Below are 57,671 nucleotides of genomic sequence, written 5' to 3'. Positions count from 1 at the left end.
ACGCTTCATGGCTGATGTATTGGATGGCAATTGGCTTACCGCACAACTGTTCTTCTGCTTTCAGCTCGCGACATAAGGCTTCATACAACACCGGGCTTACTTGAGCGAACTCCTGTGCCACGATGACACTTTCAATCTGCGATTCAGACAAAATCACCCGTACTGTTTCCAAAAAAGAAGGCACCCCGTGAGTCAGCGCGAGATCAATACGCGTCACTTCATCAGGGATTGGCAGCCCAGCATCACAGATTGTGATTTCATCGGTATGGCCGAGTGTTGCCACCAAGTAAGAGAGTTCAGAGTTTAGTAGGGTACTTTTTTTCATGGTGATACCTTTTATTGATTCACGTTTGAATAACGACAGCATCACTTTCAATTGGCGAAAAAATGCACATCGAAACGTTTCGATGACATAATAGTTTACTCAATTAAGTTTGCACGCGACAAATCGGCAGAATGTGAAAACGATCAGCAAAATGAGGCTTCACATACGCAACTGAATGAGTTCAATTCGAGATGGCACCATCTTTTCGCGCTGATTTAACACAGCGGCCTCGTGGTTCGGTATAGTGACGCCAACAAACTAAAGCAGTGAATGAGGATCGAATGAAAAACGCTCTACTAGTAATCTTGAGTGCGCTAGCGCTTTCAGCCTGTAGCGAAGTCGGCAGCAAAGCTTGGTGTGAAGATATGCGTGAAAAACCGAAAAGCGAGTGGAATACTCAAGACACGCTCGACTTCGCCAAACACTGCATTTTCAACAATGAAGTCGGTAGCAAATCTTGGTGCGAAGATATGGATGAGAAATCCAAAGGTGACTGGACAGCCAAAGAAGCAGGCTCGTACGCTAAATATTGTGTGCTGTGAGAAGGAAAAACCCCAGAGCACATTTGGCTCTGGGGAATAAATTTAATGACTCTTAAATTTATCAAGCATATTTTTGTCAGCGGTATCTAGTCCAATAATTGAAGGGATGCATTTGAAATTATTTTCAATAACTTCAGTAGAGTTATCAGATAAATCAACATTTATAACTCCTAGAATAGAGAATGAAGCATCGGTATACACAATTTTCTTCTGATTCCCTCTATAGTTTATAACTTCAAACTTAAAATATTCCTTATCAAGTTCACTTAACTCAAGATTTCCACATGAATCAAACATATATCTATCAGTCTTAGAATTATTATCTACGATATTTAATTCACATATTGGCTCACCATCATCATGGTAGTTTTTAATTGATATTTTTGCTTCCCCATAATCTCTAAATGCAACCACCTTTACAGGTTCATCTGCCAAGGCATAATCACAAAGTAGTGATACGAATGTTAAACTTATTCTAAAAAACCTCATTAGCTTTACATCAAATAAAAAATGATAAACTATTTACCATTGCCACACTGCAACTTATTATCATTTAATAAATCAATAGTGCAAACCTCATCAAAATAAGGTGTTCTATAGGTAAATTCGACCATTGATATATCTAGTTTTAGTCCAACAACCCAAATGCCAGACTCTGCCCCTTTATCTAAAGTAGCATTAACCCCATTTATGTTCTTTTGAAGGTCACAAAACTCATAATTATTACCAGAGCTTATAACATTGACACATGGTTTATTAACAGGAACATATACAACAACACTACCACTTTCAAAGTCTGAATATGATCTAGCAAAAAATATCAACTCATCCTTATCTGGAATTGCTTTAGCGTTACAACCAAAAGAAAAAAACACACATAACAAAATTATTAATCTTTTCATTTCAGATACTTCCATCTTCTTAAAAATCTATTTTTCGCCGTCACAACAACATCACTCCATATATTTGTATCTTTCATTACCAAAGTAAAGTCATTATAGTCTCCAGACTCTTTAGCTTTAGCAAGAACAGGAACATAGTGCATTCTTGTTTTTGAATAACTATCGCCACGATAAGTAATATCTACAACTACATCTTTTATTTTACTAGGCATGCCATCCCAATCAACAACTCCATATGCTTCTTGTACATCACGTTTTGTGACTAAAACTTTCGTCTTGTTTTCTAAATATTCATAGACAAGATTGAACATAATATATTGCTGTTTTCTAGTTATAACTAGTTCATCATCTGTCAAGCCGCTAGAATTCAACGCATCCAATGCATCGCTTTTTGTTTTACCCTCAACACTTAGAAGCCACATTGATAATTTAGGATTAAGACCAGCTGAATGAAATAAATTCCTCAGTTCTAACTTTGATGGATTTTGTCCATTAGCTCCAGTTGGTGGATTACCTAAATCAAGCCCCCTACCGATTGTAATACCAGAGTTCCCTATCACTTTTCCATTGTTACTCGGAACATGCACCCTACGAGAAAAAAATGGGCTACCTTCAATATCATTCCCTTCAGCATCAAAAGTGAGCTGACCTTTGGATACCTTACATATTCTCGTTACTCTCAGTTTCTACGCTAATCTTTTGCACGATATCTCCTAATGCAAACTTTGTATCACTATCAAACAATATATCAATCTTTTCAGAGACTGAAAATTCAAATACTCCAGAGACCCACACTCCATTTATTCTTGCTGAACCACTCTGTATGTATATATCAGATGTACATACATCACAGGGATTTTTTAATATATCAATCAAAAGCCATCGCTCATCACTTGGTACCGAATATACCTGACTGTTATCTAAATCTTTTGCTAAAATTGAAAATGATAAAAAAAACAAAAAACCAAATAACCTTACCATTTTTCATATACTCCTTTGTGATAGACATTTAGTTCACACTTTCTTCTTTTAATAAGTCCTTGCATTACTTTACCTTGTGATTTATTCCACGCTAACCATGCATTATCTATATTGTTTCCATATACTGGAGCACTTCCTCCATTCACCAATTTTAAAACTGATGATGTATTAAAGTTACCTTCTCCAATGTTATAACAAAGCAAAACCAATGCATCGAATTGATTTTGGTTGATATCAACTTTAATTTTTGATTGAACATTTTCTTGAAATCTAGGGACTTTCCTTAAAAATAGTTCCTCAGCAATCTCTTTCGTTATTCCATTTTTGTATATACTCCATTCATTTTTAGGTATTAAGTAACCGTATCCAATCGTTGCACCTTCTACGTAAGAACTAATGCTTTTTCCCGTTTGGTCATCATATGGGATTAGGCGAAGTTCTTCTATTTCTCTGAGTAAAGCCATTCCATTTGAAGAGAATACTAGAGACCTTTTGCTATCAACCCACCCATCCATCAAAGCTTCGTCTAGTGCCAGTAGTGTACCTTTGCCGACAATACCGTCAACGGGGCCAATGCTGTAAGACGGGTGGGATTGGTGGCTTGGTTGATAGCTTTTCTGGAACTGCTCAATCGCGGTTTTAGTTTTGCTCCCAAAGTCACCATCAGCTCCTGCTTTCCCGAGATCAAACCCCAGTTTTATGAGCGCTTCTTGTAATAACTTAACCTCATCGCTGTGATTACCTTGACGATAAGCACTCGCTTGTCGCTTGGCGAGTTTCTCTAACTCATCGGATGGTTTGAGAAGATCGGATTTTAAAATTCGCTCCGGTGTTTTCTCTTCGGCCACAGGCTCATCATTTGCCGTGTTATTGGCTGAACTCGGCATCATAGTGGGGAGTGATGCGACATCAACAACACGCGCCGCGCCTGATTGCATTGAGGCAGCAATATCCGGCTGAACCAATTCTGCTAGTGGTTTAGCTTGCGCTAACATTCTTGGTGCTGCCGCTAATTGCCCACCATAAGCGCTACCGCTGCCTGCACTGCCGCCCGCGTTTAGGTTAATGACAGGACCGACTAAGTGCACGCCACCTGCATCGACTTTTACAAAGCTGCCCCCTGCTTTTAGGGTTAACTCCGCTCCGGCTTCAACCACGATTTTTGCGCCGCTTTTGAGTGAAATCTCTTTACCCGCCTCGACAGCAATGCGTTGCCCTACTTTGTGTTGTAGTGACGCGCCGACTTCATGGCTGCCATCGAGTGCGATTTTGCTACGGACTTCACCTTCAACCGTTAAATGTTGGTTGCGCTGAATGCGGGTAAAGCGATCATTGTCCACTGTGAGATGCTGATCGTGGCGAATCACTTCGGTGTGATCATGCTCAATCAACGCATCCCAATCTTTTTGTGCATGCAGCAAAATCTGTTCGCTGACCGCTTGATCCTCAAAACTCAGTTCGTTGTAGCCTTGACCTTGGTGAGTCTCAGTGCGCAGTACGGTTTTGGTTTTGTGGTCAGGCAAGGCGTAAGGCGCGGTATTGGTCGCATGGTACGTACGCCCCGTGATGATGGGTTGATCCGGATCGCCATTCAGGAACGAAACAATCACTTCATGGCCAACTCGCGGAATCGCCATACTACCGTATTGGCTACCCGCCCATTCTTGTGCCACTCGCACCCAGCAAGAGCTTTTCTCGTTGCTACTTGAATAGCGATCCCACGGGAAATGCACTTTCACGCGAGCAAAGTTATCGCAATAAATCTCTTCACCTTGTGGCCCAACCACGGTGGCGATCATGGGGCCATCCACTTGCGGCTTAGCACAAGGCCTTGCTCGCCAAGTGATGTGAGCGGGGATCAGTTGTAACTGATTGCTGTAAGTGGTAGCGCCTGAGCCACCCTCTTCTTGTAACGCTTGTGGCTGTGTCCCTTGGTGATTGGCTTGTACCACGAGCCAATCTCGATTCATTGCGGGATCAAGGTGATCTTGCAAGTCAAAACGCACTCCCGCCAACAGCAAAGGTTCGTCACTCTTCGCATCAGCCAGCAAAGCATCGCGGCGTAAATACTCTAAGCGAATTTGGCTAAAGGCTTTGCCATTTGTATCGTCTTTGTAGCGTCCCGGAGCATCAAAATGCTCATAATTTGGCTGCTGATAAGCGATGTCTTTGCCCTGCGTGCGCTGAGTAAATCCGTAAGCAGGCTTTTTAAAGCTGTAATCCTTTAGCTCGGTATGGCTGACTTGTGCGGTGGTCTTGAATTGCAGATCGACCACATAAGGGACATTGATCTCGCCACCCGCCAGCGCATTATAAGGTACTGGCTTGGCTAACTTCGGTTGGCTGTCCGAGCTATCGGTAAACAACAAGGTGTGTTTCTGCGCTTCATGTAGGTGACTGTATACCAAGCCTTCTTCGGCGGCGATACGGTGTAAAAACTGCAAATCCGTTTCACGGTATTGCACGCAAAACTCACGCTGGGCACACTCACGCTTAAGGGCAAAGGCGTAATCTTCAATCCCCATTTCTTGAAGTAAAATGGAGATAATTTCCGGTACGGTTTGCTGCTGAAAAATACGGCTATTACTACGCAGAGAAAGCCTTTCCAACGCAGGAACTAGCGTTAATGAATAGAAAGTATGTCGATGGCCGGTATCCCCTTTGCTGAATTGACGCACAATACCGTTTATTTGCTGCACCACTTGCCCATCACGCAGAATGGTGAGATGGGCTGTTTGATCAACAAATTGTTCGGCTGTTAAATCAACATACGCGCTCGCGAGATCAATCTGATAACGGAAACCGTAGCAGGGTTGCTTACACCACACACTATCAGACAGGGATTCTTGACCTTCAAATCCGCGTACGACTAACGATTCATCATCAAGGCCATCCACTTGCAATTGAAACTGTAACCTAGCCATCCCATTTTCCTTGTTCGCTTTTTATCGACTGCATTGCTAAACGTCACAGCCATATTAGATTGGGTGAAAACATGTGTGACAGAGATTGGCAAACTCAATGCCAACTTTTTATCCCTTTTTTCTTGGTAATGCAGGGGCTTATTTTTCCCTGCGAGCAACCCCTTGCCTCAACGAAGCAAAAAGCTGCCCACGAGCGATTTTTTGCCCCTATACCGAACCGAAATGCAACTGATTGAGTGATTACTGCACCTTAGCGGCATCACCCATGCGCAATTCCAGCTCAGCAATTTTCCAACTCAGGCTATCGAGTCTTTGCTTAAGGATCGCAAATTCTTTCTGTGCATTAGGAATATCGCCTTGCTCAAGCAAGCCTTGCACATAATCAACTCGGCCATAGATAGGAGACAAGCTCACGGCAAACTCTTCTAGAGACTTCGTTTGCTTCTCCAATTCGCCCCATTTACCTCGCTTCGCGAGTAACGCGATATTGGCCATTCGGGTGCGAATTTCGCTGAACTTCGCCACAAACAGCGCTGTTTGATCCAAAGCTTCTTGCTGCTGAAGACTAAACTCTTTATGCAATGCATTGACCTGCTCATTCTCAGGATAAAGAGTACGCAGTAGCAGTAGATGGCTCATGGCCTGCTGCTTAGAATCACTGAATGAGGCCGCTAAATTGCGTTCAAGAGTCGAACGATAAAGCGCTACCAATGCCTCTTGCCAACGAGCTCGATCTTGTTGAGAGGATTCACCAATTAAGGCCTGTGCTTGCTGCTCATTATTGAGTGAGGTCACCTGCTGTGGCGTTGCATACGGTGTGGTGTAAAACCACGGCCAAGCTTTGAATCCCCCCATCAATCCAACCCCAACACCAAGCAGGCTCAGCGCCACCAAGCCGTAGCCTCGCAGCCAAAAGTTGAGCTTAGGCGGTTCACGGTTTTCCTGTTTTTTTAGCATGCTGTGGTATTGCGTTTCTATCCGGTCAATATGCTCAAACAGAGCAAATCCAACCCCTTCAAAATCCACTTTGTATTCGGTTTGTTGCTGTTCAAACAGCTGGTGCAAACGCTCGCAATGGCGCTCAGCCCGATACAGATCTCGCAGCGACTCATAAGTCGGCTTCAGTGCTTTTAGCTCCTGCACCACGCGTGCATTAACCCAATCAAGAATTTCTTTACGCACTTTGGCGCTTTTAACATCACAATCGCCCTGATTGGCAAGGCTTGCACTCATTAGCTCCATGCCCGTGGCATAACCCGCCAAACCCTGCGTTTTCAGGCAGGCTACTGCGTAATATCCGCAGATCAGAAAATCCATCCCTTGATGGCAAGCCAATCGCTCACACTGCTCTTTCACCTGTTGCCAATCCGTGCCCCCTGCAATCGGATTGAAACGGCGATTTATCTCTTCTCGAACTTTTAGATAAGGTTCTAATCCTCGTATTTCCTCTGAGTCATTGGTCAATCGGTAGCAAACGGTATCAATAAAAATCATATTGGACATCACAACTTCGTCCTAAAAAAGCCAGAGCGAGAAACTCGCTCTGGCTGCTTATTAATAGAGTGTTTTAGACAGCTTGAACGACTTGAACAGGCGTTCGGTAAATGGGTTAGCATCGGCTTCAGAGTTGATGCGATAAATCATCTCCCCTCCGTCAACGATAAATTTAAAATCAACCGAAGTCGGGCTTGCAGAGACAACATCACCTTGATCCAACAAGCGGAAGAACGCCCACGGACCTTGGATTTGCAAACTGCGTGGCGACATATTGGTTTTGGTCGGGATCAAAGTTACTTTTGAGACCGCCGAATCACGCAAGGTATTTGGCCAAATCAGCTCCACGTTTTCACGCGGGCCGTGGCTATACGCTAAAAATTGTCCATCCACATTCAACACACTACGACGCTTATTGTTGCTTAAACTGAGTGGTTCAACGGAGAAACTCACATCCAGAATGCCTTTACGGTTGAAGAAAGCTTCGCGGATTTTCTGCGCTTGTCGGATTTGATCTAACACTTCTTTACGAATGATGGACTGAGCTGAATCGTCCGATGCCACCGTGATATTTTCTTCAATAAACATCTTCAACTGGTGGTTGTAGAAGTTATCCAATGTGCCATTCGGAGCAAAGAAAGATTCGAAATCTTCCAGAGAAGCGTCTTTGCTGGAAGCCGGATTAAACGGGTAACGTCCAGCCAGCTTACTTTGGAAGGTTTTGTACACATCTTCCGTCCAGCGCACTTCAAGGTGTTTGATCGCTTCTTGCTTCACCACAAACCAACTTTCATCGGCGATCTTTGTCATCATGGTATCCAATGGCTTGGGTAAGCCTGATGACACGCGCTTCAGGGTATAAATCGGATCGGCATTGACCAGTTTGACTCGGGCTTTGGTCGCATCCAGTGCAGCCATGCCCACATCTGGCGCATCTTGAATCGATTTTAAATAGCTTTTCACTTCATCGACTGATGCCAACACTTCCGTCATGTAAGCCGGTTTGCTGCCTACCGGTTTAAGCATGCCATTGAGATCCGCGAATGGCGTTTCGATCATTGCAGCGACTTTATATTTAGGGCTCTTGATCAATTCTTTTAGTGCGGCTTCATCCTTAGGCAGGGCGCTATACAGTTGGGTGTTGTCATCTAACGTACGCAGTAAGCGCTGCATCGGCTCAAGATTACTGGTGATATTCTCTAGCACCAACACCGCATCATTGATGTCATTGAAATATTTCACATCAATTTCATTGAGTGCCGCGCGCCACGTGTTGGTGTAATCCGCCACATAAAGGTCACGGATTTTATCACGCAGCGCCTGTTTATCCGCTTCGCTAAACTGTGCGGTTTTACTTTGGCCTAACACCCAACTATCGATCAGTGCCAGTTCAGAAACGGATTCTGATTGCGGCATAAAGTAGTCATCAAACCCCTGCTTGGTCAGCATTTGTGGGATATACAAGCTGCTACTGTTGAGCACCCGCTCTTCAAACACCACATCAAACACAGGTCCAATCAAGCTACGCAAGTTAACCGAAGGACCAAGCACCGTTTGTGCGCTCAGTTTTAGGTTACGATAAACCCGCTGATCATTCGGCATTGAACCCAGCTCAACTTGAGCACGTGCAATCACCTTATCGTAAGGGCGCATTACTTGTTCAACGCCTTTGTTACCACTCAAGCGATCAGCGGTAAGATCGGTATGGCGCATCGCATAATCCAAATGCCCAAGCAGCTCTTCCTGAATTTGGCGCTGACCTGAAAAAGACTTCTGCCAGTACTTAGCAAAATAATCCATCACATAGTCTTGGTAACGACCGCTTTTGTCGACCAACATGCGGTAGACGCGCAAAACCGCCAGTTTCTCCTCATCGGTTTGAGCTTGATTCAGCGCCACCACCACGTCCGCCATAAGCAGAGGCAAGAAACGCGTTTCCAACAGATTGAGGTAGGTTTCCTCCACTTTCGGGCCAATGGTGTGCCCTTGGTACAGGCCAAAATCGGAGATGTACTGAGGTTTATCACGGAAGAAACCAAACTCTAACGTTGCTTCTCGAATTTTATTGAGTGGTTCTAGAACATCTTGCTGCGAAGCCAAATAAAGGCTCGCGGGAAACTGTTCTTTGTATTGGTTCACTTTGGTCAGCACGCTATCGGCACGCTCAACGTTATTGAGGTAATTACGATGCCAAGTACCTGCCAATAATAGAGTGGCCACAGAACAAGCCACAAAAGAAAGCCCCATAAGTCGGCGTTTGTTTTTCGCCATACGGAAGTTATCCGAGGCCAGCCCTGCTTCAGGATAAATAATGTTCGTGAACAGTTTTTGCGTGAAATAGATGGTGGAGTTTTTTGCTCGCTGCGCAGTATTGATCGCATGTGACAAGCCATAGCGTCGTGATGCCGCATCGTCAAAGGCGTTGGTTGGAACCCCTTGCTGGTACACTGAGGTGAAATACGCGCCACGCACTAGAGCGGATGTTGAGAATTGATCGCTCGCCAGCGACTCTTGGAAAAATTGCTGCAAGATCTCTTTAAGACCTGAGATTTGACGAGTAAAGCTGTAAATCGCGTTGCGCTCTTCCAATGTCATTGGTGCAGAGACCGCATGCGGCAGCATAGTATTCACTCGCTCCACAAATTGCGCATACTCGTTGGCAAACTCCTCCAACCAAGAATCGAGGTTATCCACCGAATCCATAGAGAAGGTGAAACCTAACACTTCTTCACGTTGGCTTTTGGAGTAATGCTTGAAGAAAGGTTCAAAACCGTACAACAAATCCAGCTTAGTGAGCGCAATGTACACCGGAAGACGGGTGGATAAAGTTTCCATCAATTCACGTAAACGCGCGCGCAATAAGTTGGCGTAAGCTTTGCGTTCTGAAGCCGTTGCGGTGGCAAGATGTGAAACATCCAACGCTAACACAATACCGTTCAGTGGGCGGCGACTACGGGTGCGTTCTAGCCAGTTGACAAAGTGCAACCATAGGCGTCGTTCCATCTCACCATCGCTATTTTCACTTCGATTACCTTGCGTGAGTAACTCACCATCAGGGTCAATCAGTACCGATTCGTCACCAATCCACCAGTCAAAAGAGTAGGGATTTTCGCTTTTTTGGCCTGAAGCACGCATCACCGAAGAGAAAACGAAATTCTGACCAGAACGATTAATCAAACTGGTTTTACCGGCATTTTCTAAACCCAATACCAGATACCAAGGCAGTGCGTATAGGTAGTTATGCTTATTCAGGCTCTGTTTCATGTTGACCATGACCTGATTTAACTCTACTTCTTGACGCTCTTCATACACTTTGATTGGGTCTTGGCGCAGTTGTTCTTCGCGTTTTTGATCCGCCTTGAAAGCTTGCAGTTTACGCCACTGCCAAATACCCCATACGGCTAGGCAGCCCAGAGTAAACAAACTACTCGCCATGACACGAGCCATGATCGACTCCAGCGGTTTATAGCCGGCCACTTCTAACCAAGGGCCCGCCCACCAGATGGCGACGTTCAATAAAATGAACGTAGTGAATAGCAAAATGGGTAACGCTGCCACCACCGTGGGTTTAAGCCGCCTTACTATTCCGACAATGAATTTCCACATGAATTGTGTCCTTGTTTACTCTGACGTTGTATATCTTTGAATTTGTTCAATTAAGCTCGGTTCCCACTCAGGTACAGACAGTGTCGTCACTTGAGCGAGCAGAGTTTGGTACTGTTCACTAGCCATAGCATCGAGATGATTTGCCCGCAGCAAATCCGCCGACAGCAATCGCCAATAAAATTTATCGCGTGGTTCGATGGCACTCACCAAACCGTCATTCAGCATGGAGAGCGCGACCGCAATGCCGCCCTCTTTAGCCAACTGGAACGCCTCTTTACGCTTCTCTTGCCAATCTCCACTGACCGATTGGCCAGTCGCGCCTTGCATTTGCCCGACATGCGCTAGCCACTCTTTTACCGTGTCACTGACGAACGGCTCACCCCCTTTGAATTTGAGTTCAAGCAACGAGGGCAAACGGCGTAAAAAGTGTTGCGTTTCTTCCGCAATCGCTTGGCTCCAATCACTTTTCCCTAACTGCTGAGCAATGGTGTAACTCATCCATTGTCCTTCAAACCAATAAGGAGCCATGGTTAAACTCTGCTCAACCTTGCGCCACAGCGCTAAATCAGGATGCCGCAGTTGATCTTGGTAATCTTTCACCCGATCCGCTTGCATGCTGCGTAGCAAGGTTTCACCATCTGGTTTGTGATCAGGCAGTGAGGTAATACTTCCCCATACCGCGAAACGGCGCAGTCGTATCGACAAGGCGATGCCAAACTCTTGCTCGGCCAGAAAATCGGCCACTTTCAGCAAGGTCTGCTTTGCGGCTTTATCGCTCGAGTGATCCACCACCATGCTCGTAGTCGATGGCGATGTGGTTGGGCTTGGTGTTTCACGAGTGCTGCTTTGCGCCGTCACTTGCTGACGCTGCTCTGCACGCTGGATTTCTCCTGCAATACGTACCGCCACTGACTCCACCAACTCAGACGACAAACCCTGTTTTTCAACAGCTTGTTGCCACTCACTGATCGCCGCTTGCAACGCTTGGCGATCCGATTCATCCAACTGATGAAAATCGAACTTTTCCACCACAGCCGAAAAACGCTGAGCCATCTGGCTAAAAAACTTACGCCGTGGTAGGTTGCCGCGCGCACCCGGTGCGGGATAACTCTCATTCCAGTAACGGTTAAGGAACTCGCTCATCACCCCGAAAGAGACAATCAAGCGCGCAGGCGTCACTTGGTTATGCAAACACTGCAGTAGATAAACCAGTAACTTGATGTCTTTACTCTGCTCGCCAAGCAGTTTGAGTGTGCTGATTTCCACTTCATCCCACTGCACTGTGGCGTGAGAAAGAGAGCCTACTTTCATCATCTGATCTTCAATGAAATCAAACAGCGGGTGATCCACCAACCGCTCTCCAATCGGATTACTACTGCTAATAGGCTTGGCGATGCAGTGACGGTATTCAATAATTTCCATGATGACTCCTTACCAACCGCAGCGTTCGCGCAAGGCATCAAGGGCTTCATTGACGCCACGAGTATCAAACTGCAACCCATCAGCAAACGGAGCATTAGAGCGCAGTAACAGTCGAGGTTCACTGGCCGCCAATTTCATCATCTCAATCGCAGGCATGCCGCGAGCGGAAGAAAAAAGCACACCATGATCATCACTGCGCCAAAACTGCGTTTGTTGGCGAATAGAGATCTGAATGCGTGCATCTTCCCTCTCTTGAGGCAGCGCTAACTCGATGCGACTCAGGTTATTGATACAACTGAGTAAAAGCACTGCTGGCGTTTGTTCTGCCGATAAGCGATTTTGCGCCGGTAAGGCAACCCATGCGCTACTGCCTTTACCTTCGCCATCGGTTACCAAAAACCAACCGGATTCAGAGGCAGGCTGTTTCAGTGCCGCCATCGCGCGCTTCCACTCTGTTGGGTAAGGGGTCATCGGAGTCACTACCACCGCATCTAAAGGGGTGGCAAATACACGATCAAAACAGGCCAATCGCTCTAAACGTGCCGACACTGTGCGACACTGCTCGGCTTGATCTATGAGCGAAGCACTCTGCGCCTGAGCAGTAGAGGTAAACACGAGCGAGCTGAAGATTAAACTGACCGCAAAAAGGGATGTATTCATGGGGTTTTAATCTCCAATTTCAGGCACTTATAAGCCAATGTTCGCTTCGGTATGCCCAAGCTTTTCGCCGCTTTCGCGCGATCACCAGAAAAGCGAGTAAGCCGCTCACTGATGATTTGTGCTTCAAACTCATTCAATGCTTGTTTTAGGTTATGAATGACCGCAAAGTTTGGCTCACCGCTGACAGCCGAAGCCGAGGAAGAGCTCTCTTCTTCCACTATCGAAGCGGGGGCCGAGCCATTCAAACATTCCATCGCTTGTAAGCGATGAACGAAACAACTCGCTTCCACTTCCGTTCCATCTAAGGTTTGAGCGCAGCCAAACTCAATCAAATGCTTCAATTCGCGCACATTGCCGGGGAAGTTATATTGTTTCAGGCAGTCGATCGCTCGGTAGTTCAAACCGCGAATACGGGTGTTGTGCTGCAAATTAAATACACGCACAAAATGCTCACTGAGTAAGTCAATATCTTCCAAGCGCGCGGCCAAACGCGGCAAGGTAATAGGGTATTGAAACAGGCGGTAATAAAGATCTTGCCGAAACGCTTTTTTGCGCACTTGATCGAGCAAGTTCACATGAGTTGCGGAAACCAAACGGAAATCTGAGCTGAGTTCTTGCTTACCCCCGAGTGGACGGAAATTACGCGATTCCAATACTCGCAGTAATTTCGCTTGTAAGGTCAGCGGCATATCGCCAATCTCATCCAAGAACAAGGTTCCGCCATTAGCTTGTGCGATCAGCCCTTGTTTATCGCTATCTGCGCCAGAAAATGCGCCTTTGCAATAGCCAAACAACTCACTTTCCAATAGGTGTTCAGGAATCGCCGCACAGTTAATCGCGACAAAGGGCGCTGATTTTCGTGCTGACAGTTCATGCACGGCGGCGGCGACCAGTTCTTTACCTGTCCCCGTCTCACCCTGCACCATGACGGAAAGTTGTGAGTTGGCCGCAGACACAATCTGCTCACGCAGTTTTTGCATCGCGGCACTCTCACCAATCAAGGTGCGAGAGAGATCGTTGGCTAATAAGCGTTGTGCTGAATCACGTTGAATATCGGATAACGATTCTTTTAACTCAAGGCGTGTTTGCTCTTCTCGCTGCATGTCATTCAGCAATGACCACTGCTGTGAAAATACTTCGATAAATTTGAGAAAGTCAGCATCGGCAAACGCATTGACGATACCGTGGCTTTCCCCCATCAGGAGTAAAATAGAATGCACCTGCCGATTCCCCATAGGCAAAGGCTGGATCCACACCGAATCAAACATGCCGACCTTGGCGGTAAATTGGCTAAAGGTACGATTGGATTGCCAGAAAACCAGCTCTTCTGCAGTGAGGTGCATTGCATTCGTTGACTGCAGCACATGAGCAAAAGGCACATCAAAATCGGTCACTGACCACGCGAGCTGACGTTGTGGGTCATGCGGAACAAGTAAACGTCCATCCGATGATGGCAACAGCAGCAGGCTGTCACTCAGATCCAAACCTTGAGTCAGCAGATCCACAAATAGCAGCGCAAGTTGGTGGGATTTTCTCACTCCCACCAATTTGGTTGCAGACGCTAACCATTGACTCATGGCTAAGCCACCTCCCCGATAAATTCACCCTCTTCCGCCGCCAGTCGAATACGCTGGACGGGCGCTTTCTCAGCCAATTTATTGAGCAGAGCGAGAGAAACGGGTGGAAGTAACTGCCCTTCAATGATGGCCTCAAGCATACGCGCACCATTTTCACTGCGCGTTGCACGGCTTAAGATCTCTTCAATCAAGCTCTCTTCAATCACCACTTCGGCGTTGTAACGTGACTTGAACAGTTTTTCGAGCCGTGTCAGCTTGCCGCGCACAATTTGCGCCAGCACTTCTTTACCCAGTGGGAGATAGGGGATCACTTCCATCCGCGCCAGCAACGCTGGTTTAAAGAAAGCGGCTAACTCAGGATAGAGGGCTTCATCCAATTTAGCGGTTTCCTCTGCGTAATCCACTATGGTTTGGTAGCCCAGATTCGATGTCAGGAAGAACACAATGTTTTGGCAATCAATCACACGTCCTTCACCATCCGCAATCTCACCTTTATCAAAACCTTGATAGAAGATGTTTAAGACCTCAGGATGAGCTTTCTCCACTTCATCAAGCAGCACAACGGAATACGGCATTTTGCGAATGGCTTCTGTCAGCACACCACCCTCACCGTAACCAACATAACCCGGAGGGGAGCCTATCAAACGGGAAACGGTGTGTTTTTCTTGGTATTCCGACATATTGATCGTGGTTAAAAACTGCTTACCGCCATAGAGCTGCTCGGCCAGTTGCACCACGGTTTCCGTTTTACCCACTCCACTTGGCCCGACTAACAGGAAAGCACCTTTCGGTCTTCCTGGGCGGCGCAAATCCGCACGCGCAGTCAGTAGATGACGATGGATTCGCTCAATCGCCGTCTCTTGCCCTTTGATGGCTTGACCTAGAATGTCCGTTAAATGGGTAATTTTATGCAGCTCATCGGTGTTCATTTGATCAACAGGCACACCAGTCCAATCAGCGATCACTTCCGCAATCTGATCCGCATCGACTTGCGGATGCATCAGACGCTTATCGTGAGCGATTGCTTCTAACGTCTCATATTGCTCTTGCAGTGCAATACGGATGACTTGGGAATGATCCAGATCAGGAGCCTCAGTTTGGCTCAGTACCATCAATTCGGCACGTAGTGCAATGATCGATTCCACTAATGCTTTTTGTTGCTGCCAGCACTCCGTCAGCTCCGCTTTTTCCGCCTCATCAGCCAACTCTTGATTACGCAACACATCAAGGCGCTCGCGATCCACGTCTTGCCCAAGGAATTGCGCACGCTCTAGCATATCGATTTCTAATTGGCGTTGATGGCACAAGGTTTCCAATAACGCTAAACGCTTAGGTGGTGTCGTCATATTGATTGCGATACGCGCACATGCGGTATCCAACACATCAATGGCTTTATCTGGCAGTTGGCGACCAGATATATAGCGTGCCGAAAGTTCCGCGGCCGCTTTCAACGCATCATCGGTAATTAATACGCTATGCGCTTTTTCATAGACACCATTGAGGCCACGTAGAATGTCTACCGCTTGATCAATAGTCGGCTCATCAAGTTTCACCAGTTGGAAACGACGAGTTAGCGCAGGATCTTTTTCAAAATACTTTTTGTATTCTTTCCAAGTGGTTGCCGCGACCGTGCTCAATTCACCGCGGGCTAAGGCGGGTTTAAGCAAGTTGGCGGCATCACTACCGCCTTCTTGGTTGCCTGAACCAATCAGCGTATGTGCTTCATCAATGAATAGAATGATCGGCTTGGGGGACTGTTTAATGGTGTCGATCACGCCTTTTAGGCGTTTTTCAAACTCACCTTTGACTGAGGCTCCAGCTTGTAAACGGCCTAAATCAAGTGAATAGAGTTCAACATTTTGCAGTTGAGTAGGCACTTTTCCTGCCACTACGCGCAGTGCCAAACCTTCAATCATGGCGCTTTTACCTACCCCAGCTTCACCGACCACGATCGGGTTGTTTTTCCGGCGACGGCAGAGGATATCTATCATCAGGTTCAGCTCGTTTTCACGGCATAACACCGGATCAAGTTCGCCATTACGCGCTTGCTCAGTCACATTGGTACAAAAACGGCTCAGCGCGGTTTCCGCCCCTTCTTGCAACACTCCTGAGCTTTTTTTGTCCGTTTGAACAACGGTTGTTTCAGCGGATTCACTCAAGATCATCGCGAAATGCTTTTTCAAGTTTTCACGGTTGATCTCTTCAAAGAGTTGAATCAACTTGAATGAAAGGTAGCGATCAGCACGCGTTAATGCCGCAAGGAAAATCGCACCAGAGCGTAATTCCGCTTGCTCAAGCTCCGTGCTCGACAACAGCCACGCCTCTTGGAGCAGCTCAACCAGTAATGGTGAGAAAGCGGGATAAGTGTCAAGCCCTTGCTCACGGCTATAGGTTAAAACAATCGCTTGCTTAACCTGTTCTGTTTCCAATCTCGCTTGTTTGAGTATCAAACGAACATCAGATAACGGATTATCCAATAGCACATCCAGATAGTGTTCTAAGGTCACTTCAGGGTGCTGGCGCTCAATACAAAGAGAAGCCGCTTGCTCCAAAGCCAGTTTGCTTTGGGCATTCAGTTTTGCAATAAGAGTGGGTAATTCAATCCGGATCACAACGTACCACCTAGCCTAATTATGTTTAAAGTATTTGATTGAGTTGATTGAGCACATCACTGGATTTGCTGTGCAGCACATAGCTGTAGCCGAGAAAAAGACCAACCCAGAGCACAATAAAGCCGACAAACACTGACCAAACCGGCATCTGTCTGCTGAGTGTGTATTTCGCGCGTACCACATGCTCCGTAGGGCGAGTTAAGTCTTGTAGCCCACTATCTTCAAAGCTGCTCAGCAAATGGTGTAAGCGATTAATCACTTTTTCACGCTCAGCATGCCCCCCCTCCATCACTCGATATTTGCCTTCAAAACCGAGCACCAGACAGTGATAGATAAAGGCCAGTAAAGCGTGATAACGCTGAGGCTCTCCTTCAAGACGACTCAAAATTGTGAAGACTTTCTCACCACCCCATGTTTCATTATGGAAGCGAGACAACATCGAGTGTTCCGCCCACAAGCTCGATGCTCCCCATTCGGTGCCCATGACGGATTCATCCAGAAACGCACACAAAATGTAACGATAGGCCATCAAGATCGCGTGTTCATAGCCTTGCTCTGTCAGCTCAATCTCAATCGCTTTGATCTCTTCGATCGTTTGACGATAAATCTGCTCAATGTTGTCGCATTCGGTCAATGTGCGTACCCGCAGGGAAAGACCAAACAGTGGCGTTGCCGCGTCAATCAGCACATTGGGGTTATCACCACGCAGCTGAAACCAGTAGTCTTGGTCGTGATTGATTTTCTCCACATCGTCAAACAACAAGCTGGCTAGTGGCGTCTCTTTTTTACTCTGTTCCATGATTAACTCCTGATCGCCCAGAATTGCAGCTCAAGATCATCAAAGGCTGCTGCAACGTGGAATGCAAAACCGCTTGAGTGGCTCAACATTGCCCACGCGGCACTGGTTTTATCTAACTGGTAGTAGGTGTAGCCCGCGTGATAAGGCAACTGACGTGGAGCAACCGGTAATGAGGTCAACGGAATACCAGGCAATTGCAGCGAGATCAGTTCACGGATTTTTTCTACTGAGGCCACTTTGGTTTGCTGAGTAAACAGACGACGCAGCTCATCCAATGGCATACGTGCTTTCACCGCAATGATGAATTCTGCACTCTCCATCAGCTGCGGATCGTGAATCGGCGCAACCATCAAGCCGTACTTACGCTTATCAAGCTGGATCGAAACGGCACGCGGCTCTAGTACTACGCTCAAGCTTTGACGCAGACTGCGGATCAGTGGTTGAAACGATTGGCTTGGCAAATCATGGTTATAACTTGGCAAACTAGGGGGCAAACGGCTCTCATCAGTAAACGTTGCCAACTCACCACACACAGAAGAGAGACATTCAAACAACCGCTCAGGAGGCAAACTGCGCAGCTCTGCTAGATGTTTCATTTGCGGTTGCAGGCGGTTTAACGCTTGCAGCAGCATGAAGTCAGACACATCCGCCACTCCACCTTGCGCTGGAGAACTGATCCGCTGCGCAATGTTTTTTGCCCGCTCACGCATCAGCCCAGACATTTCATTGATGAAACGGTGCAATGACGAGATGCCCACCACATTGAGGTGGCAAGGAATAAAATCGGGATCGAGTACCACACTGCCATCAGGGCGTTTTTCCAGAATCCGGCCAATCGCAATCGAAGCAAACGAGCTGCGATCTTCACGCTCAAGCATCAACTGCAGACGAACAGGGGAAACGTCTATGGTTGTGGTATCACCTTGCACGCTATGTACATCACGCACCTCCAGACGACGGCTGATATAGCGACCAGTACCACGTTCTTCCGGCCAGTTAATCTCCATCAGGGATTCACTGCGCAGTGGAACGGCGAGATAAATGATTTGGTTCGCTAGCGAAGCATCTGTCACTTCGAGGGCATCGGGCAGATGATCTTCTTGCGGAATACGAAAAGCCGTGCCATCCGGCATGACACCCACCGCCCGTTCAATCGCGATACGACCAAAAGAGAGGTATTCTGGGTTGAGTGACAACTCAGAAATGCCATACAAATAACGACTCACCGTGCTCAGGCGTTCATCCAGGCAGTACTCCGTATATCTCTGCTGTTGCTGAAAATGTTGGGGCTTAATGAATAGGCCTTCATTCCAGATCACTCGGTTACGCGCAAACATCGTTTGTTATTCCACCCTATCCAATTTCACATCGTAGTCTTTAAACAGCATCAGCAAGTGATACTCTCGACCCTTATTGATCACCTTGACGGCTTTTTTCCATTCACTGAGTTCAGGTTCGGCAAAATGCGCCATTACACCCATGTAGTTGGTTTCTTCATCCACTTCAAAAGCGTTCACAAACTTGAACTGGCCAGGGGTCAGCACATAGTCATAGTTTTTGACAAAGTTACTGCGTAGCGCTTTTTTATAATCGGTTTTGAGCTGGTCATAGTCGGAGGACATAAACATTGAGTCATCCTTTAGCTCAAAAACTTGAATCTCAATCGGTGAAGCTTCACCCCAGATGTTGGGGTTCACCCCTTCATCACTGACAAGGCTAAAGGTCACTTTAGTTGGCGCTTTCGCGGGTTCGTACTGTTCCGACGAACTGCAAGCGGTCAATACCATCAACGAAAACAGCATCCACAGCACTTTGTTCACGGCTATAGCTCCAATTGCTTCTCGCGAATTTTGCGATCGTAGGCCTGTTCAAAGATCTCCCAAAACAGCTTTTCAAAGCCGCGTTGACGGTTGGAAGTCAACTCTTGGTAATAGCTGCAGTACATATTCCACGCCCAAGCATCGGTTGAAGTTTGGGTAGCATCGGAACTGCGTTTGTAATGATGAAAACGGCGCAGCATCACTTGAGGAGAGAAGGCGTTGAGGATTTGGCTCAGCGCTTCAGAAGTCGCAAACTGCATGGCTTCGTTATGGTCACGCACCGTTTTCAAACTCTCGGCAATCGCCGCTGGTGCAGAAAGATGCACCACACTTTTATCGGCATCGTATAGCGTGCGGATCGTCTCTTCATAAGAAAGGCCTAAACGCAGCGGGTTATCTTCAATCGGCTGTAAGTTACGGTTCAAAGTACCAAAACGGCTTTCACTGACCTGTTGATGCAAATCGAGTAAGCCGCGAATACACGCTTGCAGTGACTCACCGAGTTCTTGCGACAACAGATGCATGCGTGCCATGTCATCTTCATCACTCAGATCCACCCCAAGGCCATCCAGAATTGGGCCTGTAACCAAGTGATTGGCATGGTTGGTTGCGGTGGTATTTAAGTTGGAATAGGCGCTTTTTTCCAATTGTGGCTGGATACTTTTCGCGACTTCCTCTTCGAGCAAATCCAGTACTTTTTCATCCATAGTGAAGCCCTCTGATACGTTGCTTTCGCTGCTGTTATAGTGAGAAATGGGGGTAGTAGAAACCACACTCAGTGCTTCTGGTTTAGTTTGTTTTGAGAAGGTGGCTTTAGCAAAACCAAGAATTTTCTTTAGGCGGATCGATGAAGTCATCTCATATTCGCTGTCCGCTTGTGGCGTAAAATCGGCGTTTTGGAGCACTAAATTGTCTTGTGGCACTAAGCTAGATTGCGTTGACGGTTGTGACTCCGTCTTTGGTGTTTCAATCAATGAATTGGCACTATCTTGTGCCCCCATTATGCTGTCTAAAGCCAACAAGGGATCGGCATTGGGCGGCAAGGCCACGGCTTCAGGTTCTGCGTCCAACTCAAAATCGGCGAGCAAATCCTCCTGTGCAGAAGCAAAAAGTGCGTCAAGTGAACCGTATTGTTCTTCCACCTCAATGGCATTACCAAACAAGACGCGTAACCGATATGGGCCAATGTTGATTTCATCTTTGTGACCTAACCGCGCCATCTGACCTAGCCCTAACGGCATATCCGCGCCATTGACATAAGTATCGCCACAGTTGTCTTTCAAACAGTAAGCACCGTCCACCATCACGACTTCACAATGCACTGGTTTCACGCGGCCTTGCGCATCCACCAAGCGCCACTGTGCAGCAGGAGATGCGCCAATGATGCCACCGGCTGATGTCCAAGTATGTTGCGCCGACAAGCCCGACTCCAAGTGCTGTGCATTGGTGACGAGCAAAGTCAACGAAGGTAGAGTCACTGAATTCATGGTTATTGCCTTACTTGAATGAGTACGTGTTTATTGGCAGCATCTTGACCAAGAAATGAGGTCCAACCGAGCGCGATATTCTGTGTGGAGTCCAGACAAAACACAGGAGCCTCCTGCTCATCCATGGTCAGTTCTAGGTCATACGCCATCTGTTCACGCAAAATAAATTCGACCAATTTGCACAATGGCTGATGTTCTTTGCCAGAGGGGAGAAAATCGGCGAAACGACTACGAGATAACTGTTTGATGCAGATGATAAATTTTCCACTGCAATCGACCACCGACTCTCCAATCACAGTATCAACACCTAGCCGTGCATTTTGCTGCCCTAATGACAGCTGCTGGCTACGCTCGATCGAAACACGACGGCGAACCCATTGCCGAATCGAAACATCAGGCAAATCAAAACAGTGCGCAATGATCCCAGCAACGACTTGTGGTGAACGACTGCGCCCAGCCAACGTACCAGCGTACGCCAACATCTTGCACCAGTTGATCGGTGTTTCACCGCGTAAATCCGGATCACCCAACCCAACCAGAGCAAACAATTGAGCGGAAAACACATCCTGTGCACCGGGCTGGAAGCGCACGTAGTAGCGGTATTTACGCCAAACGCGATATACCAGGTTAATCAATCGATTATTGAAAAAATCCAGAAATGGTTGCTTATGGCCTCCGGGCTCTTCCGTGACTAGCTGCTCAATAATGAATCCAGGTAGAGGTGACTGAGCGCCTGATAGACCAAAAAAGTTAGTCAGCATCACCCAACGTTCATCATCGCGAGCTTCTAACGCCATCACATCACTGGGTGAAAAACCTAAGCTGGGGTTAGCGCTGAAAACCAAACGGCACTCGCGTTCCCATTCTTCCGATTCTGGGTTCAGATCGGCTAGCTTTTGCAACAGCTCAACCAGTTGGTAGAAGTTGTATTCCCTTACATTCGCCGGCAAGCTCAGCGGGGAGGCTTGCACTGGATCTGATTTCAGATCAACGGCTGCATTCCGTTCTGTGTTCCCCATGAGTACTTCTCTTGATTGGTGATGTTGACCACGACCAGTTCGTGGAATGAGTTAATGCTGGCGTAAAGGGCGAAGAAATGGCTCAGTACCGTACCAAACAAAAACAAATCGCCTTCTGAGCCAAATCCGGCTTGATCGATATACAAGGTGGATTGCAAGCCACGCACGGGTAGCCCACGCAGAATTTTATCTACTGGCTTGGATTCAATTTTGACTATGCCATCGAGGCGCATGCGTGCAACGCGCTCTGCCTGTCTATCCACCAAGGCACGAAAATCGTAAGCGCGTAAAACACAACTCAATGCATCTTTCGATAAAAGCGATAAATAATTGAGTGATAAGTTAGAAATCAGTGTCCACAGTAAGCTGCCATCCAACACTGGGCGTAACGACTGTGAAGGCACCGTAATATTTTTAAATGTGGCAAATGGTGGAGAGTTATCGGTCGGTACACAAATGTCCCCCACCCCTAATTCCAATGGCAGCAAGCGATTGGTGCAGGTGAGCTTGATGGATACGGCTTCGTCCACCCCCATTGAAAGCGTTTCATCACCGCGCACAAAAGAGATAAATGAATCAAAACCATCCCCCCGGATGCTCTCTTTCACACGTGTGCGGTAGTAAAGCGCTTGGCGATGTCGAACTCGCTCCACTTCATGTTGAAAACTTTCGAAAGAGGAATAGACGCGCTTTTCACCGCGAATACGCTTCCCTTCCGATTGGTTATCTTGCCAACCGACCACTTGATCGATACTGAAAATCTCGTAATGCGCTGGATAGCGGCTAGACGGCACAATACGATATTCTGAACGACGCCCAGTGAGGTCGATCGGATCCGCATCATGCTCAAACAAGTTGATCACTGGCGTACAGTAAAGTTGAAAATTATCCTCGCGTACTCGTGTATCCGCAGGCAACGTTTTCGAGAAATGGATATGCAACGTAAAGTCACCACTGACCGATGGAGGCAGTGCTTTCGCCAATCCTTTCACATCAAAAAAGTGGAACGCTTCAGGAAACGATAGATACTCTTGCAAGATCCGGTAACCGTCATAGACGTTTTTGGGGTACGGCAGCAAGGCTTGGTTGCTCTCAAAACCCACGGTAGAAAAAGCGTCCGTAGGCAGGGCGAATTCCACGCCTTGAACTTCAACCGTCATCTTTTGCAAGTAGTGATGCAACCAGAGATACAAGGTTTGCGAGCTGTATTTATCGCCACCCAAATAAAAACGCAGTGTATCGAGCTTGGCATCTCCGACTGTCATGTCACCCAACATGGACAGGGAAATTTTGATGGTCGTAGCTTCACGCGTGTGTTCTGCTTGCACTCCATGGCACTGCATTGGGTACAAAATCACATCGCGACAAGTATTAAAATGGCATGCCGTACCAAATACGGGCTTACTATCCAACTGAGTATTACGCGGGATCAGCTGTTTTTCACTGACACTTTTATCAGGCTCAAACGCCACCACACTCATACTTGGAATTGGGCGCAAGTAGTTTGGCCACAGCATGTTAATGATCGAGTGCGTAAGTTCAGGGAACTCATCTTCTACCTTCTCGCGCAAGCGTGCAGTTAAAAAGGCAAAACCTTCTAAAAGACGCTCAACGTCAGGATCTGTCGTACGGCCATGAAGGAAACGCGATAGCTGAGGATGAATTTCGGTAAATTCTTTCCCCTGCTCTTTTAAAAAAGCGAGTTCTTCCCTGAAATACTTGTCTTGCGTCATAGAGGTTAAAACACTCGATATTTTCTGTTTTGATCCAACAGAAGACTGAACTGAACCTTATCGTGCAACGCTTCGCTATTAATAGTCGCAGTAATATGAAACCTTAGGGTGAGAGGATTAAAGCTATCTTGCTCTGCGCACACGAGGACACGTGTTAAACGTGGCTCATAACGCTCAAGGCAGTGCTGAATCGCCAATTTAATCCGCACGGAGAGATCTAAGGTTTCCAAAGTTGCATCGTTAAAATCCACCAACCCGAGATGGGGGGCGCTTTGTGCACCGCCGATTCGAGTATTCAGAATGTTGGAGACATTCCGTTTGATCGATTCGAGTACATCCCATGCATCAGGCCCGTGGGTCAGCGACATGGGTTTGGCGTTGGCTTCCAAACGTTCGAAAAAGCCAACACCAAATGCACTCTCTTCAGGTGCGATGTACGTCATAATCAGGCTTGATCAAGACGTCCAACTAAGGACAACTCAAAGTTCGCGCCCATATACTTAAAGTGAGGACGAACAGAGAGTGACACCTGATACCAACCTGGGTTGCCTTCAACATCCATCACTTCAATGCGTGCAGCACGCAATGGGCGACGGCTACGTACGTCTGCAGGTGGGTTCTCCTGATCAGCAACGTATTGCTTGATCCATGAGTTCAATTCACGCTCAAGATCTTGACGCTCTTTCCAAGCACCAATCTGTTCGCGCTGCAGTACTTTTACGTAATGCGCTAAGCGGTTGATGATCATCATGTACGGCAATTGGGTACCTAACTTGTAGTTAGTTTCCGCTTCTTTGCCTTCTTTGGTATTGGGGAAAATTTTCGGCATTTGAATAGAGTTTGCCGAGAAGAACGCCGCATTATCACTGCCTTTACGCATAGTTAGGGCGATAAAGCCCTCTTCCGCCAATTCAAACTCTTTGCGGTCAGTGATCAATACTTCCGTTGGGATCTTGCTTTGCAATGCACCCATGGATTCAAAGACATGAACAGGGAGATCTTCTACCGCACCACCGCTTTGTGGCCCAATGATGTTTGGACACCAGCGGTATTTTGCAAAGCTGTCTGTAAGACGAGTGGCGAAAGCAAATGCCGTATTACCCCACAGGTAGTGCTCATGCGATGCGCTAACATTTTCCGCATAGTTGAATGATTTAACTGGATTTTCGATAGGATCGTAAGGAACACGAAGCAAGAAACGAGGAGCGGTTAGACCGATGTAACGAGCATCTTCTGACTCACGCAATGAACGCCATTTCGTGTATTTAGGGCTTTCAAAAGTGGATTTCAGATCTTTAACATTGGGCAGTTCTTCAAAAGAATCAATGCCGAAGAATTCAGGTCCAACACTTGAAATGAATGGAGCATGTGCCATGGCACCAAGAGCGCCCATGTACTGCAATAATTTCATATCCGGTGTTGACGGAGTAATTACCAATAATTGCGCCAACTGGCTCACCACCGAATTGGCCATAACCGGATGAGTAAACGTGTTTGTAGAGACCGGATTGTGCGGTTTCTGGTGCAAACTCGAAATCTTCCAGCAGTTCATCTTTGGTTACGTGAAGGATTTCGACTTTGTTATTTTCACGAAAGTCAGTGCGATCGATGAATAGTTTCAAGCCACGCCACGAGGATTCCATCGCTTGAAATTGTGAATGGTGAAGAATTTCATCCATTTGAGCACTGATTTTTTTGTCTAGCTCAACCAACATTTGGTCAACTAAAGACTTATTAACAGGCTCTGCGGAATGTTGAGAGCCAATCAGATTTTCAATAAGCGCAGCAACACCTTTCTTCGCGATGTCGTAACCCTCTTCGCTTGGTGCGATACGAGTTTGCGCCATAATTTCGTCAAGCAGCCCGCCTTGAGCAAGCTGCGGTCTTTCCAATACCTTTTCAGTAGTAGACATCATTAATTTCCTAATGAATAAATTGATTGAATGGTGACTTACGCTTGTGGTTCTTCTTGACCACTGAGCAGATTCAATTCTGCTAGCAGTTTCTCGCGCGACTCTTCCGAGTTGAGCAGAGACTGCAAACGCTCACGAAATGCGGGGATATTGCCTAGTGGTCCTTTCAGAGCAACTAGAGCTTCACGCAGCTCAATCAATTTTTTCAGTTCAGGAACTTGTGACGCGACGGCATCAGGTGCGAAATCTGCCAAAGATTTGAAGTTCAACTCAACCGGAAGCTCAGCATTTTCATCATCACTCAGTCTGCTTTTTACTGTTGTGGTGATGTTTAGCTCACTTTCACGCATCACTGCTTCAAAGTTGTTTTTATCTACCGAGACCGTTGCACGCTCTTCCAATGGGGTTTGCTCTGCATGCCCTTTGAAATCACCGACAACGAGTGTTTTGAGTGGGAGCTCAACCTCAGCCTGTGCATCTCCCGTTGCCGGAATATACTTGATATTAATCCGCTCTTTGGGAGCTACACTTCCTTCTTTAGACATATTACGTCTCCAATACCTATGCCAACGTGTCATTGAAACAGCTGTTTGAAGTAACCATCAAACAACCAAGATTCTTGATCTTTTATATTCTCTTTGTTTGCTCATTCCAAAATCGAAAATGAGTCAATTACCTTAGTGAAATTATGGGATCAGAAATCCCACATTAAGCCATGTGTTCACTAGGCATTCTTAATATATTGGTTTAGAACAGGATTATTGTCTGCACAATGCAATAGCAATCTTACTATCGATCAGTAATCTGATCTTAATATCGTTTGCAGTTATTTAATTCCTGATAAATATGAAATGGCATTCTATTCACGATGCCAGAAAAGGTAATATAAAAAAACCCAAAGCGTGATCTCTTACCAAAAAATATATCCTACAACCATACTTATATAACATTTACATTGGAACTAATTATCCCAATATGCGTCATGGTTGAAAAATGGCTGATATTGTTCGAGTTGCATCTCTATTTCTGATGCTATTTCTTTGTCATGCTCATTTAGTTGCATTGAAATATCAAGCAGTTGTCTTTGACTGTTTTGGTAAATATTACTAAGGCGATCGCTACCAGAAATTACCAAATAAAGACCAAGATAAGCCTTAGCCTGCTTAAGATCGGGTTCTACAAAATGGTACACATCACTCTGCCCACTTAAGATGCTTCCCATTGCGGCTAAAGCGGTAAGATCTCCATGCTGCACAGCTTGCTGACGCCAATAATAAGCATCTTTATATTTTCCTTTATTTTCAAGCAATTGAATATATTTCCGCACTGCGGGGATATAACCAGTTTTCGCCGCTTGAAGATAGGTTTTACGAGCTTCAGTCACTCGACTTCCTGGCATCGGATAGCTACCCTGTCCTTGCTCAATCTGCTGAGCCATTAACATAAGTGCGGCGGGGTATTCAAACTCTGCAGCGATACCTAAGTAATGTTGGGCCAGTTTTGGATCATTCTCTTGGAAGTATAAGGCCAACTCATAAGCCGCCTGACTAGGGTTCCGAGCACCCAGTTCAATGACCGCATCATAGTAATGCTGTTGCCATAACACACGTTCAGCCGATCTCAGCCATTCACCATTACGGTAAAGCTCTCGCATGGCTTGGCGATTCCCTCCTTGCGCGGCCATCAGCAAATAGTGTTGACTCTCAGGCGGTGTACGAATAGTCGTACGGTAGTTGGCAACTTCCATCGCGTAGAGATACGCCGCATTAGGCTCCCCTAGATCTGCCGCATATTTCAAATACTGTCGAGCAGTTAAATTCTTAAATTGAGCACGCAGCAAACGGCCATTTTCATAAGCTTGCTGAGCGGTTAACTGCTGCATATCGTATAGTTTTTCTTCACTAAAACCACTAAACGCAGGAAATAAACCAATTATACAAATCAACGATTTAACCAATATTGACACTGCTTGCTCCTTGCAAAACGCCGCCACAATCTACCGCATCACCCGCTCTTGCTGCCGGCTTACCATCAATCATTACCGTGCCAGAACCCGCTGCAATTGAGCGGCCATGTGGAGGATGCTTCGGCTTATCGTGTGGCGCTAACGGGTCACCTAAGCGAGCAGCGGGAATACCATCATACCGGACCGTAGAGGAGCCCGCTGTCACTGGTGTTGGGGGAAAACCATCATGATCTGAGCCTAAATGTCCCACTACAATTCCATTACCCATATTCTATCTCCACATTCAGTTGTCGCTTTTAAAGCAATTAATGTTCCAATATTTAACTCTTAAAAACCCTTTTCTCGTCATTATCTGGGCAACTTTTTGCCCGTCGATAAACAATACATACCTGTCGGGCAACTTATTGCCCAAGTTATCATTTGTCATAAAAATGTCAGTAAATGATAAGTTAACAACAATATGAGATGCTCATTCCCTTTAATTGCTTTTTAATATTTAAAAAACAAAATAAAAAATTCAAAACCGGATTTAATCCGAAAGCGCTAATAAATCAAGCGCTAATATTACAATGTTCGCTGGATAAATATTTTCTTTGCCATATCATTTTTAAGACCAATTCTCCAGTTTAGGAATCTTAATTTCCAGATATTAACCTTAATAAAAAATGGAAAGCACAGAGCTCAATCAAGTAAAAAATAAAGCTTATTGACTAAAGTAAGTGCCGATATATCACCCAAAGACACATCTAATATAGCGGCTATCGTAAAATGCCGTAGCCGCACGGTGCACAGCGGACAAAACTCACCTGACAAGTATTGTCCAAACAGGTAAGATGCGTGTTGGCTTTACCCACTCTACAGCTTGCTATGTCTGCCTTACCAAACTGCTTTACTCACTTTGTTGCTCCAATTACGGATATTTCTCTACCCGAGAGTTTTACCTACCCATTCTGCTATCAACCACATCCATTGTGTGAAATGGCTGCAAATGAGTTACAGCAACACTTACTGACCCAGAAAACATGGTTTCATCCATTTGGCTTAATAGGCAATGATCCACAAGCCCATGGAAAAATGTTTGGTGTATTGGTTGTGCAACACAGCTCGGGGCAACTGGGCTATTTAGCCGCTTTTTCTGGACAACTTGCCGAACAAAATGAATTACCTGGATTTGTTCCACCAGTATTCGACCGCTTTGCTGATGAGCGTTTTTTCCGTGTGGATGGCAATGAAATAGCCTACATCAACCAGCAAGTACGAGAGCAAGAGGCCGACCCTGAACTTCCTCAACTCACCCATACTATTGCCATGTATCAAGCGCAGGCAGAACAAGCGTTAGAACAACATCGTCTACTCATGGTTGAGCAGCGACAAGTTCGAAAGCACCAACGAGAGCTGGCCGAGCAACGTCCGGAATCAGAAAGAAATGCCATTTTTGCAGCACTAGCCGATGCCAGCGTACTGCAAAAGCGGCAATTACAGCAGCTTAAACAAGAGTGGGAGCAACGTATTGCTAGCACTCAAGACACACTCAATAGCAAACTTGAAAAAATTGCCCAACTAAAGCTGCGCCGTAAACAGCTTTCCGCCACTTTGCAACAGAAATTATTTAGCGCTTATCGCTTTAGCAATATTCAAGGGGTTGAGAAAAATCTGGTTGATCTGTTTGCGGTAACCCAAAACCCACTACCACCTGCGGGTTCTGGGGAGTGTGCAGCGCCAAAGCTGCTCCAATACGCATTCCAACATCAACTCAAACCGATTGCGCTAGCGGAGTTCTGGTGGGGCTGTTCACCGAAATCCGAAATTCGCCAGCATAAAAAATTCTACCCTGCTTGCCAAAGCAAGTGCCAACCTATCTTGGCGCACATGCTGCAGGGAATGGAGCTAGATGAAAACCCATTGTTGAACAATCCAGCGGAAGGCCAAGAGATCGAGATTGTGTATCAAGATGATGCGATCCTTGTCGTCAATAAGCCGCCCGAGTTTCTCTCGGTACCCGGTGTGCATGTCCACGACTCCGTTTTGTCTCGTTTGCAAACCCAATTTAGTGACGCGGAGGGTGTGTTCGCCCTGCATCGTTTGGATATGTCGACTTCCGGGCTATTAGTTTTTGCGCTGACTCGTCGTGCTAACAAACATCTTAAAAAACAATTCATTACGCGTGCAGTGCAAAAACGGTACCTCGCATTGTTAGAAGGTGTGCTTGAGGAAGAGCAAGGGGACATTGAATTACCACTGTGTGGAGACCTTGATGATCGGCCACGCCAAAAAGTATGTTGGCAACAAGGTAAACCTGCACTTACGCATTGGGAAAGGATCAGTGTTGAACAAGGTCGCACTCGAGTTTATCTCTACCCACATACTGGGCGAACCCATCAATTACGAGTGCACTGTGCACACCCTCTTGGGTTAAATTGCCCGATCGTGGGCGATGATTTGTATGGACAACAAGCTCAACGCCTGCACCTCCATGCCGAGCAGCTTAGCTTCACCCATCCTTACACTAAACAGCCGATGACATTTCAAGTTCAAGCGGATTTTTAACCGGAAAAGAACAGGGGCTCAACGGAGCCCCTAAAAATGTTAAGCCACTTCTGTCGTGGTCGGTTTTAACAACACACTGATATCCGGCTCTTTTTGTACAACAGGGACATGCCCCTCTTCCATCGCACTTAAATAGCAGCCGCTGAGTTTTATCGCCAAGTACATATCGGCACGCAGCACAACTCCCCCTTCTGCAGTGTTGATCCCTGTAAGATCACACCAGTGCCGTAAGCTACGCTTTCGCCCAGCAAGAATTAAGCGTATACCACGTTTTTTGAGGATGCCATGTAAGTCAGCCAACATCGCCATCACACTGAGGTCTAAGTGGGTAAAGCTCGCAACCGCATCGATAATCACGCACCCCACTTGTGTTCCCTCTCGTTCGGTCTGATCTAAGATGCGGCGTTTAAAATAGGGGGCATTAAAATAAGTTAGCGGTGAGTTGAAACGGAAAATCACCATGCCTGGGATCGGTTTCGCTTTTTCAGAACCATCTAGAGTGCGCAAAGTCCCTTCTTCATCAAGTCCCATCATTTGATCCGTTGGGCGCATAATCAATTTAAGAAACTGGAATAGACCGAGTAAAACAGCCAATGTGATACCAGGGATCACCCCAATAACCAACACCGCAACGAAAGTAATCAATGCGAGATAAAACGCATCTTTGTCACGCTTTCTTAGGTTCCAAATCCCTTTGAAATCCAGCAGCGATAGTGAGGCAATCACCAACACCACCCCCAAGGCCGCAACCGGAATAAACTGTAACGGCTGATAGGCGAAGATGGCAATCAGCGCGATCACTAACGCTGCGATCACCGAAACCAATTGCGACTTTCCGCCATTTGCATCATTCACTGCGGTACGTGAATCCGCACCACTGATAGCAAAACCTTGTGAAAATGCCGCCGCCACGTTGGCCACACCTAGCGCACGAAACTCTTTGTCCGCATCAATGTCATAGCCGTTCTTCGCCGCAAAGCTGCGAGCGGTCAACATCATACTTACAAAGCTAACCATGGCTAAATTCAATGCCGGCATGACCAGTTCACGGCTGATCCCTAAATCAAAAGCGGGAGCTTGAAAATCTGGTAATCCGCCTTGAATGGCGCCAACGACTTGCACGCCGACACTTTCCAGATTCAGTCCCCACACTAACAAGGCAGAGGCCATGATAGCGAACATGGCCGCGGGCCATCTTGGTTGCCAACGTTTAATCACCAGGTACGTGGTTAGAGTCAACACACTTAGCCCCAACGTTTGCCAGTGCAAAGAGTAAAGGAGATCGGGAGCTTCAAGAATGCGCTCAAGTAAATAGCGTTTTTCGTATTTTAAACCCAATACTTTCGCAAACTGCCCCACAATAATGGTCAAAGCGACACCATTCAAAAGCCCAAGCAAAATTGGGCGGGAGAGAAAATCGGCAAAAATACCCAATTTCAGTCGGCTAGCCAATAAACACCAAAAACCCGTCATTGCGGTCATGGTCATCACCAGTTGCCAATGTTTGGTCGGATCACCTGCTGCTAATGGAGTGACCACCGCCGCGATAACGGCACAGGTTGCTGCATCTGGACCTACGATCAATTGCCGTGATGTCCCCATCAAGGCGTAAACCAGCATAGGTAAAACACAAGAATAGAGCCCGACAATCGCGGGCACTCCTGTCAGCTGCGCATAAGCAATCGCGACTGGGAGCGCCACAGCCACCACCGAAAATGCGGCACGTACATCATCAGAAAACCATCCCCGTTCATAATCTTTAAATTGGTAGAGTCCGGGGAACCACTGCCTTATCCACGCTGATTTCACTTCATTCACCTGCTGACACGGAATTGTCATTGTTTTGCAACACAGTTTAGCGGAATTTGCAGCAACTCTCTCGCTAATTTACTGATTTAAAATGCTTCCATTTTGGGGTTCTCAGCCATTCATAAAGTGTGGGACAATGACTGCTCACTTTTTTGAGGTAGGTGGGAACGATGGAATTTCAAGCTGCCATTTTCGATATGGATGGCCTGCTGCTCGATACCGAGCGAGTCTGCATGCGCGTGTTTCAAGAAGCATGCTCCGCTTGTGATCTGCCTTTTTATGAAGAGGCGTATTTGTCAATCATTGGCTGTAATGCAAAAACTATCAATGGCATCTTAAGCCAAGCCTATGGTGATAACTTGCCCAGACTGCATAACGAATGGCGACTACGCTATAACGCTGTGGTCATGCATGAAGCCATTCCCCATAAAGCGGGGGTAGTTAGTTTGTTGGAGTGGCTTAAAGCGCGTTCAATTCCCCTCGCTGTGGCAACCTCAACCCAAAAAGAAGTCGCTCTGGTCAAGTTACGACTGGCAGGATTAGAAACTTACTTCGATATCATCACCACAGGTTGTGAAGTCATCCACGGTAAGCCTCATCCGGAAATTTATCTACTCGCGGCTCAACGTTTGGGCGTTGCTCCTGAAACCTGTTTAGCTTTTGAAGATTCTAATAATGGCATTAAAGCGGCCCTCGCCGCCAAGATGATCGCCTTCCAAATCCCTGATTTGGTCAGCCCAAGCCCAGAAGTAATGGCATTCGGGCACCCCATTTGTCACAGCTTAAACGAGGTCATTGAGCTCTTATAGTCCTTATCACGCCGCAGCAATGCGGCATTTGCATGTTCGTTGTTGGGTATTCATAAATACCTGTTCAGGGAATGAACAAAACACAAGGGTGCATTGATTTGCATTTCATTGTGTTACATAGTTCGGACTTACCAGCCACAAAAATGCTTTATTGGCTAAGGAAAACGTCTGTGATCTCAACCATTCCAACCAGAATCGCGCTGGCCATTCTTTTATCGCCCCTTGTAATCTTCTTACTCACTCAGCAAATTTGGGTTCCTCAGGTGGCGCAATACTTACTTGAGCAGAAATTTGCACAAATCAATCAATATCTTGAGCAACGAAATCTCGCTTTAGACAACATGATTCAGCAGCAAGTACACTCACTCACCTTCACCTGTAATGTTGACGATATACGCCTAATCCGTGATCCACAGTTTTATAATCGGTTTGTACGTTTAATCGGTATTGAGAGCACACAAGGAACAGGGTGCTCAACCATAGGTTACCCAATTCAGTTTTCCCCGCCGTTATTGAATAAGAAGAACAACTTGATGCCTGAGGGGTATCAGCTTTCAGCAACCCCGAAAAGCCAAATGGGAACCAGAGAATTGTTGGTTCAGTATGCCGAATCGAGAGGACGTGTCTTTTGGGTTATTGATGGTAGTTGGGCGCAAGAGTTGTTACGTGAACCATGTGCGGAGTGTTTTTATCTTCAATTTCGGTTTTTAGATCCCCAACTCAGTGAACTCGCTTTGCAACGAGGCAGCCCTGAGTTACTGAAACAGACCGATACCCTATCCGTCCATCAAATCACTGGTTCGGAACCTTTCCATAGTGAGCAGACACTCTCCGCTGGAGATGCTTTACATGACTATGCAAAACAACAGGTTTTGGCTTGGGGTATTCCTATCTCTTTAGTATTGGGAATCTTTCTGGCTTGTGGCTATCTGATCTTGCGTAACTACCGAAATTCGATTGAAGGATTAATTGAAAAAGGTCTGCGTGATCAAGAGTTTATCCCTTATTACCAACCTGTTGTTGATTCAAGAACTCAAGAAATTGTGGGTTATGAAGTATTGCTACGTTGGAAAAAGGGCCATCAACTCGTCCCCCCCAGTCTGTTTATTTCCGCCGCAGAGCGTTCTGGCTTGATCGTCAAAATCACCCATCAACTAATGCAGCAAGTTTATCTCGATCTCAAACAGATCCCGTCATCTCGCTGGGTAAGCATCAACATTGTTGCCGAACACTTAGAACAACAACACCTCTCTCGCTTACTTGAAAAATTGCAGTGGCCATACAGTGAACGACTCAAATTTGAGCTGACGGAGCGCGTACCGATTAAGGCGATGAGCGAAGCGCAAGAAGAAGTATTCTACCTTTTAAAAAAGGGTTATCAGTTTAAAATCGATGACTTTGGCACCGGCTATGGCGGCTTTGCTTACCTGCAAAACTTACAAATCGCCAGCATCAAAATCGACAAAATGTTTGTGGATACTATCGACACCTGTGACATAAAAATCAGTGTGTTAGATTCCATCATCGCTTCGGCCAAACAAGGACAGATTGAGGTCATCGCCGAAGGCGTAGAGGGGCAACATCAGGTAGATTACTTAGCGGAGCGAGGCGTGTATTGGATTCAAGGCTATTTTTACGCTAAGCCTATGCCATTGACCGATGCCTTAACTTTTGAACTACCGCCTAGACATTGTTCAAATTTACCACCAAAAAATGACAAATCACTTGCTTGAAGAAAGTGCCTCATAGCAAATTATGGACACAAAATAGAGAAGGAGTTTCTAAAATGCGGAAGAACTGGTTTAAGGCCATTTTAACACTGTTTACCGCGTGGTTTAGCACGGGAGCAGCGGCTTCTGAACGCGCGGAAGTCGCTTGGCAGATGGTCAATAAAGGAGCACTACTGGTGGATGTAAGAACGATCGAAGAGTATGCCCAAGGCCACCTAGACAAAGCGTTGAATTGGCCATTAAGTGAAGTAGAAAGCGCCTTTCAAACCATTGCCAAAGAGACCCCGATAGTCCTCTATTGCCGCAGTGGAAACCGTTCCGGTATTGCACAGAAATATTTACTTGAGAATGGTTTTACCCAAGTGCACAACGGGGGTGGCTATGAAGAAATATTAGGTGCTTATGAATCGATTCAGACGAAATCAGGCAACCAGTAAATCACTCAGCCATCTTCAAATCCTAGCCGTCAAACACGAGCTACAGAGTTTGATTGGGCAAAGCTCTACCACCAATGATTAAGAGGCACGAGTCTTGATTTACCACTATTCTTGGAAAGTGCGGGGCTAGGCTCAACGAAAATAATAAAAATTATTGTATTCTGGGCCATTAGGTCAACGGAATCACGCTTTTAGGGGACATAATGCTATTCAATAAAGCACTCGTGCATGAGCGAGACACACTTAAGCAGCAGCTCGAACAACTCAACCAAGCTCACCAACAAGAACTGGCTAACTTGCAAGCCACCATTAAGAGAAAAGACCAAGAAATTCAAAAAATTAATCAAGAAATCTTGCTCATGAGTGCGTTAACCTCCAACCAATTAACTGGCGGTAGGCTCCTAGAAGCAATACGTAATGGCTTGGTTGAAAACACGCGCAACTTAGCGGATGAAAAAGAAACCCTCAATGAATTCAACCAACTTTTTGCACAAACGCACACCGCTTTAGAACAGCTCTCAGAAAGAACACTCGCAATTGACCATCAAGCAAAGCAAAACATGTTGGTCGCCAATCAACTCGACCAAACCGCAACCGGTATCAGCCATCTCGTTCACTCCGTTCAAGAGATTTCATCTCAAACTAATTTGTTGGCACTTAACGCAGCGATTGAAGCAGCACGGGCAGGTGAAAGTGGCCGAGGTTTTGCCGTGGTCGCCGATGAAGTGCGTAATCTCGCGGCAAAAGCCCAAAATGCCAGCGAGAAAATTCATCAACTCGTTAGTCAAGTGGTCGTTCAAACCGACGAAATCAAAAATTCGATCGCCGAAAACCAAACCATTACCCAAGACATGGACGTTGCAGCTGGGCAGATCAAAGCAGTGGTATCAGAGGTGCTATCACGCTCTAAACACATGCAATATGTTATCGAAGTGACGACCGCTACCATGTTTCTCAATACCGTAAAGTTGGATCATGCCGTATGGAAACATCAGATCTACAAACAGCTTGATGAGGGCAACTCATCTTGCAATGTCACGGGGCATCACGAATGTCGCTTAGGTCGTTGGTATTTTGAAGGTGACGGCGCTCGCTTATACCGCCACCTACCCAGTTTTGCGAGTTTGGATAAACCTCATCAAGAGGTACACAATTCGGGCAAACAAGCTTTAGAAGCTTATGCGAATGGGCAAACACCTACCATCATCAACCATTTGTCGACAATGGAGAATGCCAGTCTTGATGTGACCAGTGTGATTGATCATTTACTTGACGATATTATTCATCAACTCGCGCAATAGTGATTCGCAGCCCTTTCACGCTGCTTTCCAATGCCAACTCAATCAGTTGGATGGATTGCAGCGCCGATTCAGCTGTAACTGGGTTTGGCGCACCACTTTGAATCGATTCAACCACTTGTTGGAAGTAGTGCTGATAGCCACCCACCTCAGTTTCTATGCGCTGCTTGCTCTCTTGCTGATACAAAAATCCATGCAATTCAGGATCTTCTTTTGACCACTCTGGCTTATCCGGCAACCTTCCTGCTTTCAAGCGCTCTTCCTGTGGATCTAAGCCGTATTTCACGTATTTACCCAGACTGCCGAGCACTTGGTAGCGCACATTAGGCTCAGGGCTATACAAATTCGCATGCAGTCGTACTACATGCTGTGGGTAATACAGCTGAAGATCAAAATAATCTATCGTGGTGGCTTCTGGTCGCATCGTCCGGCAATCCGCTGATAACGACTGCGGAAGACCAAACAAAGCCAAGGCTTGATCCAGTAGGTGCGGCGCTAAATCAAACAAAATACCGCCCCCTTCCTGCGCCTGTTCACGCCAACGCTGACGAACCACAGGGCGATAACGATCAAAATGCGATTCGAACACCTTCACCGCACCGAGTTGCCCTTGCTCAATCAACTTTTTGACAGTCAGGAAATCACCATCCCAGCGGCGATTATGAAACACACTCAGCACCAACCCTTTCTGCTTCGCTAGCTCAATAAGCGTTTTGCCTTGTTCGATGCGAGTCACAAACGGCTTTTCAACAATCACATGTTTGCCCTGTTCCAAGGCCAGTTTCGCCAGAGAAAAGTGCACATCATTGGGCGCGGTAATGATCACCAAATCCACATCACTTTCACAGATCAGCTGCGACGCTGTTTCAAAATACGCCACCTGCGGATAATCATCTTGCACTGTTTGCTGTTGACTCGAACTGATGGCGCCAAGCGTGAGCGAATCTAACGCCTCAATAAACGGTAAGTGAAAGGTTTTGGCGGAATATCCGTAACCAATAACGCCAACTTTGAGCGGTGTATTCTGCATAGCAAACAACCTCTGGTGGATCAGCGGCGATTAGGCCGCTGAGATGTAATCGCGTGGCGAGCGCTTCTGCTGAGCAAGCTCTTGGATCAACGCATCCACATCAAGCTCAATATTAAAACGGCGTTTGAGATTCGCGAGAAAGATCGGATCTTCACACATCGCCTTCTCTGGCTGGTCACTGATCTTCGCTACAGGCCGGCCTTGGCACTCCGCCAATTTAATCACAATCGAAAGCGGGCGATACTCAACACCCGCTGAATTACGCCACTGTCCTAGATCATTGGTTAAAAACGTACCGATACCAAAAGAAATCTTCACTCGTCCGGCAAAATATTCGCACAAATCCAGCGCCTGCTCGAAATTCAAACCATCAGAAAAAATGAACAATTTACTGGTTGGATCGATGCCAAGCTGTTGATAATGAGCGATCATCTTGTCACCCCAGCGGAACGGACAACCCGAATCATGCCGCACACCATCATAAGCATTTGCCAAATGGCGGTTGAAATCACTTAAAAAGGCATCAATGGTTAAGGTATCGGTCGGGGCAATGGCGAGCATGCCATCAAAAGCCGCAAGCCAACGCTCCAGAGCAACTTGTTGTGAATCACGTTCATTCACCAGAGCTTGGTGCCCCATAAACCATTCATGAGCAATGGTGCCAATCGGTTTTAAATCGAATTCACGGGCGAAATGGTAATTACTGGTACCCAGCATCCATTCGGAGATTTCTTGTTTTAAACACGCCAACACATCACGCTGCACTTGGCTAGAAAAACGGCGGCGTGTTCCCATTTCGGTCAGTGAGAAATTGTTGATACCGCGATGAGCAATCTCCGCTTTTAGTTTGCTTAGCTTCGTTTTTAGCATCTTGAGTGGCAATTCTTCCGGTACATCAGCCCAAAGCTGACGGCTACGAACCTCAGAAACTATTGCCATTACTAATGTTTCGTACAAAATCGTGTCGCGCCAACTGCCACGAATACCAATACGCAGTTGCTGTTTGCCCGCTTGTTTAATAATGCCCATCTCCACTTGCTCTTGAGGCACAAAATGGAAATAGCGCAGCGACTGCAAGAACGTGGCTTTTAAATGCGGTGCATGTTGCGTTAGGTAGTGAATGTCGGCATCCGAAAAACGCAAAGAGCCAAGCTGAGCAATCTCTTGGCGAATCTCATCCAACAATGTACTGACATCTTCATCACTGCGCACAATCAACTCATAGCGTACCGAGACATCCGGATAGAAATGGTGTATTGCCTGCATCATATTGATTTTATAGGCGTCGAGGTCAAGCAGACTACGAATGATGTGGGGAGAGAACAGGCGTGAGTTCATAAATGCCTTCCTTCGGTTCACTTCGGATGTTAGTAACATTTTGTTTCTAACTTTTGCAGGCACGATAATCGAGCCACTTATGTTTGTCAACTTTTGTGACAAACTAGTAATAAAGCGTAAAAATCATCGGTGAATTTCTCGACTTAGCTTCTGCTCACTCTCTAATTTCTTCATTATGAGGTGTCCTACACCTCCATCTTAAGTTAATCACAATTTGTTATTTACATTTGACCCTTACCATTCAGTTACCTAGAATAGCCGCATCCCACTTTAGGAACCTTGTATGATTGTCACCATTGATATGATCTGTTTGCGCCTTGCCCCCAAGGGCATTGAGATCTTGTTGGTCAAACGCAGCAATCCGAACCGCCCTGATTGCGGTCTTTGGGCGATTCCCGGAGGCTGGGTGTTCGATGAGGATCTCAGTACACAAGATGGCGAACCGGCAGATAAAGATTTTGACTCTGCACGTCGACGTATTTGCCGTCAAAAAATTCATACTTACCCGAACTTCATCAGTGATCCTTTGGTGGACGGCAATCCTAAGCGTGACCCTAGTGGTTGGAGTATCAGCATTTCCCATTACGCACTCCTCAATCATTCCAACGTAAAACAGATTGAGGATGCGGGTATGGATCAAAGCCGCGTTGACTGGTTTGCGCTTGATACGATACTGCAAGGGCAGCAACACTTAGCATTTGACCATGTGGCACAAATTCAACACGCTTGGAAAAAGCTACGTGCCGCAGTGGAATACACCTCAGTGGTGTTGTTTTCACTTGAGCAGGAATTTTTGGTTGCTGACATTATTGATGCTTACGCCAAATTTGGGGTGGAAGTGAATCGGATGACGGTGAAACGCCGTCTGATTGATACTGGCGTGATTGTGAGTACCAATAAAATTGCCGCCTCTAACAAAGGTAAAGGCGGCAAGCCTGCTACGGTTTATCGATTAGCCAGTAATGAAGTGATCTATTTTCAAACTTGTTTACGTGGCTAAACGAGCCTTCATTTACGGAAAAGTGATTTGGAATGAGTTCAGAGTTCCCACCTTGCCAGCCCAATGGTCTTGAACTTCCAAACGCCACTCTCCTTCTGTCGCCAGCGGATCGACCTCGGTTAAATTGATTTTCATGTTATAACTCTGGTTACGATCATATCTGTTGGCTTTTTTCAAAATCCAATATGAGTCATCCGGCGCGTAAAGCACGATACTGAGATCACCACGATATTCATGGGTAAGATCGATGGCAACTTGAGCGGTTGTTGCTGTTTGAGCGCTGACTTTAATCGGTAGGCTTAGAATTTGCTTATCCGGTAAGGCCACAGGTCCTTTAACCACAAACACCTTATCGGTATTGGTTGTCGGCTCGGTATCCTCTGGGGTTCCACCCTCTACTGGCGTAGAAGCGCTTGCATAAGCGTTTGCAATGAGTGGGGCCGTGAGGCCTATCGTACGTACTGAGTTAGCATAATCTTTCTTGCCACAAGGGGCCCCTCCCTCACACAGCAGATCTGGGCTAGAGAATTTAAAGGTGGGCTTCACTCCAAATAAATGTGGATAAGCCATGATTGTTGCGAACTGTCCATTCACACCGTATCCATAAGCATCCTGTTCTGTTCCATTGCTTTCATGAGGCAAATACAAGGAACCAAATTTATTTTTGTACTGCTCATGAGCATGGTTAAGGCCTAAATTATGCCCGAGCTCATGGATAAATGTTTCCGAACCGCACTCGTTTAAGTAGCTGTGGCTATACATTTTCTTCTTCGCATCTTGTGGTTCATTCCACGCGGATGGGCCAACAATCCAAGCCAAACCACAGCTGATCGAATAACGACCATTCGGTTTACGTTCATAGTCGGGAGAATTCTTAACATCAAGGTAGCGAAAAATAGCCACCATATCCGCCCCAACTTGTTGGCGGTAAGCCTCAACATCCGCAAAAGCTGGGTCGATCAGATTAAATGGAGTTGCAGCATCGAGTACTTCATCCTGAGATTTCTTCAATCCCGGTTGTGTGTCGTATTGCACTTCTTTGGTTGCGGCCAAATTAACCTTGATATCCAGACCACTGTCTTTCAGGACTTTGTTCGCTACGTTCACGCTGTGCTGAATTTGTGCCACGTGATCTTGCTTAAATCCCTTTACAGTATCTGGGGTGTATAAACCTAAAACATCAATTTGTGTCGTTGCAGCCCAAATTGCAGGTGAGCAAACCCCGACACTGATGGCTAGTGCCAATGACGCCTTTTTCATAGTAACTCCTAGTTTTTGTGTAAATGCGCGATAGGCGCGTGGTTAATGAGCGCGATCGTGCGATTGCGGATCATGCTCGAATCCATGACTATCTGGGACTTGATACACCCAAGCTTGGTGTCCACTTCCTTCTATTTTTATTGAACCTTGAGGGTGGCCGATAAAACCCATGATGGCGTTTTGGCCAAAAGTAAAGGTGACAGGAAATGAGCTTCCCTGTGATTCAAAATTTCCAGCCCATGTCTGAACACCTTGATTCTGTGTTTGCGATTCATCAATCACCACTTGAATACTTTCGCCATTTGGAAGCAGTAAGGTAGCGGTGTCGCCTTCCATTAAGGCGCGAAACTGTTCAATGTTGTCGAACTCAATCGCTTGGATCTCCGTAATGGCTTGGCTTTTCGGCTTCAACTCTGCCAGTTCTGGGGAAGGGTTTATAGGTAACCAGACTTGCTCTACGTTTTGTGGAGCTGTAACTCTAGAGTCTTCCTCTAGAGGCTCTTCCACCTCATTCAGATCAACAATTTCTGTCTCAACAGGGGTAGCTTCAACGATTGCCCCTTCATTAATCGATAGTTCGACAGCAGGTGCAGGTTTAGATGCGGTAATAGGCACCTTTACTTCATCGGGTAACTCATACTTGGATGTTGTTGAGTACGCAGAGTAGATCAAATACAGACCACAAGAAAATAGAACAACAAACGATAAAAAAAGCCACTTTGACGATTTCATTTAATACACCAGACCAATGAATAAGATATTAGTGTTATAAATAAAAGTGGCAGTGCATCACAAGCCATAGGATGTGATCCTATACCAAGAATAAAAATGAGGATAAGCACAATTAATAAATGATTGAATGGTGATCAAATTTCAATCATCAATTAAAACCTCATAAATTTAGAAATAAAAAAACCATGACGTGATTTTAATAATTCCATGACATTATTTTAATCAACATATTTAGATAAATAAAAAAGCCCGTCATTTTAATTACGGGCTTAATTTACTCACTTAAAGTTAATATCTTTCATTTTCTACTATTTTGCATATCAAACAATATAAAGCTTTCGCGGCCACCTTACCTGCTGGGGTTAACCCATAGTAAACTGTCACGGGTATGGTAGGCTTCTGCTCACGCCAAACCCAGCCAATCTCTTCTAGCATCTTAAGCCGTTGGCTTAACATTTTTCCCGAAATGCCGATAAGTGCAGATTGCAACTCACCAAAACGCGCATGTTCAAATGGTTCTAGATGCCACAGTATATGTGAAACCCATTTAGTTGATATTCTTTCCAACTGTTGTAAAGCTATCAAGTCATTTATGGGGATTTTTTGATCTTTTATATTTAAATCCACGATTCGTTCTCTATTTGTTGTGTTTGTGGGTCAATCATAACATTTGAATAATTTCATTCAACTTATTAACACCCAAATAATTAACTTACTATTTGTAAGTAGATTTACTATTTTTCTTTCTGATTTCATCTACCAGAAAATAGTTCAGTATAAAAACAGAGCTAATTAAATCTATTTAAACACCGAAGCCAAGCACAACACTTTAGCAACAAAACACGTATTGACGAGCAGTTTACTGCGCTTATCTTGTTCTATTTTTTTGAACAACTAAAACAAACCGACCCCATCGTTTCCTTTTCAACAGCCAATTATGCTAAGTGGCGAATGTGAATTCACACATCAACAATCATTATGAGGACTTTATTCATGCAAAAACTAACCCCTGTTTTGTTACTCGCTACTGCGGTTTTACTGCCACTTCACGCCAGTGCTTCTGAGTTAAAAATGAGCGTATCGACTAGCCAAAATACCGCGCTATTAAGACTCACACAGGATGGTGCACCCGTTGCTAACTATCCTGTAAAAGTCGAAGGTGCGGACAGCGAAGCCTATCAAACCTCAGAAAATGGCACCTTGATCATCAAAAACTACGAGCCTCACTCGCAAGTGGTGAAATTTACCGTGACCGATTCCGCTGGCAATAGCCAGACTGAGCAAAGCTTTTTAGCACGCGATTGGTAAGTTCACTCTAAAGGAATCATCATCATGGATTTGATGCCCTAACGAGAATGATGGCCTTCCATCATTCTCTTTCTTTCCTGCCGTTAATCCGATCCCTCGTTTTTTATTCCTATTCAAGCATGGTGAGATAACTGGAAACTTCCACTGCGGCTAGTCAGTATTGTCGGCACGCACTTTCTTGGGCTTCGTTTACTTGAACTGAGTAGCATAAGGTTGTGTGATCGCATGCTCACCGTTACGGAAACCGAAATCACAGACATGACCGCTCATCTTCTCCTTCGTCAAAGTCATACGAATCTCATATACAACCGCCAAATCACCCGTCTGAATGACCATTTGATTCGCCACGATAAGTTTCGACATAAAAAAATCCCCGAATGAGATGATAAACCTCGATTCGGGGTGAGCCAGGTGAATAAGGTTTTGGCAAAAGAACCACTTTCAATAATTGATAGAAGGAGAAAGTGGTTAGTCACAGCGGTTCTGTGACACACAATTTACCACTCACACAGCGCTGGTGCAGGTTGCTTGTCCCGATTGGTTTAATAGCTTAATCCGATGAAGTGTTATCGATAGACTGAATATGCAGTGCTTTTTGATTGAGTAAGCAGTCCACCACTTTAAAGCGTGCAGCTTTAACCAAATTGGCGAGCGTTTGCCGCGAGACTTGCATTTGCAGTGCCGCTTGTTGCTGCTGTAAACCCAACAGATCAACTAACCTCAATGCTTCAAGTTCATCTGGAGCTAACTCGATACTCTCGAGTTGATTCATAGAAACACCATTGGGTTTAAAACAAGATGCAGGAGGATGACAGCCAATTCGGCGCGGAATTTTAGGACGAGCCACGAGAAAGATTCCTTATGCAATTCATCGTGGTATTGAAAATTAAATTCCCGTGGAATTCAACCGTGAAGATGCATTCCAAAAAAGAGGCCGCATAACGCGGCCTGAGGTGGATTGCATGAGCCAACTTAGCGAGATTCTAGTGGATAAGAGCGGTAGCTCCACATACCGTAAGTGCGTAGCGCATCGCGGTAAATCCCTAACAATTCACCGCTCGAAACCTTCTCCAGCTCATTCAGTGGTTTGTCAGGATAGGAAACGGTATCGAAAGTAATGCCTTTCGGACCCGTTTGCCAACTCGCAATTTCAAACAAGGTTTGGCCACGGCGAACATGGCTTGCCGAACTGATGATGGTCGCATGCTTAATGCCATGACGAGCCAAAGCGTAACTACTAAACAGTGCGTTATCGACCGTACTGGTGGCGTAGTTTTCTTCAATAATTCGTGTTGTACTAACTCCGCGCTCAATCAACCAATCCGCCATCAATTTCCCTTCGGTTTTATGATTTTGTGGTACACCGCCAGTCAAAATAATCACAGCGTCTGGGTTGGCTTTCGCCATTGCGAGGGTGGTTTCTAAACGTTTGATTAAAATTTCATGCATTGAACCATCGGGATTGAGTGCATAACCTAAAGTCACAATTGCTCCATCTTCACCCAGCTTTTGAGTGGCTTCGGTTTTCAAAGGTGTAGCAATAATGCGATCAACGGTGTCCAGAATATGCTGTAGATCTACCGCGCGGCCTGCGTTTAAAGATTGCACCGCTTTCATATGCTTCTGATATGCCGCATCGTTCCCTTTGAATTTTTGCCAAACCGCAAGATAGGTATGCAGATCAACATCATCAGGCGCAACACTGAGTGCTTGGTTAAACAGCTCAATCGCTTGGTCGACATTCTTGTTGTAGATCTGTGCATTCGCAGCTGAAATTAATAAATCGGTGCGATAGGGTTCCAATTGATAAGCTTCGAGCAGACGCTGTGTCACAATCTCCATGTTACTCGGCATTTTGGCCGTAAACCCAGCGTGAGAGACTCGGGCGGGAGATTTAAACGCGGTTAATGCCTCCTCTAAAAGTTGATCCACCACTTGGCGTTGCGTAACAAATTGGCTGTATTCAACGCTTGGCTTGGCCACATTTTCTTTCGCCACTACCGAGTAAGGTAGGGTAAAAGCCATGGCACTAGTGATCACCAGCGTGAGTAGTTTTTTATTCATTATGGATTTCCTTATTTAGAGCAGCAAAAAAATAAATTTATGAATTCAGCGCCAAACAAACCGTGACTTATTTCGCATAGTAAAAATTCATTACTGATAAACAAGCTCAATAGTGGCACATCTCTCATTTTCTTGTTGAATTAACGCCACCGTGCCCCAGCTTTGAAGCACACGGAGAAATTCACTGCATTAATGATCAGAAAACCAGCCAAATCCGGCACTTTAATCCATTTGTTGATTGCATAATGTCTCTTTGTGGTTGAGATTAAACGCTCGACAAAGGAAGAAGGACTATTTATGTCGCTAATGAACTTGCTGCAACTGCTCTGTTTGGCGGCAATTTGGGGAGGCTCTTTCCTATTTATGCGCGTTGCTGCACACAGTTTTGGCCCCGCATTTTTGATTGAAGCGCGTGTAGCGTTTGCCGCTATCAGCCTTTTTCTTGTTGCTCAATTACTGAAAAAGTCTCTTTCGATTCGTCAATATTGGTGCCATTTCTTGATCTTGGGGTTAATCAACACCGCGATACCTTTCTTGCTTTTCGCCTATGCAGCTTTAACGCTCAATGTCTCAACACTTTCAATACTGAACTCAACAGCTCCTATTTGGGGAGCCGTGATTGGCTTCTTTTGGCATGGCACGCCTCTCACGCGCAAAGCACTCGCAGGGCTTTTATTAGGAGTGACCGGCGTTGCGGTGATTGTGGGTTGGGATATCGCCGCCATTGGCTCGGGGGCAACGCTCCCTATTATTTGTGCCGCACTCGCAGCAGGCAGTTATGGCTTAGCCACCAACTACACTAAGCAAGCACCACAAATTAGCGCCTTTGAAAACGCTCACGGCAGTATGTGGGCGGCGTGCATATGGGTTGCTCCGCTGATGCTGTTCATCCCATTACGCCAAATCCCTTCAAACCTTGAATGGACTGCCGTTATTGCACTTGGCGTGATCTGCACAGGACTGGCTTATTTAATCTATTTCCGTTTAGTCAAAGAAATCGGCGCCGCATCCACACTTTCTGTCACCTTCTTGATCCCTGTGTTTGGCATTCTTTGGGGATATTGGATTTTGGATGAACCCGTAGGGCTAAATACCCTCATCGGTACTGTGTTGGTTTTAGCAGGCACTATGCTGGTCACCGGATTTTCTTTGCGCCGAGTCTTACCATCGACTTTTTCACAAAACCAGTGAAACCGATCTTATATCGCATTTTCATTTTGTAAGAATGGCTATTTTTGTTGCATATTCAAACTTATGTTTTGCAATTGAAATAAAAAACAAAATTTAAAGCTAAAAAAATGTTACCAATCGCAGTGTTTTTAAGTCATTTTAGTGATAATGATCACAATGAAGCCGTGAGTTTTGCATTTTATTTTCTGATTTCAGAATACGCCTGATAACCTCCTGCTCGCTTTGCCATGATGTCAAAGTGAATAACTATAAGGAGTGTTCTGGATGAATACCAAAAAACCGTTATCACTTACCGCCAAGGTGATCCTTGGTATGGTAGCCGGTATTTTGACTGGATTTGCGATTCGCGCCCTGTTTGCAGGAAATGGATTTGTCGATGCATACATCGTTAATGGACTGTTTGACGTTGGCGGCAAGATTTTTATCGCCAGCTTGAAAATGTTGGTCGTGCCACTGGTGTTTGTTTCACTGGTATGTGGTACGAGCTCACTCAAAGATCTCTCTACGCTAGGCAGAATGGGCAGTAAAACCTTAGGTTTTTATCTCGCCACCACCGCGATTGCCATTACTCTTGCTCTTACTATGGGTAGCCTGTTTAAACCAGGTGCAGGCGCTGATTTAACTGCGGCCAGCAATTTTGCCTCCGCTGAAGCGCCTTCACTGGGCAAAGTCATTGTGGATATGTTCCCAACCAACCCAATCAGTGCGATGGCGCAAGGCAATACCTTGCAGATTATTATCTTCGCCGTTCTGTTTGGTGTGGCCATCAGTGCCGCTGGCAAACCGGGGGAGCGTATTGCTCAGGTATTTAGTGATCTTAACGAAGTGATCATGAAACTGGTCGCGATGCTGATGCACCTTGCGCCATACGGCGTGTTTTTCTTGATGGCAAAACTGTTCACAGGGCTTGGTCTTAGTGCAATTTTGAATTTGGCAGAATACTTTGTCGTGCTGGCGGGTACTTTATTACTGCATGCCTTCGTCACTTACGGTTTGATGCTGAAAACCTTCGCCGGTTTAAACCCAATGGTATTTTTCCGCAAAATGGAAGATGCCATTATGTTTGCGTTTTCGACCGCATCATCCAACGCCACCATTCCTGTGACTATGGAAACGGTGAAAAACCGCTTGGGTGTGGATAACAAAGTGGCGTCATTCACGGTACCGCTCGGTGCAACAGTGAACATGGATGGCACCGCGATCATGCAAGGTGTCGCGACCGCATTTATTGCGCAGGCCTTTAACATCGACCTCACCATGACCGATTACCTGATGGTGATCCTGACCGCGACACTGGCTTCTGTCGGTACTGCGGGGGTTCCTGGCGTTGGCTTAGTTATGCTCGCCATGGTACTTAACCAAGTGGGTCTGCCACTGGAAGGGATTGCGCTGATCATGGGTGTCGACCGCCTACTGGATATGATCCGTACTGCGGTGAATATCACCGGTGATGCGTGCGTCTCTTGTATTGTCGCAAAATCTGAAAACGCGTTTGATGAAGCCCGCTTTGCCGATCCTAAGGCTGGCGAAAAAGAGGAAGCGGTACGCTTATCGCAAACTCAGTAAGCTCAATAACCTCGTTGAACGTTACACAGAAAAAAGGCCTCGCACAGTGCGAGGCCTTTTCTATTTTATCGAGGAGATTGACCGATTATAAAAACAGGTTCATCACCCACATCGCGCCAAAGGCGTTCAATACTGAAATACCAATCATCACTGGGATGTAGCGGCCTTCGGTACCAATTGGGCCAAGAATACGGCCAATATATTGTACTTGTGAGCCCATCAAATAGATAGCGGGCGCCAGAATGGCAATATGCGTTCCGTTTAAAATACCTTGGTCGAACAGTGTGATCACCACACCCACAGCCCCCCCCATCGACATCCACGCACCAATCAACACCGCAGCAGCTTCACCCGGCAATCCAAAAACCGCCATCACAGGGGAAAATACGGTGCCCATCAGTTCCAACGCACCCGTAATTTGCAGCGCTTTGATGATCACAAATGCCATCAGTACATTAGGCACTGTTGAAGTCGTGGCAATCACCCAGCCTTTCTTTGCACCTTCAACGAAGATATCGGTCACCATTGGCTTTTTCGCTTTCACTTCACTCATTTTGCCGCTTCCTCTTGTTGTGCTGCAGGGGTAGATGATTCTTTACCTTCGGTCAGGTTTAAGTAGATGCGGAAAAGGTTGGCACCAACAATTTTGAAGATAAACATCACTGCAACGGCAAGACCAATAGAAGAAGTGACTGCCGCTGAGCCATCGGCCAATGTCAGAGTAAACAGCACCGCGCCAGATGAGAAAAAGTTAACAATGGTCGCACCTGCAGAGAATTGGAACATGGTGAAAACATCCGCTTCACGCTTGGTCATGTGCCCTTCATCTTTGAGCTGACGAGTCATTGCTGCCCCTGCATCGGTACTTTGTAAAGAGGCAATCAATGCTAAACCTGTGTTACCCGGAATGCCCATGATTGGACGCAGTAGCGGAGTTAACAACTTACGGGCTGCATCAAGTGCACCGTAATGCTCCAGTACATTGATCATGCCTAGAGCAAACATGACGGTTGGGATCAGAGTCAGTGCAAATAAGAAACCATCACGCGCACCACTGCCACCGTGACCACGCAGAGAGGTGGTGGCCACTTGCAGACCTTCCGCCGTTTCGCTCACATTGTAAGCGACCTTACCAAAAGCACCGTTTAGGGTGGTGAAATCAAATACGCCATACCATTGGTTGGACTGCAGTAAACCAGAGAAAAAGACCACGGCGAACGCTAACGCAACGTAGCACCCCCATGTCACTTTTCGCTCCAGCGTTGTCGGTTGACTCATAATTACCTCTATAAAATTGGAAACAGGTTGGCGCGATGGTGCACTTATTTCGTGCTAGAGGAGATGATCAAAGTCAATACGAAGATGAAACTAATCTCACAATGAAAAATAAAATATTATTTTGTGAAATAGCGCATAGAAAGCATAGATAATTAATTCGCAGCACAAAGAAATACATCAAAAATGCTTCACCGCACCTATCAAACACAACAAGTTTGTAGCGTGAGTTCGGATACCCACCCTGAAAATATGATTAATAAACAACCATTTCTAAGCTAGGTCACAACTTCAAATTCCGCATAGGGCTACTCTTTCACAGAACTTTCCCCCATCACCACCCTGAAAACTTGAAGCATGACTTCAAGAAAAGTGGATATCAAAAGGAGCTTTGTTATGACGGGTCGGATAGCGCTACTTTCTCTTACTCTTTTTTCGCCACTCAGTGTCGCTTCAACCACCACTGAGCAAGCTTTAGATTTAACCCGTTCCAATATTGGCTATGCCGCACTGATCATTTTCGCTATTGCCTATACCTTGGTGATGCTTGAAGAATATATTCAACTTCGCAAATCCAAACCCGTATTGCTCGCAGCAGGGCTGATTTGGGCGTTAATTGGTTATGTATATCAGCAAACAGGCTCGACAGAAGTCGCGCGGCAGGCGTTAGAGTATAACTTGCTCGAATATGCGGAATTGCTGCTGTTTTTATTGGTCGCAATGACTTACATAAGCGCGATGGAAGAGCGGCGGTTATTTGATGCACTCAAAGCTTGGATGATCAATAAGGGCTTCAATTTCCACACTCTGTTTTGGATCACAGGCTGGCTCGCCTTCTTTATCTCACCAATTGCCGACAACCTAACCACGGCTTTATTAATGTGTGCGGTGGTATTAAAAGTCGGTGGCGATAACCAACGTTTTGTCAGTTTAGCTTGTATCAATATCGTCATTGCTGCCAATGCGGGCGGTGCATACAGCCCATTTGGGGATATTACGACCTTAATGGTTTGGCAAGCAGGGCATGTTAGCTTCCTTGAATTTATGGATTTGTTTATCCCTTCTTTGGCGAACTATCTGGTTCCTGCATTTGTCATGTCACTGTTTGTTCCCAACCAAACCCCTAGCAGCTTACAAGAAGAGGTCGAGCTCAAACGCGGTGCGAAACGCATAGTATTGCTGTTTGTTTTTACCATTATTTCAGCGGTCAGTTTCCACGCCTTTTTCCACTTCCCTCCAGTGATGGGCATGATGATGGGGCTCGCCTATTTACAATTATTTGGCTTCTATCTCACCAAAACACTAGCGCGTTCATTAGCGAAGAAAACCGCGATTGCAATGGCCAAAAAAGATGAAGCCGCACTGAAGCGAATTGGTTCTGTGGTGCCATTTGATGTATTTAAAAGTATTTCTCACGCGGAATGGGACACTCTGCTCTTTTTTTACGGTGTAGTGATGTGTGTGGGAGGGTTAAGTTTGCTTGGTTATTTGGGATTGGTATCGGAGGTGATCTACACCGAGTGGAACCCTATCTGGGCTAACGTGTTAGTGGGATTGCTTTCCTCGGTAGTGGATAACATTCCCGTGATGTTCGCCGTGCTATCCATGCAGCCGGATATGTCGGTCGGTAACTGGTTGCTGGTCACACTCACCGCCGGGGTCGGCGGCAGCTTACTGTCGATTGGCTCGGCTGCAGGGGTGGCGTTAATGGGGGCGGCACACGGCAAATACACCTTCTTAAGCCATTTAAAATGGACGCCCGTGATCTTGCTTGGCTATGTGGTCAGCATTGTGTTGCACCTGCTAATCAACAACGCACTATTCACTTAACGAGCCATTTCATCCAAACGGGGACGTCGATAGACGCGAGTCGGCCTCCCCACTTTGCCATGCTCAAGATAAGCAACAATCTCTCCCGCTTCGACAGCACTGTCTAAATAACGCCGCGCGGTACTTTTGCTGATCCCAAGCCGTAACGCGATAGAATCTGCGGTATGCTCCACATTAGCATGGACAAAGTGATCCAACATTTGTTCAAGGGTAAAGTCATCAATCGCTGTGTTGGTTTTACCTCGCTGTGGATGAAACAATTCATCCAGATCTTGCTGACGTACGGCCTTAGGCGAGGATTCCGGATGCCGTAACCGGTAAAAGCGTTGCAAGCTCTCGCTCAAACGGCGGTAATCTACAGGTTTGACCAAATAATCAAAGGCACCAAAGCGGTATGCCTGCTGTGCTGTTTCCAGATCACAAGCGGCCGTGACCAAAATGCATTCTGGTCTGGGCTGACTGTCAATCAAAGCTCTCACTAAATCGATACCTAGCCCATCCGGCAGATAGTTATCGACGATAACCAGATCGGGTTTTGCCCATTCCACCATGTTCTGGGCATCTGCCAAAGTCGGTACGATCGCGAGCACTTTAAATCGCCCATCTTGCTGCACAAATTGCGCATGCAGTCCGCCAATCTGCGGATCATCTTCCACGATAATCACACTGAGCATTATCACTCCTTAGGAAAGTAGAGACTGAACGTGGTTTCTTGTTCGTCACTATCCAACTCCAAATGTCCCCGAGCACGACTCACTAAAGATTGCACCAAATACAACCCAAGCCCATGCTCGCCTTCCCCTTTTTTACTGGTTACACCGGGGCGACAAATCTCAGTTAACGATTGAGTGATCACTGGGCCATTATTGCTCACTCGCAAGCAGAGCTCGTGTTCATTTTGATGTAGTGATACTCGTACCCACGGTGTTGGCATGCCTCGTACCGCATCTAAGCTGTTATCGATCAAATTGCCGATCACGGTACAAAATGCTTCCTCACTCAGGCTCAACGTAGCGATATTTTCTATCGCTTGGTAATCCATTGGAATATGCCATTCCTGCGCTTTACTCCATTTCCCCATCAAAATGGCCGTAAGCTGTGGCCAAGCATGCAGATGGTGCAAGGCATCCAACTGAACTTGGTTCAAGTTGCTTTGCTGCAATACATAAAGCAAGGCTTGGTCATACTGTTGTAATTGCAGTAATCCCGCTAAGGTGGAGAGTTTATTACGATACTCATGGCGTGCAATTCTAACGCTTTCCACGTATTGATCGACTTGCTGTAATCTGTCCGCCAGCGCTTGTAACTCGCTGTGCGCACGCAAACTGTACACCGCACCCGCAGAGCCCTGTTTTCCGAGCAAAGGCACACGGCTCACCACCAAAGATCGCCCATTCAAACATGCTAGCCGATCAATGAACTTCTCACTCTGAGCCTGAATCGTAATGTCTTGTAACCACTCGGCAATCAAACTCTGCTGTTTCGGCTCTGCACCGATCAACCGCTTGGCGGAATCGTTGATAAGGTAAATCTCACCTTGCTGATTGAGCGCGACCAACCCCTCGTGAGTGGCTTGAATGACGCCTTCATAAGTCATCAGAGATTGGGCCAATTGCCAAGGTTCACGATCTTGCATTTGCCGACGGACTAACCTTGCAAAAGCGGTAGAAATCAGTGTTGCAAGCAGCAAAGTAATACCAGCCACCAGCAGTAACGGCTGCAGTTTTTCATTTTGCCAAACCGCTACTGTATCCAACAGATAGCCAACTTTGATCATTCCAATCACATCACCATTGGTGTCACGAATCGGCGAGATATAACGCAATGAAGGCCCCATCGAACCGACACTGTAGGAAAGATACGATTTTCCCTCCTCCAAGGCTGGGCGAATATCATCCCCCATCACAGGTAAACCAATCCGTGAAGCAATCGGGTGAGCAAGTCGAATCCCAACACTGTCGCTCACAGTAATAAAATCAGCATCGGTCGCACTTTGTAAGGAGGCGACCAATTGACTGACTTGTTTTGCATCCCCCACGCCTACCGCTTGGATTAAATCCGGAAATTTAGCCAATTGAACCGCTTGTACTTGAGCTCTCAGCGCAATTTGGTTGGTCATTAACCGCTGAATTTTATCGGCGCTGAATCCCCACCACATGGCGGCCCCTGCAACAAATGCTGTGCAGAGCAATACGGTGAGCTGCTGGGTAAACGTTCGGGGAATCATTCGACTTGGCATTTTGTAGTCCTCAGCACAATTAGCCAAAGCATACGGTAAGGCGCCGTAATACTGAGGTACGAAAGCGCAGAAACATGATCGAGATCGTATGGGTGAATTTTATGAATTTAATGTTTTTAACCGCTTTAATCTCACCGAGATTGCAGCACGGCTTTGCACTCTCCCCCAATGCTTGAAGCGAACTTCAGCCGCGATGACAAAACTTGATTTGACTCAGCATTTCTTACACCGCCATGACTAAGTTAGTAAAAAACATTGGAGGTGTATATGTTCTCATCAAGCAAGCTAAAGCTACTCACTTTGATCTTATTTGGTGGAGTGCTGTGGTTCATGCCAGTTCCGGAAGGGCTTGAACCCAAAGCATGGCAAATGATGATCGTGTTTATTACCACGGTTCTCAGTTTAATTCTCGCTCCGTTACCCCTTGGAGCAATGGCATTAATGGGGCTGTGTGCCACTGTGCTGTTGGGCATTTTGCCCATCAAAGCCGCATTGGCCGGTTTCTCAGACCCAACTATTTGGATGATCGCCGCAGCATTCTTTATTTCGCGGGGATTTATCAGCACCGGTTTTGGTCGCCGTGTCGGTTATTGGTTTATTTCCAAACTTGGTCATAACTCGTTAGGATTAGCTTACGGTTTAGTCTTAACGGACCTGCTATTCGCACCGGCTACGCCGAGCACCACAGCACGTTGTGGCGGCATCATTGCACCACTCTTTCGCTCTGTAGCGGCAGCTTATGATTCCGATCCGGAGAAAGGTACACAAAACCGTATCGGGGCTTTCTTGGTACAGTGTATTTTCCAGTGTAACGCGATCACTTGCGCTATGTTCCTTACCTCAATGGCGGGGAACCCTCTAGCCGCAAAATTTGCTGCCGAACAAGGTGTGACCATCACTTGGGGTGGTTGGGCCCTCGCTGCAATTGTCCCTGGATTGGTATGCTTGTTTGTGATCCCACTAGCCATGTACACCTTCTTCCCACCTGAGCTCAAAAAGACACCAGAAATGCGCGCCATTGCGAGCAAAAATCTGGCGGAGATGGGCAATATGAGCCGCGATGAATGGATGGTATGCATCACTTTCCTTGGCATGGTGACACTTTGGGTTTTAGGCCCAACACTAAGCATTCATGCCACCGTCACCGCGCTAATGGGTATGCTGTTTTTACTATTAACCAAAGCCATTTCTTGGGATGCCGTATTAGGTGAGAAAGAAGCATGGCACACCATCACTTGGTTTGCGGTATTAGTGATGATGGCAAGTGAACTGAATAAACTCGGTTTCATCAAATGGTTTGGCGATATGATCGGCGCGTCACTGGCTGGCTACGGCTGGATTGCCACCTTAGGCATCTTGCTACTGGTCTATTTCTACAGCCACTATCTTATGGCAAGCGCTATGGCACATATCAGTGCAATGTACTCCGCCTTCCTCGCTATAGCCATTGCGGCAGGAGCACCCGCCATGTTAGCGGCGATTGTGCTTGGTATCTTCAGTAACTTATATATGTCGACCACTCATTATTCTTCTGGCCCGGCTCCGATTTTGTTTGGCGCCGGTTTCCACAGCCTAAAACAGTGGTGGAAGATAGGGTTTGTGTTCACCCTGATTGTCATTCCGATTTTCTTCTTGATCGGCGGCATGTGGTGGAAGCTGATCGGTTTGTGGTAACAGGTTACAGGTAGGTGAATGTAGGGATTTATCTATCAAGCCCAAGCCCGCGTTAAGCGGGCTTATTTTGTTCCTGTCGCTTGCGAATTTTTCGGTTCCGCAACGAGATTGACCCAAATGTTGCTCAGATGATACTTAGCGCACGCGCTGCAAGTCAGCACTTCCCCCCCCCCATGAATAGTCATCACCAAGTCCTCTCGTTTTTCTTTCGAGCTGTTACGGATCTGAATCCGCACCGTACTCCCTTCTACACTAAAAGGACGCTCTGATTTTTGCTGGCCAGACTGGATATATACCACGCCCTGACGAAACTCTAAGGTATCCTTGTTGTATTGATTGTCATAGATACCGTTGAAGGCAAGAGTTTCACGGTTGGCAAAATTTTCTAAATCCTCTTGGAAGCAACCGTTTAACACCAACACACTCAAAACAAGAATAATCCGTTTCCATTTCACTCGATTCATGGTTTTTTCCTTACTTTTGCTGCTCCAAATTCAGCAAAAAGGCTTTGCGCTCTAAACCACCTGCGTATCCGGTGAGCTTGCCATTTTTACCCACCACCCGATGGCAAGGAACAATGATCGAAATCGGGTTTTTGCCATTTGCCAGCCCAACTGCTCTCACTGCCTTAGGGTTACCAATCGCTTCAGCCAGTTGCTGATAACTCCAGATTTCTCCGTATGGAATCTTGCATAGTGCGTGCCAAACCGACTGCTGAAAAGCTGTGCCTTTGGCGGTTATGGGCAACTCAAACTGGCTACGCAGACCTGAAAAATACTCATCTAACTGCTGTATTGCATTGTTTAGTATAGGACAATTTTCAGAATAATCGCCCAAGTGCATAGGCTGGGTAGTTTGGGTGGCAAACCATACCCCAAGCAAACCATGTGGATCCGCCTGTAAAGTCATTCTGCCTAATGGTGATTCATAGTACGTAAAATAGGTCATAACTGACTCCAACAGTGAAAAGTGGCATAACTGCCCCATGGAGCAGCAGATTCAGCCGTTAAATGGGGGAACCGATGCAGTGCTTTTTTAACCACTAAGTCACTACTTAAAAAACAATGACTTTGTGACTCACCTCTCAGCTGAGCATACTCAACCGTCCAAGGACCAATACCACTCAACGCTAACCATTCAGACGGAGGGTCGGTTGGGTGTAAAAGGACATAATCAGCCAGACGTTTTAACGTCTCTTTTCGCCTTTCGGGCATCCGTAAAAAGCTCAAGTCATGCGTTTGCACCTGCTCTGGCGTGGGAAAATAGCGCGTCACCTGCTCGCCAGAAAGCTGCGACACTAAGACATTAAGCTGTCCTATTGCGGCTTTCACAGAAACTTGTTGTCCGAGCACTGCACGCACCCCTGCCTCCCATGCATTCCAAACCCCAGGAATACGAATCCCAGAGCGCACGACTAACCCTGGAGCAACCTGCTCTAGCTGAGCTTCAATGCTCAGCAGGTCTGCATCGAGATCAAACATTCGGCGCAACTTCACGACTAAATGACGCAAATCGCTCAAACGCTCCATTTCAAACTCAATCTGCAAATGGGATTCTGCCATACTAGCCTTAAACCACCCTTTACCTTCACCCAAAACAAAATGGCGCTGATAGCTCTGTTCATCGACCAACTCCATGCCCTCAATCGTCCGAAGGCGATAGAAATCCAACATATGAGCCCAGTCAAAGGGGCCACGAAAAGCCAAACTTAATTGATTACGTGATGGCAGAACAGTCCGATCACGCCGCACTTGTGTAGGCGTTAAACGGAAAAACTTTTGGAATGCATCATTAAATCGGCGAGCACTTTGAAACCCACTCGCATAAGCCACTTCGGTAATCGAAATTTGGCTCGAATGCAGCAATTGCTTAGCAAACATAAGCTGCTGAATCTGAGCATACTGTTTTGGAGGTAAGCCTAAATGACGTTGGAATAGCTGACGTAAATAGCGCTCACTAATGCCTAAGCGAGAGGCTAACGCTTCCAAATTACCATGCAGTTCACCTTGCTCAATGAGCTTAATTGCCCGTAAAAAGGTAGTTTCGGTGCCTTTCCAAGCCCATGAATTGGTTGCACTTTCCGGCCGGCAACGCAAACAAGGGCGATAACCTGCCGCCACAGCTTGGGCTTGAGTGGTGAAATATTCCACATTGTCTTCTTTGGGTAAATTGGCAGGACAAATCGGGCGGCAAAAGATGCCTGTGGTTTTCACCGCCACAAAAAAGCGCCCATCAAAACGCGGATCTCGGCTCATCCGTGCACGTTGGCACTCTTCAATTCTGAGTTGATTGGGCAACATAATGCGCTTTCTCCCTGTATTTTCCTCCGTCAGTCTACGGACTTCTGATCCCTACGCTAGCCATTTTCGGAAGTGAATCGTGACAATATCAATAAAAGTTCATTCAATTATTTCGAACGAGAATGTCAGATAAAACCGATTATATTGCCAACAGCTTTCACCTAAACTCAGCTCCATAATACTTAATCTATTATTCAAATATTTCAAACCATATACCAGAGCGCTGTTATATGGAAATCACAACAGGATCGAATCATGCGTACATTATTGAAAACTACTTTTACTTCACCGAGTTCATGGGCTCCACTGGCACTAAGACTCCCTCTGGCCATCATTTTTATGGCTCACGGTGCACAAAAATTGTTTGGTTGGTTTGGCGGCTATGGTCTTGAGGGCACTGGGCAGTGGATGGCATCCATCGGCTTAGAGCCTGGTGTTGCCATGGCATTCTT

At 46.2% G+C, this 57,671-nt stretch carries 51 protein-coding genes and 1 pseudogene (2 of these 52 only partly in view); 13 read left to right on the top strand and 39 right to left on the bottom strand.

Features of this window, described 5'->3' with window-relative positions; translation table 11 throughout:
* Positions 1-325: the 5' portion of a D-ribose pyranase gene (rbsD, locus tag VOA_RS08200; protein WP_009355959.1), read on the bottom strand. Its footprint begins 95 nt before the window's first position; the window shows 325 of its 420 coding nt (coding positions 1-325); the start codon lies at positions 323-325; its stop codon lies beyond the left edge, outside the window.
* 281 nt (positions 326-606) lie between these two features.
* Here rbsD and VOA_RS08205 point away from each other — a divergent pair, with 281 nt between their 5' ends.
* Positions 607-867 (top strand): DUF3012 domain-containing protein, encoded by a 261-nt coding sequence (locus VOA_RS08205; RefSeq protein ID WP_000786206.1) that lies wholly within the window; start codon positions 607-609, stop codon positions 865-867.
* 42 nt (positions 868-909) lie between these two features.
* Here the strand turns inward: VOA_RS08205 and VOA_RS0117920 are convergent, their stop codons facing one another.
* The 22 genes and pseudogenes from VOA_RS0117920 to VOA_RS08285 all read right to left on the bottom strand — a co-directional run bounded on the left by VOA_RS0117920 (position 910) and on the right by VOA_RS08285 (position 28,050).
* On the bottom strand, positions 910-1,302 hold the full coding sequence (locus VOA_RS0117920; RefSeq protein ID WP_141237659.1) for a hypothetical protein: 393 nt from the start codon (positions 1,300-1,302) through the stop codon (positions 910-912).
* 83 nt (positions 1,303-1,385) lie between these two features.
* Entirely contained in the window at positions 1,386-1,769 is a 384-nt protein-coding gene (locus tag VOA_RS0117915; protein WP_000825565.1) for a hypothetical protein, read from the bottom strand.
* Positions 1,766-2,356: a pesticin C-terminus-like muramidase gene (locus VOA_RS0117910; protein WP_000558417.1), complete on the bottom strand. Its 591-nt coding sequence runs from the start codon at positions 2,354-2,356 to the stop codon at positions 1,766-1,768. Before VOA_RS0117910 ends, VOA_RS0117915 begins: the two co-directional genes overlap by 4 nt.
* 73 nt (positions 2,357-2,429) lie before the next feature.
* Positions 2,430-2,750, bottom strand: a complete 321-nt coding sequence (locus VOA_RS0117905; protein WP_000251888.1) for a hypothetical protein — start codon at positions 2,748-2,750, stop codon at positions 2,430-2,432.
* Positions 2,744-5,674 carry a type VI secretion system tip protein TssI/VgrG gene (gene tssI, locus VOA_RS0117895; protein WP_000113311.1) on the bottom strand — a complete coding sequence of 977 codons (2,931 nt, stop codon included), beginning with the start codon at positions 5,672-5,674 and terminating at the stop codon, positions 2,744-2,746. Before tssI ends, VOA_RS0117905 begins: the two co-directional genes overlap by 7 nt.
* 240 nt (positions 5,675-5,914) lie before the next feature.
* Positions 5,915-7,177 carry a type VI secretion system ImpA family N-terminal domain-containing protein gene (locus VOA_RS08210; protein WP_009355958.1) on the bottom strand — a complete coding sequence of 421 codons (1,263 nt, stop codon included), beginning with the start codon at positions 7,175-7,177 and terminating at the stop codon, positions 5,915-5,917.
* Positions 7,178-7,228: 51 nt separating this feature from the next.
* Positions 7,229-10,729, bottom strand: a complete 3,501-nt coding sequence (gene tssM / locus VOA_RS08215) for a type VI secretion system membrane subunit TssM (RefSeq protein ID WP_000225007.1) — start codon at positions 10,727-10,729, stop codon at positions 7,229-7,231.
* A 60-nt stretch (positions 10,730-10,789) separates the two neighbouring features.
* Positions 10,790-12,196, bottom strand: a complete 1,407-nt coding sequence (tssA, locus tag VOA_RS08220; RefSeq protein ID WP_000402524.1) for a type VI secretion system protein TssA — start codon at positions 12,194-12,196, stop codon at positions 10,790-10,792.
* Positions 12,197-12,205: 9 nt separating this feature from the next.
* Positions 12,206-12,856, bottom strand: a complete 651-nt coding sequence (gene vasI / locus VOA_RS08225) for a type VI secretion system-associated protein VasI (RefSeq protein WP_001097952.1) — start codon at positions 12,854-12,856, stop codon at positions 12,206-12,208.
* A complete protein-coding gene (locus tag VOA_RS08230) occupies positions 12,853-14,433 on the bottom strand; it encodes a sigma-54 interaction domain-containing protein (RefSeq protein ID WP_000084804.1) in 1,581 nt (526 codons plus the stop codon). Before VOA_RS08230 ends, vasI begins: the two co-directional genes overlap by 4 nt.
* A gap of 2 nt (positions 14,434-14,435) precedes the next feature.
* Complete coding sequence (gene tssH, locus VOA_RS08235) at positions 14,436-17,045, bottom strand: type VI secretion system ATPase TssH (RefSeq protein WP_000619116.1); 2,610 nt, start codon at positions 17,043-17,045, stop codon at positions 14,436-14,438.
* A 25-nt stretch (positions 17,046-17,070) separates the two neighbouring features.
* On the bottom strand, positions 17,071-17,844 hold the full coding sequence (gene icmH, locus VOA_RS08240; RefSeq protein WP_000438145.1) for a type IVB secretion system protein IcmH/DotU: 774 nt from the start codon (positions 17,842-17,844) through the stop codon (positions 17,071-17,073).
* A 2-nt stretch (positions 17,845-17,846) separates the two neighbouring features.
* On the bottom strand, positions 17,847-19,181 hold the full coding sequence (tssK, locus tag VOA_RS08245; protein WP_000458004.1) for a type VI secretion system baseplate subunit TssK: 1,335 nt from the start codon (positions 19,179-19,181) through the stop codon (positions 17,847-17,849).
* Between the two features lie 6 nt (positions 19,182-19,187).
* On the bottom strand, positions 19,188-19,664 hold the full coding sequence (gene tssJ, locus VOA_RS08250; protein ID WP_001045314.1) for a type VI secretion system lipoprotein TssJ: 477 nt from the start codon (positions 19,662-19,664) through the stop codon (positions 19,188-19,190).
* Positions 19,665-19,666: 2 nt separating this feature from the next.
* Positions 19,667-21,151, bottom strand: coding sequence for a type VI secretion system-associated FHA domain protein TagH (gene tagH, locus VOA_RS08255; RefSeq protein ID WP_001089700.1), 1,485 nt, complete (start codon positions 21,149-21,151; stop codon positions 19,667-19,669).
* Between the two features lie 2 nt (positions 21,152-21,153).
* Complete coding sequence (gene tssG, locus VOA_RS08260) at positions 21,154-22,170, bottom strand: type VI secretion system baseplate subunit TssG (protein WP_000528475.1); 1,017 nt, start codon at positions 22,168-22,170, stop codon at positions 21,154-21,156.
* Positions 22,134-23,903 (bottom strand): type VI secretion system baseplate subunit TssF, encoded by a 1,770-nt coding sequence (gene tssF / locus VOA_RS08265; RefSeq protein ID WP_000189789.1) that lies wholly within the window; start codon positions 23,901-23,903, stop codon positions 22,134-22,136. The genes tssG and tssF overlap by 37 nt, the downstream gene beginning before the upstream one ends.
* Positions 23,904-23,908: 5 nt before the next feature.
* A complete protein-coding gene (gene tssE / locus VOA_RS08270; RefSeq protein WP_000220995.1) occupies positions 23,909-24,346 on the bottom strand; it encodes a type VI secretion system baseplate subunit TssE in 438 nt (145 codons plus the stop codon).
* Positions 24,347-24,348: 2 nt separating this feature from the next.
* A pseudogene (gene tssC / locus VOA_RS0117890) lies at positions 24,349-25,816 on the bottom strand (type VI secretion system contractile sheath large subunit).
* 38 nt (positions 25,817-25,854) lie between these two features.
* Positions 25,855-26,361, bottom strand: coding sequence for a type VI secretion system contractile sheath small subunit (tssB, locus tag VOA_RS08275; protein ID WP_000031389.1), 507 nt, complete (start codon positions 26,359-26,361; stop codon positions 25,855-25,857).
* Positions 26,362-26,777: 416 nt separating this feature from the next.
* Complete coding sequence (locus VOA_RS08280) at positions 26,778-27,698, bottom strand: sel1 repeat family protein (protein ID WP_009355955.1); 921 nt, start codon at positions 27,696-27,698, stop codon at positions 26,778-26,780.
* Between the two features lie 67 nt (positions 27,699-27,765).
* Positions 27,766-28,050: a type VI secretion system PAAR protein gene (locus VOA_RS08285; RefSeq protein WP_000526402.1), complete on the bottom strand. Its 285-nt coding sequence runs from the start codon at positions 28,048-28,050 to the stop codon at positions 27,766-27,768.
* Between the two features lie 599 nt (positions 28,051-28,649).
* Here VOA_RS08285 and VOA_RS0117885 point away from each other — a divergent pair.
* The gene (locus tag VOA_RS0117885; RefSeq protein ID WP_032468265.1) at positions 28,650-30,329 is read left to right on the top strand and encodes an RluA family pseudouridine synthase; all 1,680 of its coding nucleotides are present in this window, start codon (positions 28,650-28,652) and stop codon (positions 30,327-30,329) included.
* A gap of 39 nt (positions 30,330-30,368) precedes the next feature.
* Here the strand turns inward: VOA_RS0117885 and VOA_RS08290 are convergent, their stop codons facing one another.
* Positions 30,369-32,147 carry a SulP family inorganic anion transporter gene (locus tag VOA_RS08290; protein WP_083806523.1) on the bottom strand — a complete coding sequence of 593 codons (1,779 nt, stop codon included), beginning with the start codon at positions 32,145-32,147 and terminating at the stop codon, positions 30,369-30,371.
* Positions 32,148-32,308: 161 nt separating this feature from the next.
* Between VOA_RS08290 and VOA_RS08295 the strand changes: the two genes are divergently transcribed.
* From VOA_RS08295 to VOA_RS08310, 4 genes are all read left to right on the top strand, one after another.
* The gene (locus VOA_RS08295; protein WP_000395667.1) at positions 32,309-32,947 is read left to right on the top strand and encodes an HAD family hydrolase; all 639 of its coding nucleotides are present in this window, start codon (positions 32,309-32,311) and stop codon (positions 32,945-32,947) included.
* A 170-nt stretch (positions 32,948-33,117) separates the two neighbouring features.
* Positions 33,118-34,680, top strand: a complete 1,563-nt coding sequence (locus VOA_RS08300) for an EAL domain-containing protein (RefSeq protein ID WP_000626044.1) — start codon at positions 33,118-33,120, stop codon at positions 34,678-34,680.
* A 53-nt stretch (positions 34,681-34,733) separates the two neighbouring features.
* A complete protein-coding gene (locus tag VOA_RS08305) occupies positions 34,734-35,114 on the top strand; it encodes a rhodanese-like domain-containing protein (RefSeq protein WP_001230988.1) in 381 nt (126 codons plus the stop codon).
* Between the two features lie 203 nt (positions 35,115-35,317).
* Positions 35,318-36,415, top strand: a complete 1,098-nt coding sequence (locus VOA_RS08310) for a methyl-accepting chemotaxis protein (protein WP_000898363.1) — start codon at positions 35,318-35,320, stop codon at positions 36,413-36,415.
* Here VOA_RS08310 and VOA_RS08315 read toward each other — a convergent pair.
* Positions 36,393-37,442, bottom strand: a complete 1,050-nt coding sequence (locus VOA_RS08315) for an oxidoreductase (RefSeq protein ID WP_001181698.1) — start codon at positions 37,440-37,442, stop codon at positions 36,393-36,395. The genes VOA_RS08310 and VOA_RS08315 overlap by 23 nt on opposite strands.
* A gap of 30 nt (positions 37,443-37,472) precedes the next feature.
* Positions 37,473-38,780 carry a nicotinate phosphoribosyltransferase gene (pncB, locus tag VOA_RS08320; RefSeq protein WP_001088542.1) on the bottom strand — a complete coding sequence of 436 codons (1,308 nt, stop codon included), beginning with the start codon at positions 38,778-38,780 and terminating at the stop codon, positions 37,473-37,475.
* A 283-nt stretch (positions 38,781-39,063) separates the two neighbouring features.
* On the opposite strand from pncB, the gene VOA_RS08325 reads away from it, so the two are divergent.
* Entirely contained in the window at positions 39,064-39,780 is a 717-nt protein-coding gene (locus VOA_RS08325) for an NUDIX hydrolase (protein WP_000637367.1), read from the top strand.
* Positions 39,781-39,792: 12 nt separating this feature from the next.
* On the opposite strand, the gene VOA_RS08330 is transcribed toward VOA_RS08325, so the two are convergent.
* From VOA_RS08330 to VOA_RS19150, 3 genes are all read right to left on the bottom strand, one after another.
* Positions 39,793-41,040: a zinc-dependent metalloprotease family protein gene (locus VOA_RS08330; protein WP_000710196.1), complete on the bottom strand. Its 1,248-nt coding sequence runs from the start codon at positions 41,038-41,040 to the stop codon at positions 39,793-39,795.
* Positions 41,041-41,082: 42 nt separating this feature from the next.
* A complete protein-coding gene (locus tag VOA_RS08335) occupies positions 41,083-41,772 on the bottom strand; it encodes a hypothetical protein (protein WP_000842626.1) in 690 nt (229 codons plus the stop codon).
* A gap of 288 nt (positions 41,773-42,060) precedes the next feature.
* Positions 42,061-42,399, bottom strand: a complete 339-nt coding sequence (locus VOA_RS19150; protein WP_000365256.1) for a winged helix-turn-helix transcriptional regulator — start codon at positions 42,397-42,399, stop codon at positions 42,061-42,063.
* Positions 42,400-42,765: 366 nt separating this feature from the next.
* Between VOA_RS19150 and VOA_RS08340 the strand changes: the two genes are divergently transcribed.
* On the top strand, positions 42,766-43,080 hold the full coding sequence (locus VOA_RS08340; RefSeq protein WP_001170985.1) for a hypothetical protein: 315 nt from the start codon (positions 42,766-42,768) through the stop codon (positions 43,078-43,080).
* Between the two features lie 189 nt (positions 43,081-43,269).
* Here the strand turns inward: VOA_RS08340 and VOA_RS19775 are convergent, their stop codons facing one another.
* The 3 genes from VOA_RS19775 to VOA_RS08350 form a co-directional block, all read right to left on the bottom strand.
* Entirely contained in the window at positions 43,270-43,443 is a 174-nt protein-coding gene (locus VOA_RS19775) for a hypothetical protein (RefSeq protein ID WP_009355954.1), read from the bottom strand.
* A gap of 187 nt (positions 43,444-43,630) precedes the next feature.
* Positions 43,631-43,927 (bottom strand): DUF134 domain-containing protein, encoded by a 297-nt coding sequence (locus tag VOA_RS08345; RefSeq protein ID WP_009355953.1) that lies wholly within the window; start codon positions 43,925-43,927, stop codon positions 43,631-43,633.
* Between the two features lie 125 nt (positions 43,928-44,052).
* Entirely contained in the window at positions 44,053-45,144 is a 1,092-nt protein-coding gene (locus VOA_RS08350) for an ElyC/SanA/YdcF family protein (RefSeq protein ID WP_001035630.1), read from the bottom strand.
* A 297-nt stretch (positions 45,145-45,441) separates the two neighbouring features.
* Between VOA_RS08350 and VOA_RS08355 the strand changes: the two genes are divergently transcribed.
* The gene (locus VOA_RS08355) at positions 45,442-46,335 is read left to right on the top strand and encodes a DMT family transporter (RefSeq protein ID WP_009355952.1); all 894 of its coding nucleotides are present in this window, start codon (positions 45,442-45,444) and stop codon (positions 46,333-46,335) included.
* 264 nt (positions 46,336-46,599) lie between these two features.
* Entirely contained in the window at positions 46,600-47,901 is a 1,302-nt protein-coding gene (locus VOA_RS08360) for a dicarboxylate/amino acid:cation symporter (RefSeq protein ID WP_001093080.1), read from the top strand.
* A gap of 85 nt (positions 47,902-47,986) precedes the next feature.
* Here VOA_RS08360 and VOA_RS08365 read toward each other — a convergent pair whose 3' ends face one another.
* Together VOA_RS08365 and VOA_RS08370 are read right to left on the bottom strand one after the other, a co-directional pair.
* Positions 47,987-48,454: a YjiG family protein gene (locus VOA_RS08365; RefSeq protein ID WP_000005595.1), complete on the bottom strand. Its 468-nt coding sequence runs from the start codon at positions 48,452-48,454 to the stop codon at positions 47,987-47,989.
* Positions 48,451-49,179, bottom strand: coding sequence for a nucleoside recognition domain-containing protein (locus VOA_RS08370; protein ID WP_000082276.1), 729 nt, complete (start codon positions 49,177-49,179; stop codon positions 48,451-48,453). The genes VOA_RS08365 and VOA_RS08370 overlap by 4 nt, the downstream gene beginning before the upstream one ends.
* Positions 49,180-49,572: 393 nt before the next feature.
* Here VOA_RS08370 and nhaD point away from each other — a divergent pair, with 393 nt between their 5' ends.
* Positions 49,573-51,006, top strand: coding sequence for a sodium:proton antiporter NhaD (gene nhaD, locus VOA_RS08375; protein ID WP_000147726.1), 1,434 nt, complete (start codon positions 49,573-49,575; stop codon positions 51,004-51,006).
* Here the strand turns inward: nhaD and VOA_RS08380 are convergent.
* Positions 51,003-51,680, bottom strand: coding sequence for a response regulator (locus VOA_RS08380; RefSeq protein ID WP_000953724.1), 678 nt, complete (start codon positions 51,678-51,680; stop codon positions 51,003-51,005). The two genes, nhaD and VOA_RS08380, sit on opposite strands and share 4 nt — an antisense overlap.
* Before the next feature lie 2 nt (positions 51,681-51,682).
* Positions 51,683-53,245, bottom strand: a complete 1,563-nt coding sequence (locus tag VOA_RS08385) for a sensor histidine kinase (RefSeq protein ID WP_001141126.1) — start codon at positions 53,243-53,245, stop codon at positions 51,683-51,685.
* 267 nt (positions 53,246-53,512) lie between these two features.
* On the opposite strand from VOA_RS08385, the gene VOA_RS08390 reads away from it, so the two are divergent.
* Positions 53,513-54,919 carry a DASS family sodium-coupled anion symporter gene (locus VOA_RS08390; RefSeq protein WP_000493045.1) on the top strand — a complete coding sequence of 469 codons (1,407 nt, stop codon included), beginning with the start codon at positions 53,513-53,515 and terminating at the stop codon, positions 54,917-54,919.
* Between the two features lie 62 nt (positions 54,920-54,981).
* On the opposite strand, the gene VOA_RS08395 is transcribed toward VOA_RS08390, so the two are convergent.
* From VOA_RS08395 to VOA_RS08405, 3 genes are read right to left on the bottom strand one after another with little or no spacing between them, the layout of a single operon-like run.
* Positions 54,982-55,383, bottom strand: coding sequence for a hypothetical protein (locus VOA_RS08395; protein ID WP_001082485.1), 402 nt, complete (start codon positions 55,381-55,383; stop codon positions 54,982-54,984).
* A 10-nt stretch (positions 55,384-55,393) separates the two neighbouring features.
* On the bottom strand, positions 55,394-55,867 hold the full coding sequence (locus VOA_RS08400) for a methylated-DNA--[protein]-cysteine S-methyltransferase (protein ID WP_000220868.1): 474 nt from the start codon (positions 55,865-55,867) through the stop codon (positions 55,394-55,396).
* Positions 55,864-57,222 carry a DNA-3-methyladenine glycosylase 2 family protein gene (locus VOA_RS08405; RefSeq protein WP_083806508.1) on the bottom strand — a complete coding sequence of 453 codons (1,359 nt, stop codon included), beginning with the start codon at positions 57,220-57,222 and terminating at the stop codon, positions 55,864-55,866. The genes VOA_RS08400 and VOA_RS08405 overlap by 4 nt, the downstream gene beginning before the upstream one ends.
* Positions 57,223-57,474: 252 nt before the next feature.
* On the opposite strand from VOA_RS08405, the gene VOA_RS08410 reads away from it, so the two are divergent.
* Positions 57,475-57,671, top strand: the start of a protein-coding gene (locus tag VOA_RS08410; protein ID WP_001259625.1) for a DoxX family protein. It continues 247 nt past the right edge of the window; the window shows 197 of its 444 coding nt (coding positions 1-197); the start codon lies at positions 57,475-57,477; its stop codon lies beyond the right edge, outside the window.

The sequence above is a fragment of the Vibrio sp. RC586 genome (assembly GCF_000176715.1).
GTDB lineage: Bacteria > Pseudomonadota > Gammaproteobacteria > Enterobacterales > Vibrionaceae > Vibrio.
This window is presented reverse-complemented; position numbering and strand designations above follow the sequence as displayed.

What these genes read in the sequence shown, in the direction of transcription:
- tssB (WP_000031389.1), bottom strand. Translation starts at nt 26,361, where the DNA reads ATGTCTAAAGAAGGAAGTGTAGCTCCCAAAGAGCGGATTAATATCAAG.
- VOA_RS0117905 (WP_000251888.1), bottom strand. Translation starts at nt 2,750, where the DNA reads ATGGTAAGGTTATTTGGTTTTTTGTTTTTTTTATCATTTTCAATTTTA.
- VOA_RS08335 (WP_000842626.1), bottom strand. Translation starts at nt 41,772, where the DNA reads ATGAAATCGTCAAAGTGGCTTTTTTTATCGTTTGTTGTTCTATTTTCT.
- VOA_RS08365 (WP_000005595.1), bottom strand. Translation starts at nt 48,454, where the DNA reads ATGAGTGAAGTGAAAGCGAAAAAGCCAATGGTGACCGATATCTTCGTT.
- VOA_RS08340 (WP_001170985.1), top strand. Translation starts at nt 42,766, where the DNA reads ATGCAAAAACTAACCCCTGTTTTGTTACTCGCTACTGCGGTTTTACTG.
- vasI (WP_001097952.1), bottom strand. Translation starts at nt 12,856, where the DNA reads ATGAATACATCCCTTTTTGCGGTCAGTTTAATCTTCAGCTCGCTCGTG.
- VOA_RS08380 (WP_000953724.1), bottom strand. Translation starts at nt 51,680, where the DNA reads ATGCTCAGTGTGATTATCGTGGAAGATGATCCGCAGATTGGCGGACTG.
- icmH (WP_000438145.1), bottom strand. Translation starts at nt 17,844, where the DNA reads ATGGAACAGAGTAAAAAAGAGACGCCACTAGCCAGCTTGTTGTTTGAC.
- VOA_RS08350 (WP_001035630.1), bottom strand. Translation starts at nt 45,144, where the DNA reads ATGAATAAAAAACTACTCACGCTGGTGATCACTAGTGCCATGGCTTTT.
- VOA_RS08370 (WP_000082276.1), bottom strand. Translation starts at nt 49,179, where the DNA reads ATGAGTCAACCGACAACGCTGGAGCGAAAAGTGACATGGGGGTGCTAC.
- VOA_RS08385 (WP_001141126.1), bottom strand. Translation starts at nt 53,245, where the DNA reads ATGCCAAGTCGAATGATTCCCCGAACGTTTACCCAGCAGCTCACCGTA.
- VOA_RS0117915 (WP_000825565.1), bottom strand. Translation starts at nt 1,769, where the DNA reads ATGAAAAGATTAATAATTTTGTTATGTGTGTTTTTTTCTTTTGGTTGT.
- VOA_RS08310 (WP_000898363.1), top strand. Translation starts at nt 35,318, where the DNA reads ATGCTATTCAATAAAGCACTCGTGCATGAGCGAGACACACTTAAGCAG.
- tssA (WP_000402524.1), bottom strand. Translation starts at nt 12,196, where the DNA reads ATGGAAATTATTGAATACCGTCACTGCATCGCCAAGCCTATTAGCAGT.
- VOA_RS08280 (WP_009355955.1), bottom strand. Translation starts at nt 27,698, where the DNA reads ATGCAGCAGTTAACCGCTCAGCAAGCTTATGAAAATGGCCGTTTGCTG.
- VOA_RS08210 (WP_009355958.1), bottom strand. Translation starts at nt 7,177, where the DNA reads ATGTCCAATATGATTTTTATTGATACCGTTTGCTACCGATTGACCAAT.
- VOA_RS08330 (WP_000710196.1), bottom strand. Translation starts at nt 41,040, where the DNA reads ATGAAAAAGGCGTCATTGGCACTAGCCATCAGTGTCGGGGTTTGCTCA.
- tagH (WP_001089700.1), bottom strand. Translation starts at nt 21,151, where the DNA reads ATGAATTCAGTGACTCTACCTTCGTTGACTTTGCTCGTCACCAATGCA.
- VOA_RS08400 (WP_000220868.1), bottom strand. Translation starts at nt 55,867, where the DNA reads ATGACCTATTTTACGTACTATGAATCACCATTAGGCAGAATGACTTTA.
- tssK (WP_000458004.1), bottom strand. Translation starts at nt 19,181, where the DNA reads ATGTTTGCGCGTAACCGAGTGATCTGGAATGAAGGCCTATTCATTAAG.
- VOA_RS19775 (WP_009355954.1), bottom strand. Translation starts at nt 43,443, where the DNA reads ATGTCGAAACTTATCGTGGCGAATCAAATGGTCATTCAGACGGGTGAT.
- VOA_RS08305 (WP_001230988.1), top strand. Translation starts at nt 34,734, where the DNA reads ATGCGGAAGAACTGGTTTAAGGCCATTTTAACACTGTTTACCGCGTGG.
- VOA_RS0117885 (WP_032468265.1), top strand. Translation starts at nt 28,650, where the DNA reads ATGTCTGCCTTACCAAACTGCTTTACTCACTTTGTTGCTCCAATTACG.
- tssG (WP_000528475.1), bottom strand. Translation starts at nt 22,170, where the DNA reads ATGGGGAACACAGAACGGAATGCAGCCGTTGATCTGAAATCAGATCCA.
- VOA_RS08295 (WP_000395667.1), top strand. Translation starts at nt 32,309, where the DNA reads ATGGAATTTCAAGCTGCCATTTTCGATATGGATGGCCTGCTGCTCGAT.
- tssF (WP_000189789.1), bottom strand. Translation starts at nt 23,903, where the DNA reads ATGACGCAAGACAAGTATTTCAGGGAAGAACTCGCTTTTTTAAAAGAG.
- VOA_RS08285 (WP_000526402.1), bottom strand. Translation starts at nt 28,050, where the DNA reads ATGGGTAATGGAATTGTAGTGGGACATTTAGGCTCAGATCATGATGGT.
- VOA_RS08325 (WP_000637367.1), top strand. Translation starts at nt 39,064, where the DNA reads ATGATTGTCACCATTGATATGATCTGTTTGCGCCTTGCCCCCAAGGGC.
- tssI (WP_000113311.1), bottom strand. Translation starts at nt 5,674, where the DNA reads ATGGCTAGGTTACAGTTTCAATTGCAAGTGGATGGCCTTGATGATGAA.
- VOA_RS08355 (WP_009355952.1), top strand. Translation starts at nt 45,442, where the DNA reads ATGTCGCTAATGAACTTGCTGCAACTGCTCTGTTTGGCGGCAATTTGG.
- VOA_RS08360 (WP_001093080.1), top strand. Translation starts at nt 46,600, where the DNA reads ATGAATACCAAAAAACCGTTATCACTTACCGCCAAGGTGATCCTTGGT.
- VOA_RS08395 (WP_001082485.1), bottom strand. Translation starts at nt 55,383, where the DNA reads ATGAATCGAGTGAAATGGAAACGGATTATTCTTGTTTTGAGTGTGTTG.
- VOA_RS08230 (WP_000084804.1), bottom strand. Translation starts at nt 14,433, where the DNA reads ATGAGTCAATGGTTAGCGTCTGCAACCAAATTGGTGGGAGTGAGAAAA.
- VOA_RS08390 (WP_000493045.1), top strand. Translation starts at nt 53,513, where the DNA reads ATGTTCTCATCAAGCAAGCTAAAGCTACTCACTTTGATCTTATTTGGT.
- VOA_RS08205 (WP_000786206.1), top strand. Translation starts at nt 607, where the DNA reads ATGAAAAACGCTCTACTAGTAATCTTGAGTGCGCTAGCGCTTTCAGCC.
- pncB (WP_001088542.1), bottom strand. Translation starts at nt 38,780, where the DNA reads ATGAACTCACGCCTGTTCTCTCCCCACATCATTCGTAGTCTGCTTGAC.
- tssE (WP_000220995.1), bottom strand. Translation starts at nt 24,346, where the DNA reads ATGACGTACATCGCACCTGAAGAGAGTGCATTTGGTGTTGGCTTTTTC.
- VOA_RS08315 (WP_001181698.1), bottom strand. Translation starts at nt 37,442, where the DNA reads ATGCAGAATACACCGCTCAAAGTTGGCGTTATTGGTTACGGATATTCC.
- nhaD (WP_000147726.1), top strand. Translation starts at nt 49,573, where the DNA reads ATGACGGGTCGGATAGCGCTACTTTCTCTTACTCTTTTTTCGCCACTC.